The organism is Mycobacterium sp. 141, assembly GCF_000382405.1.
Taxonomy (GTDB): Bacteria; Actinomycetota; Actinomycetes; order Mycobacteriales; family Mycobacteriaceae; genus Mycobacterium.
In genome coordinates this window covers 56,629-114,299 of the sequence record NZ_KB908260.1, presented here as the reverse complement: position 1 = coordinate 114,299, position 57,671 = coordinate 56,629, and the positions used below count along the sequence as shown (strand labels likewise).

Here is a 57,671-nt window from a genome sequence, read left to right as displayed (position 1 = left end):
CCGATCAGATCAACGCTGGCTGCTACGTGTTCAAGCGTGAAGTGATCGACCAGATCCCGAAGGGCCGAGCACTGTCGGTGGAACGTGAGGTGTTCCCCGGCCTGCTCGCCGACGGGCGCCGGGTGTGCGGATACGTCGATACGTCGTACTGGCGAGACATGGGCACCCCGGAGGATTTCGTCCGTGGTTCGGCCGATCTGGTCCGGGGCATCGCGCCGTCACCGGCATTGCACGGTCAGCGTGGTGAGTCGCTTGTGCACGATGGTGCCGGTGTTGCACCGGGTGCGCTGCTGATCGGCGGCACCGTGGTGGGCCGTGGCGCGGAGATCGGTGCAGGCGCCCGCCTGGACGGCGCGGTGATCTTCGACGGCGTGCGGGTAGAGGCCGGTGCGGTGATCGAACGCTCGATCATCGGCTTCGGCGCCCGCATCGGCCCGCGCGCGTTGATCCGTGACGGCGTGATCGGTGACGGCGCCGACATCGGTGCCCGTTGCGAACTGCTGCGCGGGGCCAGGGTGTGGCCGGGTGTGTCGATTCCCGATGGTGGACTGCGTTTTTCGACCGACGTGTAGCGCACTCGGGCCGCGCCGAGATTACGGTTTGTGGCGCGAATCGGCTGAAACTGCTGCAGAAGCCGTAGTTTCGGCGAGTTGAAGCAAGCCGAAGTCGGTGTCGGGGGGCAACCTGTCCAGCGGCCACCACTGCAGATCCAGAGATTCATCGCTACAGACGATCGCGGCGTCGGCCGGGGCCCGCACCACGAATTGCAGGTCCAGGTGGCGGGTCGGTACCCCCAGCGAGCAGGTCACCGGATGTACATGCAGCGCAGCAAGTTCCGGGTCGATGGTGAGCTCGGCGATGCCCGACTCCTCGGTGGCCTCGCGCAGCGCCGCCGCGCGGATGTCGAGATCGGTGTCCTCACAATGCCCGCCGAGCTGCAGCCATCTGCCGAAGCGCGGATGTAGGGTGAGCAGGGTTTGGGTGCCGGTGTGGTCGAGCACCAGTGCCGAAGCCGTGATATGGCCTGGGACGCAGGCGCGTTCGCAGGCGTCGGATCGGGCGGCCAAAAAGGCCAGCACCGCGTGGCGCATCGAGTCCTGCGCGGGATCGGTTGTCTGCCATTCGGTGAGAATCTCCACGGCAGAGGCGTGCAGGCTCATCGCGTTATGAAGAGGTCGTCGGTCGGCACCGGATCACGCGGGCCCTGAGGTTCCTCTGGGTAGCCGATCGCGATGGCGCCCAACGGCTCCCAGTCGCCCGGCAGATCCAGCTCGGCTCGCACCAGATCCGCGGCGAAGATCGTGGAGCCGATCCAGCAGCTGCCCACGTCACGAACGGCCAACCCCACGAGCAGCGCTTGCACGGCGGCGCCGACCGCCACGGTGAACATGGTGTGCTCCGCCCCTGTGCGGGCCGCGTCCGGATAGCTGTGCGCGCCGTCGGGAACCATGAAGGGAATCATCAGTTCTGGCGCATCGTAGAGGATGTTGCCGCGGGCCACACGGCGTTCGACGGAATCGGCTGACCTGCCATCGCGGGTCAGATCGGCGCGCCACTGGGCTTTCATCCGATCGAGCAGGCGCACGCGGGTGGCCGGATCGCGAACCCAGACGAACCGGACCGGCCGGGTGTGATGCGGGGCCGGTGCGGTCAGCGCCTCTGCGACGGCGGCTTCGATGAGTTCGGCAGGAACGGGTTCGGCCGAGAATCGGCGCACCGATCGGCGGAGCAGTTGAGCCTGCTTGCGTCCCAAGTCGATTGCTTCGGCGGTGCCGAGCCAGAAGAGATCGTCCTCGCCGGAGCGCAGCAGTGTGCGCGCGGTGGACCCGTCGTCGGGCAGGCTCAGCCCACGGACCACCGCTACCGGGATCGCGGTCAGCTTGCCCTTCACCAGATCGGCGGCGGCCGCGATCTCGTCGGCCACCGCGACCTCGGTGACGACCAGTTCGTTGCCGTGCCGGTCCATTGTCCCGGCGTAGCCGTGCAGCACGGTCAATCCGGCCGCACCGATGGCGAAATCAGTCTGGCCGGAGCGCCAAGCCCGGCCCATGGTGTCGGTGATCACCACGGCAACGGTGACGCCGAGTCGTTCACGTAGGCCCTCGCGCAGCGCTGCGGCACTGCCGTCGGGATCGCTGGGGAGCAGGGCCAGTTCGGTGGATCCGACATTGGAGCCGTCCACCCCGGCCGCGGCCTGAACCAGTCCGATGGCGTTCTCGGTGATCAATGTCCGGCCCTTGCGGGCCAGTACTCGAACTGCCTCGCTGTCGATCAATTTGCGCCGCAGCGTATCCCGTTCATCGGGATTTGACGGGGCGTCGACGATGCGGCCCTCGCACTTGGAAACCACCTTGCTGGTGACCACCAGTACGTCGCCGTCGAGCAGCCACGGTGCCGCGGTGGCGACGGCGCCGACCAGATCGTCGCCGGGCCGGAACTCGGGCAGACCCGCCACGGGCAGGATCTCCACCCGGTCAGCGGAGCCGTGTTCGGCGCGCACCCCGGTGGTCACAGCGGAACCCCGGCCAAGTCCAGGCCGGCACGCACCATCTCGGCGGTGGCCGAGGGATCGGTCATCAACAGTGGCACCGAACGCACCGCGACGCCGTCGATGTCGGCGTGATCACCGGAGTCCACCAGCCAGCCGTCCAGGAGCCCCGTCGCCGACCGTGCCCCGAAATGCCGCCCGACGGCTTCTGAGGTGGACTCCACCCCGATGATCGACAGGCACTCATCGGCCATGCCACGCAACGGTTTTCCCGCCACGATGGGCGAGTAGCCGATGACCGGTGCCGGGGTGGACCGAAGAGCGCCGCGGATGCCGCCGATCTGCAGGATCGACCCGATGCTCACGACGGGATTCGACGGAGCCAGCAACACCACGTCGGCCTCGGCGATCGCCTCGGTGACACCCGGTGCGGCAGTAGCCTGTTCGGCGCCGACGAACGCGAAGCTGTGCGAGGGCACCTGGGCCCGGTAGCGCACCCACCACTCCTGGAAATGGATCGCGCGCCGCTGGCCCTCGTGTTCGCCGGGGCCGGGATCGGTGATCACCACGTGCGTCTCACAACGGTCGTCGCTGGCAGGCAGCAGTTGCACGCCCGGCGCCCAGCGTTGGCACAATGCCTCGGTGACCTGCGATAACGGGTAGCCGGCCCGCAGCATCTGGCTGCGTACCAAGTGGGTGGCAAGATCGCGGTCGCCCAGGCCGAACCAGTCCGGCTGCACACCGTATGCGGCGAGTTCCTCCTTGGCGTGCCAAGTTTCGTTACGATGCCCCCAGCCGCGCTCGGGGTCGATGCCGCCGCCGAGCGTGTACATACACGTGTCGAGGTCGGGACAGATCCGTACGCCGTACATCCAGGCATCGTCACCCACATTGACGATCGCCGTGACCTCGTGCTCGGCGTTCTCGTTGCCAGGGCTCTGCGCGAAGGCGCCGAGCCGCAACAGGTTTTGCACACCCAGCAAAAATCGAGCGCCGCCGACGCCGCCGACCAAAACGGTGATCTTCACAACGGTCGACATTAGGCGGAAAGGGGGCGCGCATGGAAACGACGTAGTCACGACCAGGACACGCCGACGTTGCGACGCGCCGAATTGATATCACGAGATGGTATGAATTCCCGCCGATCCGCTTGACCCTGGCAGCTAACGCGTGTCTAATCACAGCAGTGTCATTTCCCGGTTAGCGACTGATTCCGGTGTCGCAAACGGAGATTCGATCGAATGTTCGAATGAAATGGCCTATATCACCATAGTGGGGCTCCACTGAGGATCTATGAGACCGAGTGAGGAGGCGGGGGATATGTCTTATGAGAGCGGCGATTTCGATCGTGTTGTCCGGTTTGACAACCGGTTACTCGGCTCGGTAGACAACGCACCGCACATCAACGCCGGGCCGACACCGATGGGGGCAACCGGACGTCCTCAACTGAGTTTGGTTCCCGATCAAATTGATGTTGCTCCGGCAACCGAAGATGACCAATGGCAGGAGCGTGCATTGTGCGCGCAGACCGACCCTGAGGCTTTCTTCCCGGAAAAGGGCGGGTCTACCCGTGAGGCCAAGCGCATTTGCCAGGGTTGTGAAGTCAAGGATGCGTGCCTCGATTACGCACTGGCACACGACGAACGCTTCGGGATTTGGGGCGGGCTGTCCGAACGCGAGCGCCGTCGGCTCAAGCGCGGCGTCATCTAAAGCTCTTTGCGAAGCGCTTCAGATCGCAATCTGAGCCGCTTCGCGAAGCGCTCACGGTGACCTGAAGCGCTTCGCGTGAGTGCTCAGTCGTCGTCGATCATCGGGTCGATGACCGACGGTTCCACCCCCAGGTAGGTGGCCACCTGAGCCACCAGGATTTCATGCAACAGCTCCGCGAGATCGTCGGGACTCTTGGCCCGGCGCTCGATCGGTTTGCGAAACAACACAATTCGGGCCCGCGTGGTGTTTCCTCGAACATCCACCCCCGCCGGTATCAACCGGGCCAACGCGATCGGACCATCCGCCACGACTTCCGGTGGCCACTGCACCGTCTCAGGATCGCGCGGTGACATCCGCGGAATTTCGTCGACAGCGACATCGAGGACACTGACCCGCGACGCCCACCGACGCTCGATCGGTTCGTAAGCCTCCAGCACCGCCATGTCGAACCGTTCGGCCCGGCTGCGCCAGCCCGGAACAGATCTGGGAAGCAGCGGCCCACGAATATCGCGACCGCGGCGCGATCGCCAAAGGTTCCGCTGGGCCACGCAAGAGATCGTAACGGTTCGGGATCGGGAGCCCGGCGACTGCGCGTGTCCGAACGCGTCCAGCGATCGTCCAAGATAATCTCTGGTGCGTGAATGTTCCCCGTCGCTGCTGCCGGCCCGGGTGCCCGCATTACGCCGTGGCGACGCTGACCTTCGTCTACTCCGACTCGACCGCTGTCGTCGGACCGCTCGCCACCGTCTCCGAACCGCACTCATGGGATCTGTGCGTCGGGCATGCGAGCCGAATCACCGCACCACGTGGCTGGGAGCTGGTGCGCCACGCCGGCCCGCTACCGAACCATCCCGATGAAGACGATCTGGTGGCGCTGGCCGACGCGGTGCGCGAGGCACACGACGGCGCGGTGGTGCGAGGCGGAGTCGCGGCAGGGTTCTCCGACCCCACCACTGGGGTCACCGGCGGTGCCGTGATGGCACCGGCAGCGCACCGGCCCGAACCAAACGGTCGGCGTCGCGGCCACCTCCGCGTGTTGCCCGATCTCAGCGATTAAGACCGTTAAGCAGCGCGGTCGACTGAGGCTAGTGTCCTTGTGGGCGTCTTGCGGCGGCTAGGCTTAGCCAACGATCCCGGTCACAAGGAGTTCCCATGCCTCGCCCAGCTGCGGTTGTTCAGCGTGTCATCAAGGCGTATGACGTGCGTGGTCTGGTGGGTGCGGAGCTCGACGAACAGTTCGTCTTCGACGTGGGCGGGGCATTTGCCAGGCTGGTCCGGGGCGAGGGTGCGGCGCAGGTCGTCATCGGGTGCGACATGCGGGAAAGCTCTCCGCCGCTAGCCTCGGCGTTTGCCGAAGGGGTCCGGGCGCAGGGGCTCGACGTCGTGCGGATCGGACTGGCCTCCACCGATCAGCTCTACTTCGCGTCCGGCCTACTGGACTGCCCCGGCGCGATGTTCACCGCCAGCCACAATCCGGCTGCCTACAATGGCATCAAGCTGTGCCGGGCCGGAGCCAAGCCGGTCGGTCGAGACACCGGGCTGACGACCATCTCCGACGAGATGATCGCCGGAGTGCCGGCCTTCGACGGCGCGTCCGGCGCCGTCACCGACCGCGACGTGCTCGCCGAGTACGGCGAGTTCCTGCGTTCACTGGTGGATCTGAGTGCGCTGCGGCCCCTGCGCATCGCCGTCGACGCGGGCAACGGCATGGCCGGGCACACCACGCCTGCGGTGCTCGGGCCGATCGCCGGCGCCACTGTCCTGCCGCTGTTCTTCGAGCTGGACGGCACCTTCCCGAACCACGAGGCCAACCCGTTGGAGCCGGCGAACCTGGTCGACCTGCAGAACCATGTATTGGCAACAGGTGCCGACATCGGCTTGGCCTTCGACGGTGATGCCGACCGGTGTTTCGTCATCGACGAACTCGGCAGGCCGGTCTCCCCGTCGGCCGTGACCGCACTGGTGGCGGGGCGTGAGCTCGGCCGCGAAATCGGCGCGATCGTCATCCACAACCTCATCACCTCGCGGGCGGTGCCGGAGCTGGTCATCGAACGCGGCGGCACACCGGTGCGCTCACGCGTCGGGCATTCCTTCATCAAGGCTCTGATGGCCGACACCGGCGCGATCTTCGGCGGCGAGCATTCGGCGCACTACTACTTCCGTGACTTCTGGGGTGCCGATTCCGGCATGCTGGCGGCCCTGCATGTGCTTGCCGCGCTCGGTGAGCAAGACCGCCCGCTCTCGGAACTGATGGCCGATTACCACCGCTACGAATCCTCCGGCGAGATCAACTTCACCGTCGCCGACGCCGCTGCATGCGTCGACGCGGTACTGGAGACCTTCGGCTCCGGTATCCAGGCCGTCGACCATCTCGACGGGGTCACCGTGGATCTGGGTGAGGGCAGCTGGTTCAACCTGCGCACGTCCAACACCGAGCCGCTGCTGCGGCTCAACGTCGAGGCCCGCACCACCGAGGATGTCGATGCGATCGTGAAGACGGTGGCTGACCAGATCAGCACGGTGAGCGGGGCAGCGACGTGAATGCCGTCGACGCGACGGTAGACCTCGACGACGGCGAGGGTCTGCTCGCGGCCGACCACAACGGTCTGCTGCGGGCAGCGGCGATGGCAGGTGCTCAGGTGCGGGCCACCGCCGCAGCGCTCGCCGAGGGTGCGCTCGAGCCTCTGCGGTCGGATTTTCCGCCGCGCACGGTGATCTGGGTGGCCGGTCGTGGAGTGGCGCACAGCGCGGGCACCCTGCTGGCCGCCGCACTCGGCGGATCGGTGGCCGCGCCGATCGTCGTCGTCGCCGAGACCCCGTCGTGGATCGGCGCCCTGGACGTGGTGATCGTGGCCGGCGACGATCCGGCCGACCCGGCTCTGGTGAATGCCGCAGCCACCGCCGTGCACCGGGGTGCGCGGGTGTTGGTGGTGGCACCACAGGAGGGCCCGCTGCGCGACGTGACGGCGGGACGCGCGGTGGCATTGCCACCGCGGCTGTGGGTGCCCGACGATTTCGGGCTCACCCGCTATCTGGCCGCGGGCCTGGCGGCGCTGCACGTGGTGGATCCCGGGACTCGGGTGGATCTTCCGGAATTGGCCGACGAACTGGATGCCGAGGCGCTGCGCAACAGCACTGCGCGCGAGTTGTTCACCAACCCGGCCAAGACGCTGGCCGACCGGATGTCCGGCGCTGACGTCGTACTGGCCGGAGACACGGCGGCGACGCTGGCGCTGGCCCAGCACGGCGCGACGGTGATGCTGCGGTTGGCCGGTCAGGTGACCGCTGCCGCGGGCCTGATCGACGTGTTGGCCGCCACGGGGAACCGCGCTGCTGACCGGTCCGGCTCCGAGCGGTCGCTGTTCCACGACGAGCAGATCGACGGGCCGTTGCCGCGGCGGCTGCGGACATTTGTTTTGACCACTGATACCGAACGGCCCACCGTGGCCGTGCGTATCGCAGGGTTCGCCGACATCTCGGCGATCGGCGCCGAGGATGTGCCCGACGCGGGCCGTCAAGGCGATGAGCCGAGCGGCTCGACCATCCCGGCCAGGCGGGTGGAACAACAATTGGCGATTTTGGCCGTGCGGTTGGAGATGACCGCCGTCTACCTGAAACTGGTTCGAGGTTAAGCGAGTGTATTTGCTACGGGGAGCGGTGCGGACCTATGCGTGGGGTTCGCGCACCGCGATCGCCGATTTCACTGGAAGACCCAGTCCCACAACTCATCCCGAGGCTGAACTGTGGTTCGGTGCGCATCCCGGTGATCCTGCGTGGGCGCTGACCGACCATGGGGAGAAGTCGCTGCTTGAGGTCGTCGCCGACGATCCCGAGGGACAACTCGGCGCCGCAACCATCGGACGCTTCGGCGATACTCTGCCGTTCCTGGTCAAGGTGCTGGCCGCCGGCGAACCGCTGTCCCTGCAAGCGCATCCGAGCGCGCAGCAGGCGCGCGAGGGCTACGACCGCGAGGACCGCCTTGAGATACCCGTCTCGGCGCCGATCCGCAACTACCGCGACCGCAGCCACAAACCCGAATTGCTCGTGGCGCTCGGACCGTTCGACGCGCTGGCCGGCTTCCGCCCGGTGGCACAGACGGTCGAACTGATGCGAGCACTGGCCGTCTCGGATCTCGATCCGTACATCCATTTGCTGTCCGACCAGTCCGATGCCGACGGCCTGCGGGCGTTGTTCACCACGTGGATCACCGCCCCGCAGCCCGACCTCGACGTACTGGTGCCCGCGGTTTTGGACGGTGCGATCAATTACATCCGTTCGGGGCAAACGACTTTCGCCACCGAGGCCAAGACGGTGCTGGAGCTCGGCGAGCGCTACCCGGGCGATGCGGGCGTGTTGGCGGTGTTGCTGCTCAACCGGATCAGTTTGCAGGCGGGTGACGGCATGTTTATTGCTGCCGGCAGTCTGCACGCCTATCTGAACGGTATCGGGGTCGAGGTAATGGCCAACTCCGACAATGTGCTGCGGGGCGGCCTGACGCCCAAGCACGTCGATGTTCCCGAACTGCTGCGGGTGTTGAATTTCACGCCGACCCCGCAGGACAAGTTGCGCCCCACAATCGTCAGGGACGGACGCGAGCGGACCTACAAGACGCCGGCATCGGAGTTCTGCTTGTCAGTCCTGGAAATCGACGGCGATCAGCTCGGCCACCAGATCGACGCGCCGTGCCGTCACGACGGCCCGCAGGTGCTGCTGTGCACCGAGGGCGCCGCAACGGTGCACGCCAAGAGCGGCACACTGGCGCTGGAACGCGGGTCGGCGGCCTGGATGGCCGCCGACGATGGGCCGATCCGGCTGACTGCTCAGCGGCCATCCCAGCTGTTCCGAGTCACAGTCGGGACCTGAGCCCGGCCGTCACTCGGCCTGTGCGCGCAACCGTGGTTCGGTGTGTCCGGCCGCCGGTCCTTGAAAGCTGTCGCCATCGGCAGCTTTGGCATCCGCTTGTCGGCGTTCGGCCCGCAACAGTCGCAGGTTGTTGCGGATGGCGCGCCCGATGAGCCGCGGCGTCGGAACCAGCCATAGGCTGTCGAGCAGGCTGGTGCGCCGCAGGAACCATTCGGCAAGCACCGGATCGGTCTCGGCGGCGCCGACGAACTGTTTGAACAACCCGAATACCGGGCTGTACCACCACGGCCTCGACCCCTGGGCCCCGTGCTCCTCGATGTCGGCGACGGCGTTCATCAGCCAAACCGGCAGGGTGGTTTTCGCGGTCGCCCGGGCCAATCGGCCTTCCAAATCCTGCATTCCGCCGTCGAGCACGGTACGCAGGTTGTTGGCCTGCAGCGCCGACATCGTCACGCCCTGCCCGAAGGTGGGGTTGAGGCTGGCGACGGCGTCGCCGAACGGGATGATCCCGACCGGCAGGTCGGTCATCCTGTCGTAGCGACGCCACTTGCTGGTGGGGTAGCGATGGAAGTTCATCTTGCCCACCGGCTCGCCTTCTCGCAGGGCGGCGCTGATGTGCGGCGGCAGCAGAGTATCGGCCAGCGTGCAGATCCCCGCGAAGTCCCGCGGCGGCTCGGTCTTGGCGACCCCGAACGCAGTGACGATCCAGACGCCATCCTCGTGGAACAGCATGCCTATGCCTCGCGGTTGGTCGAGCGCGGCACCGCACACCACCATCTTCTCCGTGATCAGGCCCTCGGGGATACGTACCCGCTGTGAGGCATAGGTGACGCCGACCTGGATCTGATCTTCCCTGGGCCGGCCGAAACCCCACTCGTCCAGCCAGACCGGCAGGCGGCTGCCACGGCCGGAGGCATCGACCACCAGATCGGCCGACACGATCTCGCCGTCGTCGAGCACCACGCCCGTCACGCTCCGGGTCACGGGGTCGAACCGGGGCTGGGAGACCACCTGCCGCACCACGCTGACGTTCGGGATGCTCAGCGCACGGTTGCGGATCTGCCATTCCAGGTGTCCGCGGCTGGGTACATATGCGGTGAAGTCGCCGAGCATCTGTTGGCCGGTGCCCAATACATGGCCCGCCGCGGAGAAGTGAATCGACTCGGGCCGGTTCTCGATCACCGGAACGCCTGCGGCGACCATATCTTTGAGCAGTCCGGGGAACACCGATTCGAGCTCCTGCGCCCCGCGCGCCATCAGAAGATGGACGTGCAGACCCTGCGGAATCGCGCTGCGGTTGACGGGCGTCTCGGGCAGTTCGTCACGTTCGTAAACCGTGACGCGATCAAAGTGATCGGATAGCACGCGGGCCGCGCACAGGCCTGCAATGCTGCCTCCGATGACAACGGCATGGTGGGAGCGGAGATGAAGATTCTGATACATCGGGGAAAACAGTAATGGATTCAATCCCCGCACATGCTCAAGCGTGAGAGGCGGCGTCGATATGACCTCACGGTGGCGTACCAAATCCGTCGAGCAGTCCATTGCTGACACCGACGAGCCGTCGACCCGATTACGCAAAGACCTGACCTGGTGGGATCTCACCGTATTCGGTGTGTCGGTGGTGATCGGTGCCGGCATCTTCACCATCACGGCATCGACGGCGGGCGACCTCACCGGGCCGGCGATTTCGATCTCATTCGTCATCGCCGCAATCTCCTGTGGCTTGGCTGCGTTGTGCTATGCCGAGTTCGCCTCGACTCTCCCCGTCGCCGGCAGCGCATACACGTTTTCCTATGCCACCTTCGGTGAGTTCATCGCCTGGGTAATCGGCTGGGACCTCATCCTGGAGTTCGCGGTCGCCGCGGCAGTGGTTGCCAAAGGTTGGTCGAGCTACCTCGGAACGGTATTCGGCTTCGGTGGAGGCACACTGACTGTCGGTGGGTTCGAAGTGGACTGGGGGGCGCTGCTGATCGTCGCGGTGGTGACGCTGCTGCTCGCGCGAGGCACCAAACTGTCGGCCACAGTGAGCCTGGTGATCACCGTCATCAAGGTGTCGGTGGTGTTGCTGGTGGTCATTGTCGGCGCGTTTTACATCAAGCCGCAGAACTACTCGCCGTTCATTCCGCCTGGCGAGGCAGGTACGGGCGGCAGCGGTGCCGACCAGTCGCTGTTCTCGTTGATCAGCGGCGCCACGGGCAGTCACTACGGCTGGTACGGCGTGCTGGCCGGCGCGTCCATCGTGTTCTTCGCCTTCATCGGGTTCGACATCGTCGCCACCACCGCGGAAGAGACCAAAAACCCGCAACGCGACGTGCCGCGCGGCATCCTCGGCTCGCTGGCCATCGTCACGGTGCTCTACGTCGCGGTGACGGTAGTGCTCTCCGGGATGGTGTCCTACCGCGAGCTGCGGAGCTCCGACGGTCATTCGGCGAACCTCGCGACGGCATTCGCGCAGAACGGCGTGCACTGGGCGGCCAAGGTCATCTCCGTCGGCGCGCTCGCGGGTCTGACCACTGTGGTGATCGTGCTGATGCTCGGGCAGACGCGGGTCCTGTTCGCGATGTCCCGTGACGGTCTGATGCCGCGCCGGCTCGCCAGAACCAGTAGCCAGGGCACTCCGGTGCGCATCACGGTGATCGTCGGTGTGCTGGTCGCCATCGCCGCGTCGGTGTTCCCGATGGGCAAGCTGGAGGAGATGGTGAACATCGGCACACTGTTCGCCTTCATCCTGGTCTCGGCCGGGGTGATCATGTTGCGGCGAACCCGCCCGGACCTGCCGCGAGGATTCCGTACGCCCTTGGTCCCAGTGCTGCCCATCGCCGCGATCGCGGCGTGCGGATGGCTGATGCTCAACCTGACCGGACTGACCTGGATCCGGTTCTTGATCTGGATGGCGATCGGCCTCGTGGTGTACACGATCTACGGCCGCAAACATTCGGTTCTGGGCCAACGGGAAGCCGCCGGCAAGCAATAACCGCGGCGGGGCGCGACGACGTCCCCGATGACTGGAGCTGCCCGGGCCAGCACGCCGGGAACTGCAGGAAGGCCGATTGCGGCGACGAGAGGGATTAGAGTCGCGCGTGTGAGTCGGCCCCGGGACAAGCAGCGCATCCCCTATGCGGAGGCGTCGCGGGTACTGCTGCGTGATTCGATCCTCGACGGCATGCGCGGCCTGCTGCTGACCCGTGACTGGTCGGCCATCACGCTGTCGCATGTGGCGCAGGCCGCGGGGATCAGCCGGCAGACCATCTACAACGAGTTCGGATCGCGGCAGGGCCTGGCCGAGGGGTATGCGATGCGGCTCGCCGACCGCCTGGTCGACGCGGTGGACCAAGCGATCAACCACAACGTCGGCCAGGTATACGAGGCATTCCTGGAAGGCTTCCGGACATTCTTCGCCGACTCGTCCGCGGACCCGCTCGTGATCTCGTTGCTCACCGGGGCGTCCAAACCCGACCTGCTGCAGATCATCACCACCGGCAGCGGACCCATCATCAGCCGGTGCTCGGACCGGCTGACCGGGATCTTCCAGAACAGCTGGATGAAGGCGAGTGATGAGGACGCCGGGGTGCTTGCGCGCGCGATCGTGCGATTGGCGATGAGTTATGTCTCCATGCCACCGGAGGCTGATCACGATGTAGCCGGTGACCTGGCCCGACTCATGACGCCGTTCGCCGAGCGCTACGGTGTGATAGATACTGTCTAGCTGTCAGTGCGCCGCCGCTGTCGAACACGTGAGCGCCTGTCCCGCGAGCCCGCAGGCTAGAGGTATCTGCATGTGGCGTCGCCGTCGGGCACACCCGTGCGCTGGCAAGCAATCACGACTGAAAGAGGGCTCTACATGACTGAGTTGAAGGCTGATAGCCGGGGCGGGATCGATTTCAAGGTCGCCGACCTGTCGTTGGCCGAGTTCGGCCGCAAGGAGATTCGCCTGGCCGAACACGAAATGCCCGGCCTGATGGCGCTGCGCCGCGAGTACGCCGACGTGGCGCCGCTCAAGGGTGCGCGTATCTCCGGCTCGCTGCACATGACCGTGCAGACCGCTGTGCTGATCGAGACCTTGGTTGCCCTCGGTGCTGAAGTTCGATGGGCGTCGTGCAACATCTTCTCGACCCAGGACCACGCGGCCGCAGCCGTGGTCATCGGCCCGCACGGCACCGAGGACGCGCCCAAGGGTGTGCCGGTGTTCGCCTGGAAGGGCGAGACGCTCGAGGAGTACTGGTGGGCCGCTGAGCAGATGCTCACCTGGCCGACCGCCGGGAGCGCAGCGAGCGGGGTCAATGTGGATGGCGAACCCGCAAATATGATCCTCGATGACGGTGGTGACGCCACCATGATGGTGCTGCGCGGTGCGCAGTACGAGAAGGCCGGCGTGGTCCCGCCCGCCGAGGATGACGACCCTGCGGAGTGGAAGATCTTCCTGTCGGTCCTGCGCAAGACCTTCGAGACCGACCCGACCAAGTGGAGCAAGATCGCCGACTCGGTCAAGGGTGTCACCGAAGAGACCACGACGGGTGTGCTGCGGCTGTACCAGTTCGAGGCCGCCGGTGAGCTGCCGTTCCCGGCGATCAACGTCAACGACTCGGTCACCAAGAGCAAGTTCGACAACAAGTACGGCACCCGGCACTCGCTGATCGACGGCATCAACCGCGGCACCGATGTGCTGATCGGCGGCAAGAAGGTGCTGATCTGCGGCTACGGCGACGTGGGCAAGGGCTGTGCCGAGTCGCTCGCGGGCCAGGGTGCCCGTGTTTCGGTCACCGAGATCGACCCGATCAACGCACTGCAGGCGCTCATGGACGGCTTCGACGTCGTCACGGTCGAGCAGGGCATCTCCCAAGCCGACATCGTCGTCACCGCGACCGGCAACAAGGACATCATCACTCTCGACCACATGAAGTCGATGAAGGATCAGGCCATCCTCGGCAACATCGGCCACTTCGACAACGAGATCGACATGGCCGCCTTGGAAAAGTCCGGCGCTCGTCGTTTGAACATCAAACCGCAGGTCGACCAGTGGACCTTCGATGACGGCAAGTCGATCATCGTGCTTTCGGAAGGTCGCCTGCTGAACCTGGGCAACGCGACCGGCCACCCGTCGTTCGTGATGAGCAACAGCTTCTCCAACCAGGTGATCGCCCAGATCGAGCTGTGGACCAAGAACGACGAGTACGACAACGCCGTGTACCGGCTGGCCAAGCATCTCGACGAGAAGGTGGCCCGCATCCACGTGGACGCTTTGGGCGGCACTCTCACTCGCCTCACCAAGGAGCAGGCCGAGTACATCAACGTCGACGTCGAAGGCCCCTACAAGCCGGAGCACTACCGCTACTGAGTCACTGACGTAGCGCGAGCAGACGTGAAAGTCCCCGAAACCTCGGTGTTTCGGGGACTTTCACGTCTGCTCGCCAAGCCTGGCGGCGATACGCTCGCTTGGTGTCCCACGCGATCCGCGCCGTCATCGTCGTCCTGGTCTGCACCGCCCTGGTCCTGACCGGCTGCACGAGCGGGCCGGATGCGGATGCGCAGCGTCCGTTCCCCGCGGCAACCGGCCGGGGACCGTGCCAGGTGACGACCCAGCACGACGTTCCGGCCACCATGCGCGACGGCACCGTGTTGCGCGCCGACGTCTACCGTCCGCGGACCTCCGATGCGGTACCGGTGATCCTGATGCGCACCCAGTACGGCAAGTCCGCGGCGCAGACGGACGTGGACCGCTTCCAGCCGCCCGACTGGTTCGCATCGCATTGCTATTTGGTTGTGGTGCAGGATATTCGGGGGCAGGGCAACTCGGGTGGCGTGTTCAGTGAGTTCACCCACGACATGGACGATGGTTACGACTCGGTGGAGTGGGCGGCTGGGCTGCCGGGTTCGAACGGCAAGGTCGGTATGTACGGGTCGTCCTACGTCGGCGCCACCCAATGGCTGGCGGCGGTGACCACACCTCCACACCTGGCGACCATCGTGCCCGTGAACACCGCCTCGGACTACTACGACGGATGGAACTACGAGGGTGGGGAGTTCCGACTGGGTTTCGTGCTGCCGTGGGCGATCCAGGACATCGCGACCACCGCCGCGATCAACCGCGATGACCGGCAGGCCGTGGCCGAACTGAACGCTGCCAGTGCCGATCCGACCCGATGGCTGAATTTCCGTCCGTTCAAAGACCTTCCGCCGATGCAGCCCGACAACCCCGTGGTCGCGCCCTGGTATTTCGATTGGATCCGGCACAGCGCCCGCGACGACTTCTGGCGCCGCTTCAGCATCAGGGACCGTTACCCGGCGGTGAAAGTCCCCGTGCTGAATGTCGAGGGCTGGTACGACGCCTTCCTGGCCGGTGGGATCGAGAATTTCACCGGGATGACGACCCATGGCGGCAGCGATCTGGCCCGCACCAACCAGCGGCTGGTCATCGGACCGTGGGATCACGTCGGCTGGGGCAGACCCGACTCGGTGGCCGCACCGATGCTCAAGGACATCGGGTCGGTGGGGAACAGCCCCATCAACGAACTCCAGCTGGCCTGGTTCGACCATTTTCTGAAGGGTCAGAACAACGACGTGGCCGGTTCACCGCGCGTCGACTACTTCCTGATGGGCGCCAACGTCTGGAAGACCGCACCGAATTGGCCTCTGCCACAGACACACTGGATGAATTGGTATTTGTCAGGATCAGGGGGGCTCGCCGAGCGCGAGGGTCAACTCACCGTCCGGCCGCCGGCAGCGCAGCCGCCCGACACCTATCTCTACGATCCGGCGTTCCCGGCGCCCAGCCTCGGCGGGCACTCCTGCTGCGGCGCGCTGAACGGCCCGCAAGGGCCCTATGATCAGATCCCGGTCGAGCAGCGCTCCGACGTGTTGGTGTACAGCTCGGCGCCGCTGACCAAGGACACCGAGGTCACCGGTCCGGTGACGGTCACACTGTGGGCCCAGTCCAGCGCCGTCGACACCGACTTCACCGCCAAGCTCATCGTCGTCAAACCTGACGGGCAGGCGGTCAACCTCAACAACGGCATCCTGCGGACATCGTTCCGGGACTCGCTGTCGAACCCCACGCCGACCACACCGGGCCGGCCGTACCAGTACCGAATCCAGGTCTGGCCCACCAGCTATCTGTTCCGGGCCGGCGACCGGATCCGGTTGGAGATCTCCAGCAGCGATTACCCGCAGTTCGCACCCAACCCCAACACCGGGGCGCCGTTCGGGCAGGACGCCAGGACCCAGCAGGCCACCCAGACCATCCTGCACGACCCGGCCCACCCCTCCTCGGTCACGCTGCCGGTCATCGGCTGAGACCCGGGCGGCCACCCGCGGGGAACGATCGGCGGCTTCTGCGCGACTATAAGGGGGTGAACTGCGAGGTGGCGCGCGAGGCGCTGTCGGCCCGGCTCGACGGTGAGCGCGAGCCCGTGCCGTCGGCCCGCGTCGACGAGCACCTGCGTGAGTGCGCCGAGTGCCGCGCCTGGCGCGACGCCGTCACCGAGCAGGCGCTCGATCTACGCCGACTGGCCGAACGCCGGCCCACGCTCACCGCGCTCGACCACTCCGTCGAGGAGACTCGGCGGCCGTGGCTGGGCTGGCGGCGCGCGGCCTTGCTCGGTGTCGGCGTGGTGCAGATCGCGCTCGCGGCCGTGCAGGGCCTCGGTCTGAGCGTCGGGCTGGCCCACGGCCACGGCATGGGTGGCGGGCACCTGCTCAACGAGTCGACGGCGTGGTCGGCCGCACTCGGCGCGGTGATGATCGGTGCGGCGCTGCGGCCGGTCGCTGCCGCGGGCCTGGCCGGGGTGCTGGGTGTGTTCGCCGCGGTCCTGACGGTGTATGTCGCGGTCGACGCGACGATGGGCGCGGTCACGCCGGTGCGGATGCTCACCCACCTACCGGTACTGCTCGGTGCGATTCTCGCGGTCCTGGTGTGGCGCGATGCGTCCACGTCGGGGCCCGAACCCGGCCAACACGCGGCCGAAACAGATATAACCTTGCCGCACAACGCATCCCGCGGTCGTCGGCGCGGGCATCTATGGCCGACTGACGGCTCGGCCGCCTAGAGCATCACCCCGAACATCACCGCCATCCCCGCGGCCATCATGGCCTGGCACACGATACCGATATGGCGGCGAGCCGGATCAGCCTGCCGCTCAGCGAAATAGCGGTACAACCACCACGCTGCGGCGATGGCGAACACCACCGTGCACAGCCAGTTCAGGGCATCGATCCAGCCGGGATAGCCCGGTCCTGACGACGCCCCCGCGCCGGCGGGCATGTCCATGCCGGGCATGTCCATCGCCATCGTCGAGGCCTGCGTGTCGTGCTGCCCCGAAGTCGTCTGCCCGGGCAGCAGGCCGCCGTTCATCACGGCGTACATCCACGTCATCGCCAGCATCATGAACGCGTGGTACCCGGCGACCGCGCGGCTTCGAGTCGTCGTGAACGCGACGGCCAGGAACCACACCGTGGCCAACCCGAAGAACACCATCGGGCCCGTGGTGGGTAGCGCCGCACCGCGCGGCCATGCCATCACCGCCATGGCCACTGCCATGACAAGGTGCAGCAGATGCCCCACCACATGCGTCCAGGCCCGGTGACCGATCACGATGGCGTATCCGCATTCCAGCGCGCTCAAGACAAAAAGCGCGGTGACGATCCAGCGCAGGAAGAGATCGCCGATCACTGCGGCACCGTCCGGGTCTGCCACCAGCTCAGCGCGGCGTCGAGTGCGATGAACGCCACCAGTGAGACCCCGAACAGCGGGGCGAAGTAACCGAATCCAGCCAGCGCGAGGGTGACCAACACGGCCTCATAAGGTCGTAGCCCGGCCAATACACCACGCCGAGGGCCGGTGGGCAGGGGTGAACCTGTTGTCCGCGTGGGCCTTCGGCGCCACCACATGCGATAGCCGAGCAGGATGACGACAATCAGCGCGACGGCCACCCCGGCGAGCAGGAGTTGGTTGACGACGCCGAACAAGATCCCCATGTGGGCCCCGACGATCCAGTCGGTCAGCTTCGCCATGAACGGCCAGTCGGCGAAATCGACGCGGGCGGTCACCGCTCCCGTATCCGGGTCGACGGCGATGGCGTCGTAGCGCGTCGGCCAGTCCCGCTTGTTCTCGGCGACCTGCCAGCCCTGGGTCGGTGCGGCCGGCGGATACATCCAGATCGGATTGCTCAGCGCGGCATCGTGCGCGGCGCGCAGCGCCGTGTCGGCGCCGCGCAACGCCTGTGATTCGTCGAATCCGGCTGCGGTCGTTGGATTTCCGTGGTGTGCGACGACCGCGGCCGGTTCGCCGCCGGGCAGCATGGTGTCCACCGATGGCGTCGACCAGGTCAGGTGGGAGCGGATCTCGCTCACGTTCGCGCCGGCGAAACGCGACCACGTCATACCCGACACCGACAGCAGCGCCAGCGCCGCGATGATCCAGACGCCCAGCGCCCCATGCCAAGACAGCAGTCTGCGGCGGCCGGTCACGCCGGTGTCGGGGGAGGCGATCCGCCGGAGTTTCCCGGTGCTGATTCGATGCCCGATCCACAGCAGCAGACCGGCGCCGGCGATCACCCACAGCCAGCTGGCCGCCAGCTCACTGTAGTTGCGCCCGACCGCCCCGAGATGAAGGTTGCGGTGCAGCTCGTCGAACCAGGCACGCAGCGGCAGCCACTGCCCATAGGTTGTCAACGCGCCGCGGACGTCGCCGGTGTAGGGATCGACGAACACCGTGCGGGCATAGTCGGGTGGCACGTCGGCGACGTTGAGGGTGACCCAGGTGGTCTCGTCGGGCGCAGCAGGCGGCCGGATGCTGGCAACGGTGCCTTCGGGATGTGCCCGACGCACTGCGGCGATCTGGTCCGACAACGGGATCCGGTGATCGCCGACGTGCTCGACGGTGAGTTCGTGACGGTTCACGAATGTGTCGAGCTGCGGGATCAGCGCGTACAGCAGCCCGGTGAATGCCGCGATCAGGATGAACGGGGCGACGAAAACTCCGGCGTAGAAATGCAGGCGCATCAGGAGCGGGCGGAATCTGACCCATGCCGAGGCGGGCAACGGCCTGGGCCTGGCGTTCGGGACAACGGGTATACCGTCGCGGTCGACGGGATCTTCCAGCGGGGTGTGGCTCACGTTGGTCGCGACTTTCCTAGGTGTAGCGGGCACGGGTGATCGACGGTGGTTCGTGTGCATTGGTCGGTCGGGGCGGGCGAATAGTTCCCACGGCCGGCAATATCTACGACAGACGGTCGTAGACTGGTTGATGAATACTTGTCTCCGACGGAGGGCGTCACCCCGGTGCAGTCAAGCCAGAAGGGCCCGCGGGCGAAGAGTGCCGCGGCGTTGGCGATCGCGGCCGCGCTGGCCGGCCTGGTCGTCTACGGCCTGACCGGCCGTGCCGGTGTCTATGCGGCCACCGGTGATTCCTATCCGGGTGCGCTGACCGCTGCGGCGCTACCGATCGGACAGTTCATCGCCACGCTGTGTAGCGCTGCGTGCTTCGGTGGCCTGCTCTACGTCGTCACCACCGCCCGGCCCGACCTCGCCGGGGTGATCGACGAGCAGGCGTTCCGCGTGCACCTGCTGATCGAGCGGGCCGCCGCGGCCTGGGCGGTGACGGCGCTGATCATGGTCGCGGTGTCCGCAGCGAGCGCCGCGGGCGTCGACGTCACGCAGCTTGTGCTGCGCGGCAGCCTGCTCCCCGCGATCGTGGCGTCGGAGACATCACGAGCGTGGATCGTGGTTGCCGCTGCGGCATTCCTCGTGGCAGTCACGGTGCGATTCTCGGTCAAGTGGATCACCCACGTGGTGCTGCTGGTGCCTGCCGTCGTCGCCGTGGTGGCGGTGACGGTCAGTGGCAACGCGGGCCAAGGGCCCGACCATGACTATGCGACGAGCACAGCGATCGTCTTCGCCGTCGCATTGGCTGCGCTGGCCGGTTTCAAGGTGGCGGCCGTTACCGGCCCGCCCGCTCCCGAGCTGGCGCGCCGCGTGTCGCTCCTCGAAACCCTCAGCGGTGCCATCGCGCTCGGTTACGGCGCGATCCTGCTGGCCTTGCTCGCCGGATCCGGCCTGCTGCACACCGGCTACGGTCGGGTCGGACTCGTCGCCGGTACCCTTCTGCTCGCCGTGTGGCTGGGCGACGTCGGCACCGTGTGGCGTCGCGACAAATCTCCCTACCGCGGCAAGGCCGGGATCGACGTGGTGGCCCTGATCGCCGTGCTTGCCCTGCTCGCCGTGATGGCCACCCAACCCGCGCCGCGCCTGCTGGCGCATCGCTTCACCGCCTGGGACGTCTTCCTGGGGTACCAGCTACCCGATCCGCCGAGCGTGCTGACGCTGCTGACCGTGTGGCGGTTCGACACCTTCATCGGCGCCGGCGCCGTCGTCCTGGCCGGGTTGTACCTCGCCGGATACCTGCGGCTGCGCCGGCGCGGTGACAGTTGGGCGGCTGGACGGCTCGTGGCGTGGTTGGCCGGGTGTGCCCTGCTGGTCTTCACCACCAGCTCCGGGGTGCGAGCGTACGGATCGGCGATGTTCAGCGTGCACATGGCCGAACACATGATCCTGAACATGTTCATCCCCGTGCTCCTCGTCCTGGGCGGCCCGGTGACCCTGGCGCTGCGTGCGTTGCCCGCCGCCGGTGACAGTCGGCCGCCGGGACCCCGGGAATGGCTGCTGTGGCTGGTGCACTCGAAAGTCACGGCGTCCCTATCGAACCCGGTGAGCGCGTTCATCCTGTTCGTCGCGTCGCTGTACATCGTGTACTTCACGCCGATCTTCAACACCCTGGCGCGGTATCACTGGGGCCACGAGTTGATGAGCCTGCACTTCCTACTCGTCGGGTATCTCTTCTACTGGGGCATCATCGGTATCGACCCGGGGCCGCGGAGGCTGCCGTTCCTGGGTCGCCTCGGACTGCTGTTCGCGGTGATGCCGTTCCACGCCTTCTTCGGCATCGCGACCATGACGATGACCTCGGTGATGGGCGGACCGTTCTACCGCAGCGTGGCGTTGCCGTGGCTGGCCAGCCTCGAGGACGACCAGCACCTCGGAGGCGCAATCGCCTGGGGCTCAAGCGAACTGCCGGTTATCATGGTCGTCATCGCGCTGGTGGCCCAGTGGGCGCGTCAAGATCGCCGCGCCGCGTCGCGATCCGACCGCCACGCCGACTCCTCCTATGCCGACGACGAACTCGACGCCTACAACGCGATGCTCAGGGAACTGTCCCGCGACCGGCGCTGAACGCGGGTGATGCGCGCGCTTCACGGTGCCGGCGCCCGCGCGGGAGTCGGGCAATCCGCGCGCTCGGAGTCTCGTGATGTCCCTCCTCGAACGGCCATGGGCAGTCCAACGGATGGCGGTGCCTGACAGGCAATGAGTCGTCGTGACTCGGCCGCGAGTTCATCGGCGGACTCCGTGACAAAGGTCGCGGGAACTCGACCCGCCTCCGCGACGACCAATCGTCATGGCCTTCGGGTTGTGGTGGCGCGTTGCGCTCACCGTGGTGTTCGCGGCGGCCGCGCTGCTCTATGCGGTTGCGGTGCGTGCTGCTGCTGGTCGGGACCGAAGGAGTGTCTGGGTCGTGCACGGGGTGGGTGCCGCATTGATGATCGGGATGGTGTGGCCGATCGGTATGGCCGTTCCCGATCTGGCTTATCTGCTCCTGTTCACTGCCGGTGCGCTGTACGTCGTATTCATGGGGCTGTTCCGGTCTGCGGTCGCGCACTGGCCGCATCACGCCCTGATGATGGCTGCGATGGCGGCGATGTTGATCACCATGGCACCGGCCGGGACCGCCGTCGTCGGCACCACAATGCCCGCGCACGGACACGCGATGGTCATGGCAGCGGCACCGTCTGCGCCGGCGGTGACACCGCTGTGGCTGCAGGTGTCGACCGCGACGCTGGCCGGATTGTTGTTTCTCAGCTCCGCGTATTGGCTCTATGAGCTCATCCGCGGGCCTCAGCGCCCGTATCCCGACGTCCTGATGGCCGCGGGCATGGCAACGTATTTCGCCCTCTGTATCTGATCTCCACCCGTACAACGAAAGGACAGTTGATGAAAAATTTTCTTCGAGTTGCTTTTTCCGCTGCCGCGGTAGCCGTGGCAGCGGTCGGATTCGCGGCGCCGGCGCTGGCACATGTCAAGGTGTCGGGCACCGACGCCGACCAGGGCGGCTACGGTGTGCTGACATTTCGCGTACCCACCGAGTCCGATACCGCCGCAACCACAGACCTAGTGGTGACGTTTCCCGACGATCAGCCCGTCCTGTCGGTGTCGACCCAGCCGAAGCCCGGTTGGACTGCTCACGTGGTGAAGAAGAAGCTGGCCACACCGCAGAAGGATGACGACGGCAACGACATCACCGACTATGTGTCGACGGTGGAATGGAAGGCGGACACCCCGCAGGCGGCGATCCCGCCCAACGAGTTCGACATGTTCAGCGTCTCCGCGGGGCCGCTACCCAAGGCGGAGACGTTGTCGCTGCCGGCCGTGCAGACCTACAGCGACGGCAAGGTCGTGAGCTGGAACGAGAAGGCGGCACCGGGCCAACCCGAACCTGAGCATCCGGCGCCGGTTCTGAAGCTGGCATCCGGTGATAGCGAAGGGGCACAGACACAGGCACCCGCACCGCAGGTGGCGGAATCGGCGGCCGCCGGCGCTCCGGCGTGGCAGGGGGTGACGGCGCTGGTGTTGGCGATCATTGCGGTGCTGTTCGGCGTCGTCAACCTGGCGTTGCTACGCCGCAGGAGCTGATGCGCAGCGCGTCGTCGGCCGGCGCTGTGCTGGGGATGCTGGTGGTGGCCCTGCTGACACTGGCTCCGGTGGCACACGCCCACGCCGTGCTGGTGGCCAGCGACCCGGTCGACGGGGCGAGGCTGTCGTCGGCCCCAGCAGCCGTGGAATTGACCTTCGACGAACCGGTCAGGCTGATCCCCGGTGCGGTGCAGGTGATCTCGGCTTCCGGAGCGCGAGTCAGCGTCGCTGCGTTGCTCCACCGCGGTGGGACTGTGGTCGAGTTGCCGTTGAATCCCGGCTTGCCCCAGGGCAGCTACACCGCGATGTGGCGGGTGATATCAGCGGACACACATGAGGTGTCGGGCTCGGTCAGCTTCGGTGTCGGTCAGGATCCGTTGGCGGCCGAACCGTCGGTGATCAGAGATCCGCTGGCACGCGCCGCGGCAGCTGCCCGTGGTGTCGTCTATGTCGGCTTGGTCCTGGGCATCGGTGTGACGGCGGTGTGCTGGTTGTTCTGGGGGTGGGCATGGTCGCGCAGTCCGACCCGGATTCTGGTACGCGCCGGCTGGGCGCTCATAGTGGCGGGGACGGCAGCTCAGTTCGTGTTCGCCGGGGCGCAGTCACAGGGTCTGGGGTGGTCGGGCGTCGCCGACGCCGCGGGTGCCTCCCAGGTTGTGCTGAGCCCCATAGGGGTGGTGCTGGGTCTCCGTCTTGTGCTCGCCCTGGTGCTCGCCGCAACGACGTGGCGATCGGGGGCGAATCACCGGCGTGCGATATCAGTGGTCGCTGCGGTATTCGCGGTCGGCCTCGTGGCAACCGTTGCAGTAGATGGACACGCGGGTGTAGGCGCAGACGCGGGCCTTGCCACGGCGGTGACCACTGTGCATCTGGTCGCGATGTCGGTGTGGCTCGGCGGGTTGCTGGTGCTGGTGTTGGTCGTGCTGCCGGCGGGCCGCACCGATCGTCTCGGCGCCTGGTCGCAGACAGCCTTCGGGTGTGTGGCGGTCCTGGTGCTCACCGGCGAATACCAGGCGTGGCGACAGATACTTCCGATCGAGTCGTTGTGGTCGACAGGGTATGGGATCACGTTGTTGGCCAAGCTTGCCGCGGTTTCGGTCATGCTGGGATTCGCTTATCTGGGCAGGCGCCGACTCACCGCGGCGCGGCTGCGGCGCACGGTTCCGATCGAGGCCGCCGTCGGCGGCATCGTGATCATCATCACTACCGTGCTTGTTGCGCAGCCACCCGCCAGAACGGTCTATGGTCCGCCTATCACCTTGAGCGCACCGCTCGACAACGGTCGCAGCGTGGCCATCCGCCTGTCGACGACGCGCCGCGGTCCGCTCGTCATCGATCTGACCGTGAACCAGCCACCGGGCTCTGCGCCGCCGGCCCAGACCGTCTCGGCGTCGTTGTCATCGGTCGACGCGGGTATTGCGTCACTGCCAGTCCGGTGGGAATCACCGTCCGCGGATCGCTGGCACAGCACGTTCGCCACGGCCCCGAGGCCGGGTATGTGGACCCTGTACCTCACGGTCGGATTCAACGCGACCGATGCGGTGGCCACCACGGCCCGGTTCCGAGTGTGGTGAGCTCGTGGTCCGAGATCGGCATGTCCGGCGGAACCAGGGCAGTCGTCGAAGCGACAAGTTACGTGGGCGCTGCCGGAGCGTCCGGTGAAGGAGAATCAGGTGGTTGGCCGAAACGGCACCCTCATGAACACCTTGCGGGAGATCGAAAGCAGTGTCCTGGAACGGGTTTGGCTCGGATCGAGGCGACTGGTCGTAGGCGCCGCACTGGCCGCCACGCTGGCCGGAGCGTCGCTGATGTGGTGGTGCGGCAGACCGGTGCCCGGGTCAAGCGGCGTGCCTGCGGTGAGTGCCGCGATGTTCGTGGTGGCCTCGGCGACGTCGGCGATCTTGCTTGTCCGCCGTCGCTACCGGTGGTGCTGTGCGGCGCTGTACTGCAGCGGCCTGGCTACGGTCATCGGCATCGGTGCGTTCTGGTGGCTGCGCACGGGGCGTCACAGTGCCGGTCTGGGCTGGTTGGTGCTGGCCGATGTGGTCGCGATGGCGCTGGCATTGTGCTGGGCGACGGTTGTCGTCACACCGATCGAACAATCGCAGCCCGATATGAGGAGGAGACCCTCCTCATATCGGTGACTGAGTCCGGTGCGGTTTTGGTGGATCGGAACCCGGATCACTGCCGCGGCGCGTGCCGAAGTTGCGCAGCCGCAAGCTGTTCGACACGACGAAGAACGACGAGAACGCCATCGCCGCACCCGCGATCAGCGGGTTGAGCAGGCCGGCCGCGGCGATCGGGATGGCGGCCACGTTGTAACCGAACGCCCACACCATGTTGACCCTGATCGTGCGCATGGTGGCGGCGGCCAGATCCAGCGCGAGCGGGACGACGTCGAGATTGTCGCGGACCAGGATGATGTCGGCAGCTCCGATCGCGACGTCGGTACCGCGGCCGATCGCCATGCCGAGATCGGCGCAGGCCAGGGCCGGCCCGTCGTTGATGCCGTCGCCGACCATGGCGACGACGCGACCCCGGTCACGCAATTGCTCGATGACATCGACCTTGCCCTCGGGCAGCACGTCGGCGATCACCTCGTCTATGCCCACCCGCGCGGCGACCGCTGCGGCCGAGGCCGCGTTGTCCCCGGTCAGCAGGACCGTGCGCAGTCCTCGCTGGTGCAGTGCGGCGACGGCGTCTGCGGCCGAGTCCTTGACGGCGTCGGACACCGCGATGACCCCACACGGATCGCCGTCGACCTCAACGAAAACAACAGTGTCACCGCGGGATTCACCGTTGCGACGCCCCGCGGTCAGGGTCGGTGAATCGCACTGCGGGGCGATCCACGACGGTTTGCCCACCCGCACGGCCCGGCCGGCCACGCTGCCGCTGACACCGCGGCCGGCAACCGCGCGGAAATCCTCCACGGGCTCACCGCGGCCACCGGCGGTGGCGATGGCCAGCCCCACGGCGTGTTCGGATGCCGATTCCACGGTCGCGGCCAGGGCCAGCACATCCTCCGGACTCCACCCCGGCACCGCGGCCACCGTGTTGACGCTCAACCGGCCTGTCGTCAGGGTGCCCGTCTTGTCGAAGACCACGGTGTCCACGGCGCGGGTGGCCTCCAGCGACTGGTGGCCCTTGAGGAAGATGCCGAGCTGGGCGCCGCGGCCGGACGCGACCATCATGGCCGTCGGCGTGGCCAGGCCGAGCGCACACGGGCATGCGATGACCAGCACCGCGAGCGCCGCCGAGAAGGCACGGTCTCCGCCACTGCCGGCGAGCAGCCACGCAGTGGCCGTCAGCGCAGACAATACGAACACTGTGGGCACGAACACCGACGCGACACGATCGGCGAGGCGTTGCGCGTTGGCCTTCTGCGTCTGGGCCTCCTCGACGAGGCGAACCATGCCGGCGAACCTGGTATCGGCCCCGACCGCCGCGGCCTCGACGATCAGTCGGCCGTCGAGCACCACGGTGCCGCCGATGACGTTGGAACCCGGATCGGCCCACACCGGTTTGGCCTCGCCGGTCATGGCACTCATGTCGACGGCCGCGGAACCCTCGATCACCAGACCGTCGGCGGCGATGGTCTGCCCCGGGCGCACCACGAAGCGCTGCTGCTCTTTGAGTTCGTCGGCCGGGATGAGCATCTCCGAGCCGTCGGTGTGCAGCACCGTGACGTCTCTGGCGGACAGCGCCGCGAGCGCCCGCAGCGCCCCGCCCGCCTTCGACTTGGCGCGGGCCTCGAAGTACCGGCCGGCCAGTACGAACACGGTGACCCCGGCGGCCACCTCGAAGTAGATGGCATCGCTGCCCAGCAGCGCCTGCCAGATGCCGCGCCGGTCGGTGCTGTGGTGGGTGCTGAACAGCGTGTAGAGCGACCAGATGGTGGCCGCGGTGATGCCGACCGAGATGAGCGTTTCCATCGAGGCGCTGCGGTGGCGGGCATTGCGCAGTGCCACGCGGTGGAACGGCCACGCCGCCCAGGTCACTACCGGCAGTGCCAGCGCGGTGAGCACCCAGGCCCAGCCGGTGAAGCGCGTGCTCGGTACGACGGCGAACATCACCGACAGGTCGGCCAGCGGCACGAACAGTACCGCCGCGACGGCCAACCGGATAAGCAGATGACGCGCGTGATCGGCGTCGGGATCGGCGTCGTCGGCGGCGCCGGCCTGCCGGGGTGCGGCCTCATACCCGGTCCGCTGCACGACTGCGCAGAGTTCCTGCGCGCCGGTCTGCTCATCGGTGTCGATGGTCGCGACTCGGGTGGCGAAGTTGACCGAGGCCCGCACCCCGGGGACCTTGTTCAGCGCCTTTTCCACCCGGTTGGCGCACGCAGCGCAGGACATGCCGGTGACGTCCAGTTGGACGCGCTGGGCGCTCACCGTATCGTCGCGCACCGGCGTCGAACTCGACATCGTGTTGCTTCCTCCTTGCCCAAGGCCTATGCGCCTAATGGTCGGTGTAACGCGCCGGAAAGTTCCCGGGCGCGATGACCTAGGCTGACTAGCCGTGGCGACAGGTGACGACGACCAAATTACCCACCTCGCCAAATCCGCGGGCCGGGGCGACCAGGCCGCACTGTCGCAGTTCATTGAGGCCACCCAACGCGACGTCTGGCGCACGGTGGCCTACCTCGCCGACCCGGGCAGTGCCGACGACCTGACCCAGGAGACATTCCTGCGGGCGATCCGCTCGCTGCCGCGGTTCACCGGCCGGTCCAGTGCTCGCACCTGGCTGCTGTCGATCGCCCGGCGGGTGGTGGTGGACCAGATCCGCTACAACACCAGCCGGCCGCGCACCGTGCATGTGGTTGATCTCGACGATGTCACGGGGGCGGCTGGGCGCGGTACCCAGATCGAGAACATGGTCGAGATTCGGATGCTGCTGGCCGGCCTGGATGCCGACCGGCGCGAAGCGTTGCTCCTGACCCAGGTGATCGGCATGTCCTACACCGAAGCCGCCGAGGTGTGCGGGTGTCCGGTCGGCACCATCCGGTCCCGGGTGGCGCGCGCCCGCGACGATCTGATGCGCGCCGCGAACGCCGACGACCGCGCCGGCTAGTTAGGCTCGCGGCGTGCTGATCGCGATCGAGGGCGTCGACGGTGCCGGCAAACGCACACTGACCAACGGGCTACGGGCGGCGTTCGAATCCGCGCACAAGTCCGTTGGCAGCCTGGCGTTTCCGCGTTACCACCATTCCGTGCCCGCGGACCTGGCTGCCGAAGCGCTGCACGGCGCGCACGGTGATCTCGCCGGGTCGGTGCACGCGATGGCGGTGCTGTTCGCCTTGGACCGGGCCGGTGCGCGTGAGGAGATCGAGCATCTGCGCGCTGCCTACGATGTCGTCATCCTCGACCGTTACGTCGCCTCCAATGCCGCCTACAGTGCGGCCCGGCTACACCAGGGCGCCGACGGCGCAGCAGTGTCCTGGGTGCGTGAGCTCGAATACGAGCGGTTGAAGCTGCCCCTTCCGGACTGGCAGGTGCTACTGAACGTGCCGACCGAACTCGCCGCACAGCGCGCCGAGCGCCGGGCCAACACCGAGGCCGACCGGGCCAAGGACGCCTACGAGCGCGACGGCGGGCTGCAACGACGCACCGGTGAGGTGTACGCGGCGCTGGCCGCGGCCGACTGGTGCGGACGGTGGTTGGTTGCCGGCCCCGACGTTGCTCCCGCGGCATTGGCTCTGCAGTTGAATTGACGCGCGGCGTCGGAGTTGAATTGACGCGCGGCGTCGGAGTTGAATTGACGCGGCCCGTCAGGGCGCCGCGGGATCCTTTCCGCGCTGCTCGACCACCCACACCGCGATCTGGGTGCGGGAGATGAAGCCGAGCTTGCCGAGAATGTGCTCGATGTGTGCCTCCACGGTGCGGCGCGCAATCACGAGCTTTGCGGCGATTTCCTTGTTGGTCATGCCCTCGGCGATCAGCGCGGCGACCTCGCGTTCCCGTCGGGTCAACGCATCGTTCGGCCGCGGTGACGCTGCGGTCGCCGGCGACGGCGTGCGTTCGGAGAGTGCGTAACCGATTGCAGCGTCGGTGCGCATCTGGTGGCCGCTCTCGAACTCGGCGTCGTATGCCTTGCGCCCCAGCGCCTGCTGGACGCGCTCCTGCTGCTGGTTGTGCACCGACACGAGGTGGCGCATGCCGTATAGCGGTGCGCCGATCCGCCGCCACAGCCGGTCGGCCGCGCCCAGCAGCCGGGCCGCGCGCCGGGGCTCCGGCTCGCCGCCGGCCGCCCACGCCAGGGTCTCCAAGCAGAAGGCGATCACCCACTGCTCGCTGAACTCGCGGGCCAGCCGCAGGCTCTCCAGCGCCGAGTCGGCAGCGCGCTCGCCATCGCCTTGCAGCCACGCGACGAGTGCGCGGTCCCACAGCATGTACGACTTCATCCAGCGCTCGCCGAGCGCGTCGCACAGTGCGATGGCGTCCGTGCAGACCTGCATGGCGGACTTCATGTCGCCGAGCAACGTGGTTACACCCACGAGATAGAAGCTGGCGTCGAGAGTGCCAAGCCTGCTGCCTGTGGCGCGATGCAGGTCCAGCGCTTCTGCGAGCAGGTGCCGCGCCGCAGGCAGGTCTCCCTCGGACATCTTCGTCATGCCGTTCAGCTGCACCGCCCATGCAGCCGCATCGGTGTCGCCCAGCTGCTCGGCGAGCGGCGTGCACGCCTCGAGCATCGCCCTGGCCGCACCGATGTTCTCTTCGAGCGTGGACAGATATCCGGTCACCCACAACGCACGTGCCCGAATGTCGCTGGGCTGCGTGTCCAGCGCCAGCCCGCGCTCCAGCCAGCGGCGCCCTTCGCTGGTCAGCCCAGATGCGATCCAGAAGAACCACAACGCGCTGGCCATCCGCAAGCCAGTGGCGGCCTCGTCCGGCTCCGTGAAGCAGAATTCGAATGCGGTACGCAAGTTGCTGTGTTCGTGGTGCAGCGTATTGAGCCACCTGCCCTGTTCGGGGCCCAGCCAGTCCGCCCGGACCCGTTCGACGAGGTCGGCGAAGTAGTCTCGGTGGCGTCTGCGCTGCACATGTTCGTCACCGTCGGCGCGCAGCCGCTCCAGCCCGTACTGGCGGATGGTCTCCAGCAATCGGTACCGCTGATGGCCGTCCAGCTGTTCGGAGATCACGATCGACTTGTCCACCAGCGTCGCCAGCACACCTAGTACGTCGAGTTCATCGAGCTCGTCGCTCGAGCAGGTCGCTTCCGCTGCGGACAGACTGAATCCGCCGGAGAACACCGACAGTCGCACCCACAACAGCTTCTCCTGCTCCGAGCACAGCTCGTGGCTCCATTCGATCGACGCCCGCAGGGTCTGATGCCGTGGCAGCACACCGGGGCTGCCGGCCGTGAGCAGCCTGAAGCGGTCCTCGAGTCGGTCCAGGATCTCGTTCGGCGAGAGGGCGCGAAGCCGCACCGCAGTCAGCTCTATTGCCAGTGGGATCCCGTCCAACCGCTGGCAGATGCGCGAGATCGTCTCGGCATTCTCCTCGGTCAATGCGAATTCCGGCTGCACCGCGGTCGCGCGGTCGACGAACAGCGTCACTGCCTCGTACTGGCCGAGCTCCTCCGGCGGCAGTCGCACCTCGTCGGGCATGGACATCGTCGGAATCTGGAAGATGTACTCCCCGGTCAGCCCGAGGGCCTGCCTGCTGGTGGCGAGGATGCGTACACCAGCCGCGCCGTGCAGTATCGCCTCGGCGACCATGGCGCACCCGTCGCGCAGATGCTCGCAGTTGTCCAGCACCAGTAGCAGGTTTTTGTCCGACAGGTATTCCACCAGGGCAGGCGTGGGCAATCGCCCGCTGCGGTTGTGCAGCCCGAGGGTGCTCGCGATGGTCTGGGCGAGCAGCGCCTCGTCCTTCAGCTCCGCCAATTCCACCAACCACACGCCGTCGGGGAAAGCGCGTTGCAGATCCGCGGCAACACGCAGAGACAGCCGAGTCTTGCCCGCGCCGCCGACACCGGTGAGAGTGACCAGCCGCGACGCCGAGAGCAGCCGCTTGATCTTGGCGATCTCCTGGCGACGTCCGATGAAATTGGTCAGTTCCGCCGGAAGATTGCCCTTGGGGCGCACACTCGAGGGTGATTCGGCTTTCCAGGTCGTGTCCGGTTGAGTCGTGTCGCCCAGTTCGGCATGCGCCGCCATATCGTCGACGGCGAAGCCGTGGAGGCGTTGGGACTCACGCAGCAGGCGGCCCAGCTCCGCAGCGGACGGTCGGCACTCCGGGTCGTCGGACATCGTTTGCTCGATGATCACGCTGACGTCCTCTGGGACGCCGTGCTCGCGTGGATTCGGAATGGGCTCGGTGGTGATCCTCAGGAACTGGGCCACCATCTGCTCACCGCTGCGCCGTTCGAACGCGGCGTGACCGGTGAGCGCGGCGAACAGGGTCGCGCCGAGCCCGTAGACGTCCGCGGCCGGACTTGGAGGCCGTCCCACGATGACCTCCGGCGCGGAGAAGGCCGGTGAACCTGTCACGAGACCGGTGGCGGTCTCGAAGCCTCCTGCGACGTGGGCGATGCCGAAGTCCGTCAGTGCCGGCTCACCGTAATCGGTGAGCAGGATGTTTCCCGGTTTGACATCGCGATGCACGATGCCCAGGCGGTGCGCGGCATCCAGGGCGCCGGCCAGCTTCACCCCGAGCCGCAGCACGTCTTTCAGCGGAAGCGGACCATGATCACGAATCCGCGTGTGCAGAGAGTCCTGGGGATGGTAGGGCATGACGAGGAAAGGATGGCCGCTGTCGGTGGTGCCCACCTCGAGGACGTACACGATGTTGGGGTGCCCGGTCAGCCGGCCCACCGCACGCTGTTCGCGATAGAACCGCGCACAGTTCTCCTCGTCGAGGTCCGCCGTGAGGACCTTGACCGCCACTGTGCGGTCGAGCGAGGGTTGGGTGCAGCGGTAGACGACGCCGAAACCGCCGCGGCCGATCTCTTCAGCGTCCTCGAATCCGGCAGCTGCCAATTCCGCCGGGATGGAGCCCGCAACGGCGTATTGGGTCATGAACGGATCGACATCGGCCATCGAAACCTCGATTCATCCGAGACGCCGGCCCAGTTGCTACATCAGCCATATCGCGATGATCTACGCCTAAGCATATCCCCGGTTGCGCGGGCGATTAGCGTGTCTTAACCACCTAATGCACTGGATCGAGCCGGTGCGCCGCCAAGATCACCGCGTGTGGTACCCGAGTTTTATCGCATTCTGGTGACACCATGGACACCATGAGGCAAAGGATCCTTGTCGTCGACGACGACCCATCGCTGGCCGAGATGCTCACCATCGTGTTGCGTGGCGAGGGTTTCGACACCGCGGTCATCGGCGACGGCAGCCAAGCGCTCACCGCCGTCCGCGAGCTGCGACCGGATCTGGTGCTGCTGGACCTGATGCTGCCCGGCATGAACGGCATCGACGTGTGCCGGGTGCTGCGGGCCGATTCCGGTGTGCCCATCGTGATGCTGACCGCCAAGACAGACACCGTCGACGTGGTCCTCGGGCTGGAGTCCGGCGCCGACGACTACGTGATGAAGCCGTTCAAACCGAAGGAATTGGTCGCACGGGTGCGGGCGCGGTTGCGCCGCAACGAAGATGAGCCAGCCGAGCTGCTGTCGATCAGCGACGTGGAGATCGACGTTCCGGCCCACAAGGTGACCCGGCAGGGTGAGCAGATTTCGTTGACACCGTTGGAATTCGACCTGCTGGTGGCGTTGGCACGCAAACCGCGACAGGTGTTTACTCGTGATGTGCTGCTCGAACAGGTGTGGGGATATCGACACCCCGCTGACACCCGTTTGGTGAACGTGCATGTCCAGCGGTTGCGGGCCAAGGTCGAGAAAGATCCGGAGAACCCGCAGGTGGTGCTGACCGTTCGAGGAGTGGGATACAAGGCCGGACCGCCATGATCCCACCGCCCGCGGTGGCCGGGATATTCACTGCGCGGCGGTGGCCGTGATATTTGGCTCCAGACGGCGCATCCGTGGGCGCTGGGGAGGTTCCGGCCCACTGTTGCGCGGGTTGGGGACGCTGGGCAGGGCTGTCGGTCTGGTTTGGCGGCGCTCGCTGCAATTACGCGTGGTGACCTTGACGCTCGGGCTTTCGCTTGCCGTCATCCTCGTACTCGGGTTCGTGTTGACCAGTCAGATCACCGACCGGATCCTGGAAGTCAAGGTCAAGGCCGCCACCGAAGAGGTCGAGCGGGCCCGAAACACCGTGAGCGGCATCGTCGGCGGGGAAGAATCGCGGTCGCTCGACAGCAGCCTGCAACTGGCACGCAACACCCTCGTCGACCGCAAGGCCGACGTCCGCGGTGATCTCGCCGGTGCGTTCGACGCTGCCCTGGTGGTCCCGGGCGACGGGCCACGAGCGGCCACCGCCGCGGGTCCGGTCGCCCAGGTGCCCAACGCATTACGCGATTTCGTCAAGGCCGGGCAGGTCAGCTATCAGTACGCCACGGTGCACACCGAAGGGTTTTCCGGGCCCGCGCTCGTCGTCGGCACCCCGGTCTCGTCGTCGGTGCCCAATCTTGAGCTCTACCTGATCTTTCCGCTGAACAACGAAGAAAGCACCATCTCGTTGGTGCGCGGCACCATGGCCACCGGTGGTGTCGTGCTGCTCGGTCTACTGGCCGCCATCGCGTTGGTGGTGGCGCGCCAGATCGTGCAGCCCGTGCGTTCGGCGTCACGCATCGCCGAGCGGTTCGCCGAGGGGCATCTCACCGAGCGGATGCCGGTGCGCGGCGAGGACGACATGGCGCGGCTGGCGGAGTCGTTCAACGACATGGCCGAGAGCCTGTCCCGGCAGATCCAACAGCTCGAGGAGTTCGGTAACCTGCAGCGCCGCTTCACCTCCGACGTCAGCCATGAGCTGCGCACCCCGCTGACCACCGTGCGGATGGCGGCCGATCTGATCTACGACCACAGTGACGACCTCGACCCGGCGCTGCGCCGCTCGACCGAACTGATGGTCAACGAGCTCGACCGCTTCGAGACACTACTGGCCGACCTGCTGGAGATCTCACGGCACGACGCGGGTGTGGCCGAACTGTCGGTCGAGTCGGTGGATCTGCGCGGCACCGTGCGCAGCGCGCTGGACAACGTCGGACACCTGGCGGCCGACGCCGACATCGAACTGGACGTCGACATGCCGCGCGAGGAGGTGATCGCCGAGGTGGATCCCCGTCGGGTGGAGCGGATTCTGCGCAATCTCATCGCCAACGCGATCGACCACGCCGAACACAAGCCGGTGCGGATCCGGATGGCCGCCGACGAGGACACCGTCGCGGTCACCGTCCGCGACTTCGGCGTCGGGCTGCGCCCCGGCGAGGAGAAGCTGGTGTTCAGCAGATTCTGGCGGTCCGACCCGTCGCGCGTCCGGCGCTCCGGCGGCACCGGCCTCGGCCTGGCGATCAGCATCGAGGATGCCCGGCTACATCAGGGCAGGCTGGAAGCCTGGGGTGAGCCGGGCAAGGGCGCCTGTTTTCGGCTGACCCTGCCGCTGGTCCGCGGCCACAAGGTGACCGCAAGCCCCCTTCCCCTCAAACCGATTGAGCCGCAACATAACCCACACCGACCGGTCCGGGAAGAGGAGAACGTGTGAAGCGCCTGCTGGCCGCGCCGATCGTCGGCCTGGTGGTGCTCACGTCCGGCTGTGCGGGAATACCGAGCACGTCCTCACCCCAGGCGATCGGCACCGTCGAGCGCCCGGCGCCGCAGAATCTGCCCAAGCCGTCTCCGGAGATGGACCCCGATGTGTTGCTGCGGGAATTCCTCAAGGCCACAGCCGATCCTGCGAATCGCCATCTGGCGGCCCGGCAGTTTCTCACCGAATCTGCGTCGAGTTCCTGGGATGACGCCGGCAGCGCCCTGTTGGTCGACCGGGTCGTGTTCGGCGAAACCCGTAGCTCAGACCGGGTTTCGGTGACCATGCACGCCGACATTCTCGGATCGTTCTCGGATCTCGGCGTGTTCGAGACAGGGGAGGGCGCGCTGCCCGACCCGGGCCCGATCGAGCTGGTCAAGACCAGCGGCGGGTGGCGCATCGACAAGCTGCCCAACGGGGTTTTCCTTGACTGGCAACAGTTTCAGTCCACCTACAAGCGCAACAACCTGTATTTCGTCGACCCGACCGGCAACACCGTCGTGCCCGACCCGCGCTATGTCGCGGTGTCCGACCCCGACCAGCTGGCCACCGAGCTGATCTCCAAGCTGATCGTCGGTCCGCGGCCCGAGATGGCCAAGTCGGTGGACAACCTGCTGGGCGCCCCGCTGAAACTGCGCGGCCCGGTCACGCGCGCGGACGGCGGCAAGACCGGCGTGGGTCGCGGCTACGGCGGCGCCCGTGTCGATCTGGAGAATCTGCCGGCCGGAGATCCGCACAGCAGACAACTGCTGGCCGCCCAGATCATCTGGACGCTGGCGCGGGCGGGCATCAGTGGGCCGTACGTGATCAACGCCGACGGTGCGCCGCTCGACGACCGGTTCGCCGACGGCTGGGAAACCTCCGACGTCGCGGCCACCGACCCCGGTGCAGCCCCCGGCGCCGCGGCGGGGTTGCACGCCCTGGTAGGCGGATCGCTCGTGTCGCTGGAGGGGCAGGCGGCGCCACGGGTCTCGGGTTCTTTCGGGCTTGCGCCCAACCAGGTCTCGGCGTCGGTGTCACGCAACGGGCAGGACGCTGCGTCGGTGGTGGTGTCACCGCCTGGCGCACCCAATGCCGGCGCCACCCTGTGGATCGGCCCGCTGGGCGGCGGTGCAGCGCAGGCCATGGAGGGCCACACGCTGTCACGGCCGAGCTGGGCGTTGGACCAGGCGGTCTGGGTGGTGGTCGACGGCATCAACGTTGTCCGCGCCATTCAGGACGCCTCCGGTGCCCCGGCCCGGATCCCGGTCGACACCACGGCGGTTGCCACGCGATATCCCGGGCCGATCACCGACCTACAGTTGTCCCGTGACGGCACCCGGGCGGCGATGGTCATCAACGGGCAGGTGATCCTGGCCAGTGTCGAGCAGAACCAGGACGGACAGTTCCAGCTGACCTATCCGCGCCGGCTCGGCTTCGGGCTCGGCAACACCGTGGTGTCGTTGGCCTGGCGGACCGGCGATGACATCGTGGTCTCGCGCACCGATCCGCAGCACCCGGTGTCCTACGTCAACATCGACGGGGTCAACTCCGACGGGCCGAGCCGCAATTTGGTGATGCCGGTGACCACCGTGGCCGCCAACCCGTCGACGGTGTACGTGGCCGATCAGCGTGGCGTACTGCAGCTTTCGGCGTCGGCCAGCAGCGACGACCCCGGCTGGTCGGAGGTACACCCGTTGATGGTGGCCGGCGCGATACCCGTGTTACCGGGCTGAGCCGTTCCCATCGCCGGCCCGGCGTCTGTCGGTCCCTGCGCGCACACTGCCAGCATGCTCGACCTGATCCTGCCGCTGGAATGCGGCGGTTGCGGCGCGCCGGCCACGCCGTGGTGCCCGGCGTGTGCGTCGATGCTCACGGTGCGTTCCGACGAACCGCACCTGATCACCCCGCGCACGGATCCTGGCGTGCCGGTGTTCGCGCTGGGGCGTTACGCGGGCGCCAGGCGCGCCGCCATCGTGGCCGCCAAAGAGCGGGGACGCACGGACCTCGTGGCACCGCTGGCGGCCGCGCTGCGGGTCGGGCTGGACCGGTTACTGACCTGGGGTGTCGTCGGCGCGCCGCTGGACGTGGTGCCTGCACCCACCCGTAGGCTCGCCGCCCGCCGCCGCGGTGGCGACCCCGTCACGGCGATGGCCATCGCGGCATGCGCGGGCCGCCCCGGGGTGCGAACCGTGCCGGCGCTGCGGCTGCGGCCTTGGGTTCGTGATTCCGTCGGGCTTTCCGGCGCCGCTCGGCAGCGCAACATCGCCGGACGGGTCCGGTTGGTGGCCGGTGTGACCGGCGAGGTCCTGCTCGTCGACGACATCGTGACAACCGGTGCCACCGCGGCCGAGTCGGTGCGCGTACTGCGCGGCGCGGGGGTCTGTGTGGCGGGTGTGTTGGTGCTCGCACATGCCTGACACGGGCGGCAACTGCCGCGCAATCAAACAGAAATGAAGAACTGGAAACATGTCGTCGAAATTGGTGGCACGAACCGGTGAACACGGACTACCGTCGGCAGCAACGATCCGTGAACACCTCACGGCGGCGCTCCGTCACCGCGCCACTTCACCGCACATAACCATTGCAAGGTAGGAGGTGAATTACTCGACACTTGCGCCGATGGGCGGAGCGACAGAACTCTGATCCATCGCCGCGATTCGTTAGAGCCCGGCACGCAAACCGCGTGCAACGAGTGAGAGAAACGAGTTGCCAAGTATGTCAACCAATTCCATGGATTCAGGCCGCACCGTGGTGGTCGAGGACCATGACACCGACGCCAACGCGGAACCCGACGCCGAAGTTGTGGTCAAGGGGCGCAACGTGGAGGTTCCCGATCATTTCCGTGTCTATGTAGCGGAGAAGCTGTCGCGCCTGGAGCGATTCGACCGGACCATCTACCTCTTCGACGTCGAACTTGACCACGAACGCAACCGACGACAACGCAAGAACTGTCAACATGTGGAAATCACCGCTCGCGGTCGGGGCCCAGTGGTCCGAGGCGAGGCCTGCGCGGACAGTTTCTACGCAGCCCTCGAATCAGCGGCAGACAAGCTCGAGGCCCGACTGCGCCGCAGCAAGGACCGCCGCAAGATCCACTACGGCGACAAGACGCCGGTATCGCTGCACCAAGCGACCGCCCAGGATCCCGTCCTGGGAGAGCCGGGTGCGACATCGGTGGTCGACACCGGCGACCCCACATACCTCGACGATCACGAACCCGGCCGGGTGGTACGCATCAAGGAGCATCCTGCCCGGCCCATGACCGTGGACGACGCCCTCTATGAGATGGAACTGGTCGGTCACGATTTCTTCCTGTTCCACGACAAGGAGTGCGACAAACCGACGGTGGTGTACCGGCGGCACGCCTACGACTACGGCTTGATCCGCCTCGCCTGATCGACCAGGCCGGCCGCAAACGCACCCCGGAGCGATCCGGGGTGCGTTTTCGTCTCCGCCGGTGAGTGCAAACAGGGATTTCGACCGGTCACCTACGATGGACCACGATCAACACTCGAAGATCCATCGATACCCACAGGGGATATAGCGTGCTGTCGAAGTTGCTCCGTTTCGGTGAAGGCCGCATGGTCAAGCGCCTCAAGAAGGTGGCTGAGTATGTCAACACCCAGGCCTCCGACGTCGAGAAGCTCTCTGACGCCGAGCTGCGAGCCAAGACCGACGAGTTCAAGAAGCGGATCGCCGACGGCGAGCAGCTCGATGACCTGCTGCCCGAGGCGTTCGCGGTCGCGCGCGAGGCCGCGTGGCGGGTGCTGAGCCAGCGCCACTTCGACGTGCAGATCATGGGCGGCGCGGCGCTGCACTTCGGCAACGTCGCCGAGATGAAGACCGGTGAGGGCAAGACGCTCACCGCGGTGCTGCCGGCCTACCTCAATGCCTTGAGCGGTGACGGCGTGCACGTCGTCACCGTCAACGACTACCTCGCCAAGCGTGACAGTGAGTGGATGGGCCGAGTGCACCGCTTCCTCGGCCTCGATGTCGGCGTGATCCTGTCGGGGCTCACGCCGGAGGAACGTCGGGTCGCCTATGCCGCCGATATCACCTACGGCACCAACAACGAGTTCGGCTTCGACTACCTGCGCGACAACATGGCGCATTCGACCGAGGACATGGTCCAGCGCGGCCACAACTTCGCCATCGTCGACGAGGTCGACTCGATCCTCATCGACGAGGCCCGTACCCCGCTGATCATCTCCGGCCCGGCCGACGGTGCGTCGAACTGGTACACCGAATTCGCCCGGCTGGCCCCGTTGATGAAGAAGGACGTCCACTACGAGGTGGACATCAAGAAGCGCACCATCGGCGTGCACGAGCTGGGCGTGGAGTTCGTCGAGGACCAGCTCGGTATCGAGAACCTCTACGAGGCGGCCAACTCGCCGCTGGTCAGCTACCTCAACAACGCGCTGAAGGCCAAGGAGCTCTTCGAGCGCGACAAGGAATACATCGTCCGCGACGGCGACGTGCTCATCGTCGACGAGTTCACCGGCCGCGTGCTGCTGGGCCGGCGCTACAACGAGGGCATGCACCAGGCCATCGAGGCCAAGGAGCACGTCGAGATCAAGGCCGAGAACCAGACGCTGGCCACCATCACGCTGCAGAACTACTTCCGGCTCTACGACAAGTTGTCCGGCATGACCGGTACGGCCGAGACCGAAGCCGCCGAGCTGCATGAGATCTACAAGCTGGGTGTGGTGCCGATCCCGACCAACAAGCCGATGGTCCGCGCCGATCAGTCCGACCTCATCTACAAGACCGAGGAAGCCAAGTACATCGCCGTCGTCGACGATGTCGCGGAGCGCTACGAGAAGGGCCAGCCTGTCCTCATCGGCACCACCAGTGTCGAGCGCTCGGAGTACCTCTCGCGGCAGTTCACCAAGCGCAAGATCCCGCACAATGTGCTCAACGCGAAGTACCACGAGCAGGAAGCCGGCATCATCGCCGAGGCCGGCCGACTCGGCGCCATCACGGTGGCCACCAACATGGCCGGTCGCGGTACCGACATCGTTTTGGGCGGCAACGTCGACTTCCTGGCCGATCAGCGGCTGCGTGGGCAGGGCCTCGACCCGGTCGAGACACCCGATGACTACGAGGCTGCGTGGGACGACACGCTCAAGAAGATCAAAGCCGAGGTCGACGAGGAGGCCGAGAAGGTCGTCGACGCGGGTGGCCTGTACGTACTGGGTACCGAGCGTCACGAGTCGCGCCGTATCGACAACCAGCTGCGCGGCCGCTCGGGCCGCCAGGGCGACCCGGGCGAGTCGCGGTTCTACCTGTCGCTGGGTGACGAGCTCATGCGGCGCTTCAACGGCGCGACGCTGGAATCGCTGCTGACCCGGCTGAACCTGCCTGACGACGTGCCGATCGAAGCCAACATGGTCACCCGCGCCATCAAGAGCGCGCAGACCCAGGTGGAGCAGCAGAACTTCGAGGTCCGCAAGAACGTCCTCAAGTACGACGAGGTGATGAACCAGCAGCGCATGGTCATCTACAAGGAACGCCGCAAGATCCTCGAGGGCGAGAACCTGCAGGAGCAGGCCCACGACATGCTGGTCGATGTCGTCACCGCCTACGTCGACGGCGCCACCGCCGAGGGCTATGCCGAGGACTGGGATCTCGAAACCCTGTGGACGGCGCTCAAGACCCTGTACCCGGTCGGCATCGATCACCACGATTTGGTGGATTCCAACGCCGTCGGGGAAGCCGGTGAGCTCACTCGCGAGGAGCTGCGCGACACTCTGGTCAAGGATGCCGAGCGGGCCTACGCCGAACGCGAGCAGCAGCTGGAGGCGATCGCCGGTGACGGCGCCATGCGTCAGCTGGAACGCAACGTGCTGCTCAACGTGATCGACCGCAAGTGGCGCGAGCACCTCTACGAGATGGACTACCTCAAAGAGGGCATCGGCCTGCGCGCGATGGCGCAGCGCGACCCGTTGGTGGAGTACCAGCGCGAGGGCTACGACATGTTCGTCGGCATGCTCGACGCGCTCAAGGAGGAGTCGGTCGGGTTCCTGTTCAACGTGCAGGTCGAAGCCGCCCCCGCCCCGGCGGTGGCCCCGGTGGCCGCCCCGCAGGGCCTTGCCGAGTTCGCCGCAGCGGCCGCGGAGAGGGCCTCGGCATCATCGGATTCCGCCGGCCAACCTGAGCCTGCCGCCGTGGCCACCAAGGAACGTCCGGCTGCATTGCGGGCCAAGGGCATCGACGACGGGCGTGCCGACGACGGCGCACCTGCGCTGACCTACAGCGGGCCTTCCGAGGACGGTTCCGTGGAGGTGCAGCGCTCGGGCTCCGGCGGGGGTCGGCACGCGGCGCCGTCCGGTGGTAGCCGTCGGGAGCGCCGGGAAGCGGCGCGCCGGCAGTCCAAGACCGGTAAGCCCAGCTCGCACCGCAAGGGCTAGCCGACCTGCAGGGCGGTCAATTGCCAACGGCCGCTGTGCAATTCGATCCTTGCGGCGATGGCGTGCAGCCGTGGTCCGCGGCTGAAGGTGGCGAACACCTCCGCGCCGCCGGGCCCGGGTGCAGTGCGTAACCGCACCCGGCGCAGGGTTGCGGCTGCCGCTTGCCGAGCCGGCGGGTGGGCCAGCACTGCGTCGAGCACCTGAGGGCTCATCAACGGTCGCAGCTGTGCAGGCGGCCGGCGCCGGTCGACGACCTCCAGCACTCGCCGCAGCGCGAGCTCGGCGAACTGTGCCGCCCCGGTCTGCGGTGGCAGGTCCGCCGGCGGCTCGACCAACCGCAACCGGCGCGGGCCCTGCCGGTGCAGCGTGGTGGGTGCTGGGCATGGCGTCAGAGTCACCGGGCCGAGTGGGTGCGGGGGCGGCTCACAGTCGACCACCGGCGAGGTCAACGACGATGTGGGGGTGGTTTCCGGGATGGGCACGGCGATCTCCAGCGATGGTCAGAAACAGGACGCATCTGCTGGAGAGGTGCAGACCCGTCCATCATCGCACGCTCGAACTGGTGCCGTGCGCGCCCAGTTTCGCCGAATACCGTGGCAGGCCTGCAGCACCCGTGATGCGCGCTTCCAGAACGGCCGGTTACCGTGACGGGGTTCCTGGCGACTGAAGGGGGGGTTGGCGCCGCATGGTGAGCAGGCTGTCGGCGTCCGACGCGACGTTCTACCACCTGGAGAACTCTTCGACTCCAATGTATGTGGGGTCGCTGGCGATCCTGCGCAAACCTCGGGCCGGGCTGAGCTACGAGACGCTGTTGGCGACCGTCGAACGGCGGCTGCCGCAGATTCCGCGGTACCGCCAGAAGGTGCGCGAGGTGACGCTGGGGCTGGCCCGACCGGTCTGGGTCGACGACCGTGACTTCGATATCACCTATCACATCCGTCGCTCGGCGCTGCCGTCTCCGGGTAGCGATGCGCAGCTGCACGATCTGGTCGCGCGGCTGGGCTCCCGGCCGCTCGACAGGACGCGTCCGCTGTGGGAAATGTATCTCGTCGAGGGCCTCACGAAGAACCGCATCGCCATCTACACCAGGTCCCATCAGGCGTTGGTGAACGGGATGACGGCCCTGGAGATCGGCCATGTGATCGCCGACCGTAGTCAGAAGCCGCCGGAGTTCGGCGAGGACATCTGGATACCGGCCCGTGAACCCAGCGACAGGAAGCTCGTGCTCGGCGCCATCGGCGAGTGGATCGCCCGGCCGACCAGCCAGCTGGCGGCTGTGCGGGACGCGGTCGTCGACGTGGCCACCAACAGCGGTGAGTTGGCCGCCGTCGGGCGCCGGGTGGCCGATGTGGTCCGCACCGTGGCCCGCGGCACCGCGCCCAGCAGCCCGTTGAACACCACGGTGTCGCGCAATCGCCGGTTCACGGTGGCCGAGCACCGGCTGGAGGATTACCGGACGGTGCGAGCCCGCTACGACTGCGACATCAACGACGTGGTGCTCGCGGTGGTGGCCGGGGCGCTGCGCAACTGGTTGCTCTCCCGGGGCGAGCCGGTGACGCCCACCACCACGGTGCGGGCGATGGCGCCGATGTCGGTGTATCCCGACGCCGAACTGGATTCGACGGCACCCGGCCAGGCGATCAGCGAGGTGTCGCCGTTCCTGGTCGACCTGCCGGTGGGTGAGGGTAACCCGGTCGTGCGGCTCTCCCAGATCGCCCACGCCACCGAATCGCACTCCACCGCAGCCAGTCTGGTCGATGCGCGCACCATCGTCACACTGTCGGGGTTCGCTCCGCCGACGTTGCATGCCATGGGGATTCGGGTGGCCACCGACTTCTCGGCACGGCAGTTCAATCTGCTGATCACCAATGTGCCTGGGGCGCAGAAGCAGATGTACGTGGCGGGGACCAAGCTGCTGGAGACCTATGCGGTACCGCCGCTGTTGCAGAACCAGGTGTTGGCGATCGGTGTGACTTCCTACAACGGCATGCTGTATTTCGGGATCAACGCGGACCGCGACGCCATGAGCGATGTCGACGTGGTGCCGAGCCTGCTGCGCGAATCGTTGGAGGAGTTGCTCGACGCGGCCAGGTGAGGCCGCCGACATCCCGCACCGCGGAGCGATTGTGTACTCCTAGAATTCATGAATGGATGCAGCATCGAACGGCGGGTCGGCCGGCGGCCGGAAGCGCGACGGCAAGACGAAGCTCTCGAACAAGGTGTATGAGGCCGAGTTGTTCCGGCTGCAAACAGAGTTCGTGAGGATGCAGGAGTGGGTCCGGCATACCGGCGCCCGCATCGTGGTGGTGTTCGAGGGCCGCGACGCCGCGGGCAAAGGTGGCACCATCAAACGGATCACCGAGTATCTCAGCCCGCGGATCGCGCGCGTGGCGGCGCTGCCCGCGCCCACAGAACGCGAACGCGGCCAATGGTATTACCAACGCTACGTCGCGCACCTGCCCGCCAAGGGCGAGATCGTGCTGTTCGACCGGTCCTGGTACAACCGGGCCGGTGTCGAGCAGGTCATGGGTTTTTGCACGCCGCAAGAACATCACTTGTTCCTGCGCCAGACACCGATCTTCGAGCAGATGCTGCTCGAAGACGGGATCCTGTTGCGCAAGTACTGGTTCTCGGTGTCCGACGACGAGCAGTTGCGTCGGTTTCGGTCGCGGAAAGACGATCCGATGCGGCAGTGGAAACTCTCGCCGATGGATCTGGAATCGGTGTACCGCTGGGAGGATTACTCGCGGGCCAAGGACCAGATGATGGTTCACACCGACACGCCGCAAAGTCCTTGGTATGTCGTCGAATCCGAAGTCAAGAAGCATGCCCGGCTCAATATGATGGCGCATCTGCTGTCCACCATCGATTACCACGACGTGGAGCGGCCGCAGGTGACACTGCCCGATCGGCCCGTGCTGACCGGCGGCTACCGGCGCCCGTCGCGGGATCTGGCCCGCTACGTCGGTGATCATGTCGCGACGTTGATCGGGGACTGCGAGTAGCTCGGGGCCGGGACGGGCTAATCTCGCGGAGTGCGCGTCTATATCCCGGCGACCCTGGCCGGCCTGCAACAGCTCGTCGCCGACCGGTCCTTGCGTGTCATGAACGGGACCGCGTTCGCGGTCACCCCGACCCTGCGGGAGGCCTACGCCGCGGGTGACGACGACGAACTGGCCGAAGTTGCGCTGCGAGAGGCCGCGTTGGCCTCGCTGCGCCTGCTGGCCGGCGGGGGTGATACCGATCTGCCGCCCCGGCGCGCGGTGGTGGTCGCCGACGTGGCGACGGCCAGTCCGCGGCCCGATCTCGACGACGCGGTCGTGCGACTGGCGGGGCCGGCGGCCATCGAGGATGTCATCGCTGTCTACGTGGACAACGCCGCTGCCGAATCTGCCGTGCTGGCGGCGGTGGAGGTGGTCGATGATGCGGATCTCGGTGACGAGGACGCCGAGCTCACCGTCGGGGATGCCCAGGATTATGACCTGGCCTGGTATGCGCCGCAGGAACTGCCGTTTCTGCTCGAACTGCTCTGAATAAACCCCTGTTTTCGCCGCGCCGACGCGGCGGATCTGGTGGAGAATCAGGAGCATGATTTGTGCCGCTCACCGGATGCCAGGACTGGCTACTACACCGTAAGTTACGGTACCGTAGGTTGTCATGGCCAAGAACTCAATAAAAGTCTCGGCCAATGTGGCCGACACTGTTCGCCCCACTGTCGCGGGTGCCAAAGAGCGTCCCGGCTGGCATGCATTGCGCACCATCGCGGGCCGGATCACCACGCCGCTGCTGCCCGATGACTACCTGAAACTCGCCAACCCGCTGTGGTCGGCCCGCGAGCTGCGCGGACGGGTCGTCGAGGTGCGGCAGGAGACGGCCGACTCCGCGACGCTGGTGGTCAAGCCGGGCTGGGGATTCTCGTTCGACTACGAGCCCGGGCAGTACATCGGCATCGGCGTCCTGATGGACGGCCGCTGGCGCTGGCGCTCCTACTCGCTGACCTCGGTGCCGGACAAGCATCCGATCGCCGATCAGCGCACCATCGCCATCACCGTCAAGGCGATGCCCGAGGGCTTCTTGTCCAGCCACCTCGTCAACGGCCTGGCGCCAGGCACCGTGGTGCGGCTGGCCGCGCCGCAGGGCAACTTCGTCCTGCCCGATCCGGCGCCGGCGTCGGTACTGTTCTTGACGGCCGGTTCCGGTATCACCCCGGTCATGTCGATGCTGCGCACGCTGGTGCGTCGGGATCAGATCACCGACATCATCCATGTGCATTCGGCGCCGACCGAATCCGACGTGATGTTCGCTGCCGAGCTGGCCGAGCTGCACGAGGCTCATCCGGGCTACCGATTACAGCTGCGCACCACCCGCACCGAGGGGCGCCTGGACCTGTCCCGGCTGGCCGAGGTGGTGCCGGACTGGCAGGACCGCCAGGCATGGGCGTGTGGACCGGAGGGCATGCTCAACGACGCCGAGAAGGTGTGGGCGGCGGCGGATATCCCCGAGCATCTGCACTTGGAACGGTTCGCGGTGTCGCGGGCCGCGGTGCACGGGGTCGGTGGCACCGTGACGTTCGAGCGCAGTGGCAAGACCGTCGAAGCCGACGGTGCGACGCCGCTGATGGACGCGGGTGAACAGGTCGGTATCCAGATGCCCTTCGGGTGTCGGATGGGTATCTGCCAGTCCTGCGTCGTGGGTCTGGTCGGTGGACACGTTCGCGACCTGCGTACGGGTGTCGAATATGAGCCTGGGAACCGGATTCAGACCTGCGTTTCGGCGGCTTCCGGCGATTGTGTACTCGACGTTTAAACTTTACTGACTGGTAACCTACGCTATCGTAGGTTACGCTAGCGTAGGTACATAGAGAGGAGGCTGACGATGGCTATCACAGACGTTCCCGCGTACGCGCATCTCACCGAGGCCGATATCGAGAACCTGGGCATCGAGCTCGATGCGATCCGTCAGGACATCGAAGACTCCCGCGGGGAGCGCGACGCGCGCTATATCCGCCGCACCATCGCTGCTCAGCGCGCCCTCGAGGTGGCGGGCCGGCTGATGCTGGCGGCCAGCACGCGACGCTCGGCCTGGTGGGCGGGTACGGCGACCCTGGGCGTGGCCAAGATCATCGAGAACATGGAGATCGGCCACAACGTCATGCACGGCCAGTGGGACTGGATGAACGATCCCGAAATTCACTCCTCGACGTGGGAGTGGGACATGAGCGGGGCGTCCAAGCACTGGCGGTTCACCCACAACTTCATGCACCACAAGTACACCAACATCCTCGGCATGGACGACGATATCGGCTACGGCCTGATCCGGGTCACCCGCGATCAGCGGTGGAAGCCGTTCAACCTGCTCAACCTGTTCTACAACACCATGCTGTGCGTGTTGTTCGAATGGGGTGTGGGGTTGCAGCACCTGGAGCTCGGCAAGATCTTCAAGGGTCGCGACGACCGCAACGCCACATTGGTCAGAGTCAAGGAATTCGGTATCAAGGCCAGCCATCAGTTGGCCAAGGACTACGTCGTCTGGCCGGCGCTGACGTCACTGTCACCCGGTGCGACGTTCAAGTCCACCCTGAAAGCCAACGCGGTGGCCAATGTCATCCGCAACGTGTGGGCCAACGCCGTGATCTTCTGCGGTCATTTCCCCGATGGCGCAGAGAAGTTCACCAAGACCGACATGGTCGGGGAGAGCCGCGGCCACTGGTACCTGCGGCAGATGCTGGGCAGCGCCAACTTCGAAAACGGCCCGGCGCTGCGGTTCATGAGCGGCAATCTGTGCCACCAGATCGAGCACCACCTGTATCCCGATCTGCCGAGCAACCGGCTCTACGAGATCTCGATTCGGGTGCAGGCGCTGTGCGACAAGTACGACCTGCCCTACACCACAGGGTCGTTCCTGGTGCAGTACGGCAAGTCGTGGCGCACGATCGCCAAGCTGTCTTTGCCGAACAAGTTCCTGCGGGACACCGCCGACGACGCTCCGGAGACGCACAGCGAGCGGATGTTCGCCGAGTTGGATGCCGTGGAAGGTGGATTCATCGGCACCGATCCCGTCACCGGGCGCCGGCGCGGCCTCAAGACCGCGTTCGAGACGGTGCGCGAGTGGCGCCGTGAGCGCCGGGCGACCAAGCAGGCCGTCGGGCACGCCTCGTAGCTGACGCGTCGACACTGCGGTGAGATCGCGGTCCATCCGGACTGCTGATCTCACCGCAGTTGTTCGTTTCGGGGTGTTCGGTACGGAAGGTGAAGACTGAGCTCAGGTTTCCTTCAGCACGGCCAACAGGCGCCGCGCCGCGGCGACACGATCCGCTGCCGGACCCGACAGTTGATCGAGCGCGCACTCCGGGTCCGCGGGCGGACCCATGTGCCCGCAACCCCGTGGGCAGTCGGCGATGGCCTCGGCCAGATCGGAGAACGCCAACAGTACGTCGTCGGGCTCGATGTGGGCCAACCCGAACGAGCGGATCCCCGGAGTGTCGATCACCCAGCCCACGCCGTCGAGCGGCAGCGCAACGGACTGAGTTGACGTGTGCTTGCCCTTGCCGACGCCCGACACCTCGCCGGTCGCGCGATCGGCTTCGGGCACAAGGCGATTGACGAGCGTGGACTTGCCCACGCCGGAATGGCCCAGGAAGACCGTCACCTCACCGCCCAACAGTGGCGCAACCGCGTCGAGCGGATCATCGCGCCCGGCGTTGACGATCGTCAGATCCAGACCAGCGAATTGGGCGGCGAACTGTTCCGGTGGCGCCAGGTCCGACTTCGTCAGGCACAGAATCGGTTTGAGCCCGCCGGCATAGGCGGCGATCAGCGCCCGCTCGACGAATCCAGTGCGCGGCGGCGGGTCGGCCAGTGCCACCACGATGAGCAGCTGGTCGGCGTTGGCGACCACCACCCGCTCGGTGGGATCCGTGTCATCGGCGGTGCGGCGCAACACCGTTCGTCGCTCACCGCGCCGCACGATGCGGGCCAGGGTGTCGGGGCGGCCGGACAAATCGCCGACGACATCCACGTCGTCGCCGACCACGATCGGGGTGCGGCCAAGTTCGCGTGCCCGCATGGCGGTGACCACGTGATCGGGATCCCGGTTCAGCGCGCAGCCCCACCGGCCGCGGTCCACCGTGACGACCATTGCGGAGCGAGCGTCGGCGTGTTCGGGCCTGGTCTTGGTGCGCGGACGCGTGCCCCGACCCGGCCTGATCCGAACGTCGGATTCGTCGTAGTCCCGAAAATTGCCGCCCCGCGGGCTCAAATCGCCTATTCCCCCCGTGCGCCCGCCAGCATGGCGGCCCACATCCCTGGAAAGTCCGGCAGGGTCTTGGCCGTCGTCTCGATGTTCTCCACCTCGACGCCGGGCACCGTCAATCCGATGATCGCGCCGGCGGTGGCCATCCGGTGATCGGCGTAGGACCGCCACACCCCGCCGTGCAGCGGTCGGGCCGTGATGAGCAGGCCGTCCTCGGTCTCGGCGCAGTCACCGCCCAGGCCGTTGATCTCGGTACTCAGCGCCGCGAGCCGGTCGGTCTCATGCCCCCGCAGGTGGGCGATGCCGCCCAGCCTGGAAACCGATCCGGGCGTGGCCAAGGCGGCGAGCGCCGCCACCGTGGGCGCCAGTTCCCCGACATCGTGCAGATCGGCTTCGAAACCCGCGTAACCCGCCGAGCCGGTGACTTCCAAGCCTGAATCGGCTTGGCGCACAGTCGCATCGACCTTCGCCAACAGTGCCAGGATGGTGTCGGCGGGTTGGATGCTTGCTTGCGGCCAGCCGGCGATCCGCACCGTTCCGCCCGTCACCAGCGCGGCTGCCAGGAACGGTGTGGCGTTGGACAGATCGGGCTCGATGTTCCAGGCGTGCGGCGCCACCGGGCCGGGCTCGACGCGCCACTGGTTGGCCACGCTGTCGTCAACCCTGACGCCGGCTTCGCGCAGCATCGTCACCGTCATGGCCACGTGTGGGGCCGACGGCACCGAGGTGCCCGTGTGCACGATGGTGACGCCGTCGGTGAACGCCGCAGCCGACAGCAGCAGCCCGGAGACGAACTGCGAGGACCCGGAGGCATCGATACGGACCGTGCCCCCGGCCACCGCGCCGCGACCGCGGACCGCGAACGGCAGACCGTCGCCGTCGATGTCCACACCGAGCGCACGCATCCCGTCCAGCAGCGGGGCGATCGGCCGGGCGCGGGCCTGTTCGTCGCCGTCGAAGGTCACGGTCGCCGTGCTCAGCGCGGCCACCGGCGGGACGAACCGCAGCACCGTGCCCGCGAGCCCGCAGTCAACGCGGGCGTCGTCCGCCGGGCAGATACGTCCGCTGATGCTCAGCTCGGTGCCGTCACCCGCGCTGTCGTCTACGGTGACGCCGAGCGAGCGGACCGCGTCGATCATCAGATCGGTGTCGCGGCTGCGCAACGCGCCTCTGACGGTCGACGGCCCCTGCGCGGTGGCCAGGGCGGCCAGCACCAGGGCCCGGTTGGTCAGCGACTTCGAGCCGGGAACCGTCACCGTGGCGTCGACCGGGCTCGTCGCCGAGGGAGCAGGCCAGTGCATCTTCTGCTCGTCGCGCCGTTGCGCCTTTTGCTCCTCGCGTCCGCGTGTTCGCACAGCTACATCCTGCCTTGTCCGCAGGTTCTGCAACCATGGGCTCCATGTGTGGACGTTTCACGGTGACCATCGATCCGGCACTGCTGGCCCAGAAAATCGATGCCCTCGATGAAACCACGGTGAGCACGGCGAGCGCGACGGCCTCCGCGGAGAGGGACCTGCCCGGCGCCAACTACAACGTGGCGCCGACGACGATCATCAGCAGCGTGGTCAAGCGGCACACCGAATCTGACGACGAGTCGACCCGGCGGGTGCGCTCGATGCGTTGGGGGCTGATCCCGCCGTGGGTGAAGACAGCCGAGGACGGTGGCCCGGACAACAAGGGGCCGCTGCTGATCAACGCTCGCGCCGACAAGGTGACCAGCTCACCGGCCTTCCGCAACTCGGCCAAGAACAAGCGCTGCCTCATCCCGATGGACGGCTGGTACGAGTGGCGACCCAATCCCGTTGCCGACGGAAAGAAGGCGAGCAAGACCCCGTTCTACATGTACGGGGCCGACGGGGAATTGCTGTTCATGGCCGGGCTGTGGTCGACGTGGCGCCCCCACGGTGCACCGAAGGATGCGCCCCCGCTGCTGAGCTGCACCATCATCACCACCGACGCCGCCGGGCCGCTGGCGCAGATCCACGACCGCATGCCGCTGACCATCAGCAAACCCGATTGGGACCACTGGTTGGATCCGGATGCGCCGATCGACGAGGGGCTGTTACGGGGCCACGGCGACCTGGACCGTATCGCCATCCGTGAGGTCTCCCGGCTGGTCAACAGTGTGCGTAACAACGGCCCGGAGCTGATTGAACCGGCCAAGCCCGAAGCGCAAGAGCCGGGGCTGTTTTGACCGGGGCGATCGATCCCGGCGTGGTCGACGCGATCGGTGCCGACCTGAAGGCCGCCGGCTACACAGTCGACGGGGTGGCCGAACTACTGGGTGAGCAGGCCGACGCGGCCCTGAGCCGCGGCGTGTGGTGGCCGGCGCTGCGGGCAACCCACGCGGCACCCGCCGACCGGCAACGACTGGCCGTGCTGGTGCGGTTGTTCCTCCTCGGCTCCGACGAACCGCGCGAGCAGGTGCAGGCGGCGCTGCCATCGACACCGTTGGCTGTGCTGGCCGCCAACGGTGTGGTGCAGGTGTCGAATGCGACGGCCCGCGCCGCGCTCGACATCCGCCCACACAGTGACGGAATGCGCGAGTTCTATGTCGTCTCCGACCAGGATGCCGCGTTGCGCAGCGGACCGGTGCGTCACGACCACGTCCTCGGTATCGGCGGAGCGTCGATATCACTGGCCCGCAACGTCATTCGTACGCCGGTGGGCCGGGCACTGGATCTCGGCACCGGTTGCGGGATCCAGTCCTTGCACCTCGACGCGCACTGCGCCGAGATCGTGGCGACCGACACCAACGACCGGGCGCTGCAGCTTGCGGCGGTGACCGCGCGGCTCAACGGCATGTCGTGGGATCTGCGCAGCGGCAGCCTTTTCGAGCCGGTCGCGGGGGAGCGGTTTGACCTGATCGTCTCCAATCCGCCCTTCGTGGTGGGATCCGGCGCCCAGGACTATATCTACCGCGACTCAGGGGTGGCGGGAGATGCGCTGTGCCAGAGCATCATCGAGCAGGTTCCCGATTACCTGGCGCCGGGCGGAACTGCGCACATCATGGCCAACTGGATTGTTCGGGACGACGATTGGCGGGAACGGGTACGCGGCTGGCTGGCCGGGACCGGGCTGCACGCCTGGGTGGTGCAGCGTGAGCTGGCCGACCCGGTGAGCTATGTGTCGCTGTGGCTGGCCGATGCCGGGGAGACCCCGGAGCAGACGGCGCGACAGGGCGCTCAATGGCTGGATTGGTTTGCCGCACAGGGAATCACAGGAATCGGGATGGGTGTGATCTCGCTGCGGGTGCCCCGCGACGGCGAGCTTGCGGAGCACACTCTGGAGGAGATCACCGGCGCCGACGAGGTGGTGACGGGTTCCGAGGTGGAGGCGTTCTTCGCCCGCCGGGCCTATCTGCGCGACACCAGCGATGGCGAACTGCTCGCCGCCAGGCTCTCGACGGCGCCGGTCTTTCTGGAGGAGCAGTCCCTACCCGGTCCCGACGGCTGGCAATTGGTCGGGGCCGCAGTGCGCCGTCCGGGTGGTCCCGGCGCGGTCATCGGTGTTGACCAGGTGTTGCGGGCGCTGCTCGCCGGCTGCCGTGGTGAGGTGCCGCTCGGCGCCCTCATCGAACTGCTCGCGGCGCATCACGGTGTCGACGCGCATGCACTGGCCGAAGCCGCATTGCCGGAGGTGCGTGCCGCGATCGGGCGCGGGATTCTCTACCAGGCCGACTGAGGCCGATCGGTCCGACGCTCGACGCGGGGCATCGAGACGCGGCATGCCTACGGCTGCACGTATCCGGGCGGGTTGGGCGTGTCGACCCACAGGTCGACGCCGAGATCCGAGCCCGGCACACAGTCGTAGACCGAGAGGTCCGTCACGCCGCTGTCGAGTAGCACGTCCTCACACAGCAGGCTTTGACCGGTGTATTCGCGAGCGTCCCTGGCGAATACGGCGTAGGCCGCATCGGCGTAGACGGAGGGTTTGCGGGCCCGGGCCATCGCCTCGGCACCGCCGAGCAGGTTCCGTACCGCGGCGGTGGCCACCAGGGTGCGCGGCCACAGTGTGTTCGAGGCGATGCCGGCTTCGCGCATTTCTTCGGCGATACCCAACGCGCACAACGTCATCCCGAACTTCGCCATCATGTAGGCGGTGGGCTTGAGCCATTTCGGTTCCAGCCGGATGGGTGGCGACAGGGTCAGGATGTGCGGGTTCTCCCGGCCTTTCATGTGTGGGATGCAGGCCTGCGAGACCGCGTAGGTGCCGCGGATCTGGATGCCGTTCATCAGGTCGAAACGCTTGAGCGGCACCTCCTCGATGGACCCGAGGTTGATGGCGGACGCGTTGTTGACGCACAGGTCGATACCGCCGAACTGTTCGACGGCGGCAGCGACCGCGGCGGTTACCGAGTCGCCGTCACGCACGTCGCCCACGATGGGCAAGGCCTGCCCGCCGGCTTCCTCGATCTCTTTGGCGGCGGTGTAGATGGTGCCTTCGAGCTTGGGGTGGGGTTCGGCGGTCTTGGCGACCAGCGCGATATTGGCGCCGTCGGCCGCGGCGCGCTTGGCGATTGCCAGGCCGATGCCGCGGCTGGCGCCGGAGATGAACATGGTTTTTCCGGACAACGATGTGGGTGCCATGGGGCCACGATATTCCGCGGGCAGCGGCGGGCGGTCCGGAGTCGCACCGCCGCGATGGTGGCCAACTCGGCCGATTTCATCGATCAGGGTTGCAGCAGAACCTTGATGGCGCGGCGTTCGTCCATGGCGCGGTAGGCCTCGGCGACGTCATCGAGCGGCATCACGGTGTCGAACACCCGGCCTGGGTCGATGGTCCCGTTGAACACCAGGTCGATCAGATTGGGCAGAAACCGGCGTACCGGCGCGAGGCCTCCGTTCACGCCCACCTGGGTGCGGAACAGCTTGTTGCCGTCGATGTTGACCCCGTGCGGCACCCCGACGAACCCGACGAAGGCGCCCGGGCGGGCCGACGCGATCGCCTGGTCCATTGCATCGGCCGTCCCGACGCATTCCAGCACGGCATCGGCGCCGATGCCCTCGGTCATGTCCTTGATCTTGGCCACCCCCTCGTCGCCGCGCTCCTCGACGATGTCCGTGGCGCCGAACTCGCGAGCCAGCTGCTGGCGCGGTGCGTGCCGGCTCATGGCGATCACCCGTTCCGCACCCAGTTGCCGGGCCGCGATGACCCCGCACAACCCGACCGCACCGTCACCGACGACCGCAACGGTCATCCCGGGCGCGACCTGCGCGGCATCGGCGGCGAACCAGCCGGTGCCCATCACATCGGAGCACGCCAGCAGGCTGGGAATCAGGTCGGCCGACGGCTGTTCGGGGGTGGCGACCAGGCTGCCGTCGGCCCACGGCACCCGCACCGCCTCGGCCTGACAGCCGATCATCGGCTTGGCGTTCAAGCAGTAGGTTTGAAAACCGTTGCGACAGTTGGGACAAGTGCCGTCGGAGGAGAAGAACGAGCCGATCACGAAGTCGCCCGGTTTGACGGTGGTGACAGCGTCGCCGACCGCCTCGACGACCCCGCAGTACTCGTGGCCGAACGGCCTGGGCTTCGGGGTCTCGTTGATGCCGCGATAGTTCCACAGGTCTGACCCGCACACGCAGGAGGCGGCGTTGCGCACGATCGCGTCCGTGGGTTCGACGATGGTCGGCTCCGGCAGTTGCTCCAGACGTACGTCGCCCTGGCCGTACATGACCGCTCCGCGCATGTCGTTGTCTCCCTTACTTTGTCGGTGTCGATTACTTACCGTCGATATAACGCCATGCGCCGCTGTGGTCCCGGTCGAACCGGCTGCGCTCGTGCATGATGTGCCGTGTGCCGCTGCGCTCGTACTGGGCGCGGAATTCCACCACGCCGGTCTCGTCGTTAGTGCCGCCCGCGTCGGTGTCGACGATCTGCAACCGGCGCCACCTGATGCCGTCATCGAGGTCCAGTCGTTTCGGCCGGGTGTCGGGATGCCAGGTGGCGATCAGATAGTCGACATGCCCGAGCGTGAATGCGCTGAACCGGGATCGCATCAGGGCCAGCGCCGTGGCGGCGAATCGCTCATGACGGTGCAGCGGACCGCAACAGTGCTCGTACTCCTCACCGGATCCACACGGGCATGCCTGCTGCATCGGCCGATTATCCCAACCCGCGGTGCACTGGTGCCAGCATTGCGGCGGTCGATACGGAAAGTCAAGCGGGAACCGCAATCTCGGCGGTCACCGCATTCGTGGCGCGGATCAGGTCGGCCGGCGCCAGGGCCACATCCCAGCCGCGCTTGCCCGCACTGCACAGCACCCGGTCGAAACTCAACGCCGAAGCGTCCACGACGGTGGGCAGTGGTTTGCGCTGGCCAAGTGGTGAGATTCCGCCGAGCACGTAACCCGTCGAGCGCTGCGCGGCGGCCGGATCAGCCATCTCGGCTTTCGCCACCCTCAACGCGGCGGCCGCAGCCTTCAGGGAAAGCTTGGCCGGCACGGGGACCACCGCCACCGCCAGACCCTTCGGCAGGGCTATGACGAGGGTCTTGAACACCTGCTCGGCGACGATGCCGGAGGCGGCAAGCTCGGCGACCGCTTCCGTGCCGAACGATTCATTGCGCGGATCGTGGCGGTACTGCACCACCTCGTGATCGATGCCTGCTGCAACGAGCGCCGCTATGGCCGGGGTCCCTGCGCGTGCCACCGGGCCAGGTTAGCCCGAAAACAGCCGGCGAGCGTTCGGGGAACACAGCGGGTGCCGCCTGCTGTTGTTGCATGCAGCTTCGGTGGCCAGAGTGCCGGTTGAAGCTACCTGTCGGTAGCACGCTCTAGGATCGGAAGGGGAGTTTGGTGCCAACCGTGTGCCTTGAACGCCCTGTACACATCGGGGAGTTCGGCGGCGCCGCGACAGAAGGGACGGTGTTCTACACCATGACTGACGTCGACGAGCGGGCTTTGTCCGAGCCGCAGGAGACCGACGCCGAGCTGACCGCGCGGTTCGAGCGTGATGCCATCCCGCTGCTGGACCAGCTTTACGGCGGCGCGTTGCGAATGACGCGTAACCCCGCCGACGCCGAGGACCTGCTCCAGGAGACCATGGTCAAGGCCTATGCCGGCTTCCGGTCGTTCCGCGAGGGCACCAACCTCAAGGCCTGGCTGTACCGCATCCTGACCAACACCTACATCAACAGCTACCGCAAGAAGCAGCGGCAACCGGCGGAGTACCCGACCGACGAGATCACCGATTGGCAGCTGGCGTCGAACGCCGAGCATTCCTCGACCGGCCTGCGCTCGGCCGAGGTCGAAGCACTCGAGGCGCTGCCCGACACCGAGATCAAGGCTGCGTTGCAGGCATTGCCGGAGGAGTTCAGGATGGCGGTGTACTACGCCGACGTCGAGGGATTCCCGTACAAGGAGATCGCCGAGATTATGGATACGCCGATCGGGACTGTGATGTCGCGGCTGCACCGTGGCCGCAAGCAGCTGCGGGATCTGCTGGCCGATGTTGCCCGCGATCGTGGCTTCATCCGAGGTCAGCAGATCAGCGCGGCGGAGGGAGTGTCGTCATGAGCGACTTCGACGGGGATGAGCGCTGGACGCCCCCAATCGGGCCCATCGACCCGGAACACCCCGAATGTGCGGCGGTGATCGCCGAGGTATGGACGCTGCTGGACGGTGAATGCACGCCCGAAAGCCGTGACAAGCTCAAGCATCACCTCGAAGAATGCCCTGCCTGCCTGCGCCACTACGGCGTCGAGGAGCGCGTGAAGCGGCTGATCGCCAACAAGTGCAGTGGTGAAAGGGCCCCCGACGGCTTGCGTGAGCGGCTGCGTATCGAGATCAGCCGCACCACGATCATCCAGGGCTGAGCACGAAGGCCGGGCATGTAAGCCCGGCCTTCGGATGGCGTTGGCGCAGTTAGCGCACTGACTTCGAACCGGCGTTGGGACGCCTGCCGTGGTTCGCCTTCGAGTGCTTACGGTCGCGCTTCTTGCGGCCACGCTTGGCCATGATGTTCCTCCAGATGTTCGAGAGCTTGCTCCCCAGTGTCTCACGGCCCGGCTACAGCACTGTCCACCCGGTCTTGTGGTTCGATATAGCCCGGTAGGCAGACAGCAGCCGGAGTGAGTGGGGTGAAGTATGGCCGAGGACGTTCGCGCTGAGATCGTGGCCAGTGTGCTCGAGGTCGTGGTCCACGAGGGCGATCAGATCGGCGAGGGCGACACTCTCGTGCTGCTCGAGTCGATGAAGATGGAGATCCCCGTCCTCGCCGAGGTCGCGGGCACCGTCACGAAGGTCAATGTGGTCGAGGGCGACGTGATCCAGGCCGGTGACCTCATCGCGGTGATCGACTGAACGCTGAGCATTTTGATGCTCCTCACGTGCGCGGTGACTTTTGATGCTCCTCACGTGCGCGGTGGCTTTTGATGCTCCTCACGTGCGCGGTGGCTTTTGATGCTCCTCACGTGCGCGGAAATAGCTGATGTCCACCCTCGGTGATCTACTCGCCCAGCACACTGTTCTACCCGGAAGCGCGGTGGATCACCTGCATGCGGTGGTGGGTGAGTGGCAACTTTTGGCTGACCTGTCGTTCGCCGACTACCTGATGTGGGTGCGCCGCGACGACGGCATGCTGGTGTGCGTCGCGCAGGTGCGGCCGAATACCGCCCCGACGGGTCTGCTCGCCGACTCCGTCGGCACGCTCGCCGGTCCGGTTGATCTCCCGGTGGTCACCACTGCCTTCGAATCCGGTGCAATCGCAGCCGAAGGCGATGACGCACAACAGCACGCGCAGGACGTACCCGGGCTGAACGTCGAGGCGGTTCCGGTGCGCCACCGCGACCGGGTGGTCGCCGTGCTGACCCACCAGACCGCGTTGGCCGCCCGACGACTCGCCAGCCCCCTGGAGGGTGCGTATCTGGACTGTGCGGGCAATCTGTTGCACATGCTGGCCGAGGGCACCTTCCCCAACGTGGGCGATCTGGCCATGTCGCGATCCAGCCCACGGGTCGGGGATGGATTCATCCGGCTCAACGAGGTCGGTGACGTGATTTTCGCCAGTCCCAACGCCATCTCGGCCTATCACCGAATGGGGCTGACCTCCGAGCTGGACGGGCACAACCTCGTCGCGATCACCCGGCCCGTGATCTCCGATCCGTTCGAGGCCCAGGAACTGGCCAACCATGTTCGTGACTCGCTGGTAGGTGGTTCCAGCATGCGCATGGAGGTCGACGCGGGCGGTGCGACCGTGCTACTGCGCACCCTGCCGCTGGTGGTGCACGGTGCTGCGGTCGGTGCCGCTGTGCTGATCCGCGATGTCACCGAGGTGAAACGCCGGGACCGCGCGCTGCTGAGCAAGGACGCCACGATACGAGAGATCCACCACCGGGTGAAGAACAACCTGCAGACCGTCGCGGCGCTGCTGCGACTGCAGGCGCGACGCACCAACAACGTCGAGGCCCGCGAGGCACTGATCGAATCGGTGCGCCGGGTGTTATCGATCGCGCTCGTGCACGACGCGCTGTCGATGTCGGTCGACGAGGAGGTCAACCTCGACGAGGTGGTGGACCGGATCCTGCCGATCATGAACGACGTCGCATCCGTCGACACTCCGATCCGGATCAACC

The 57,671-nt window shown here is 66.8% G+C and carries 52 protein-coding genes (2 of these 52 only partly in view); 35 read left to right on the top strand and 17 right to left on the bottom strand.

Annotation, left to right across the window (positions count from 1 at the left end; all coding sequences use genetic code 11):
* Window positions 1-572, top strand: partial view of a sugar phosphate nucleotidyltransferase gene (locus H276_RS0111015; RefSeq protein WP_019971364.1) — the 3' portion only. It extends 508 nt beyond the left edge of the window; the window shows 572 of its 1,080 coding nt (coding positions 509-1,080); the start codon falls outside the window, past its left edge; the stop codon is at window positions 570-572.
* Between the two features lie 21 nt (window positions 573-593).
* On the opposite strand, the gene H276_RS0111010 is transcribed toward H276_RS0111015, so the two are convergent.
* Genes H276_RS0111010 through cofD form a run of 3 tightly spaced genes read right to left on the bottom strand, consistent with a single transcriptional unit; the run spans window position 594 to window position 3,516 of the window.
* A complete protein-coding gene (locus tag H276_RS0111010; protein ID WP_019971363.1) occupies window positions 594-1,160 on the bottom strand; it encodes an NUDIX hydrolase in 567 nt (188 codons plus the stop codon).
* Window positions 1,157-2,500, bottom strand: a complete 1,344-nt coding sequence (locus H276_RS0111005; protein WP_036460932.1) for a coenzyme F420-0:L-glutamate ligase — start codon at window positions 2,498-2,500, stop codon at window positions 1,157-1,159. The genes H276_RS0111010 and H276_RS0111005 overlap by 4 nt, the downstream gene beginning before the upstream one ends.
* Before the next feature lie 8 nt (window positions 2,501-2,508).
* Window positions 2,509-3,516: a 2-phospho-L-lactate transferase gene (cofD, locus tag H276_RS0111000; protein WP_026356845.1), complete on the bottom strand. Its 1,008-nt coding sequence runs from the start codon at window positions 3,514-3,516 to the stop codon at window positions 2,509-2,511.
* Window positions 3,517-3,808: 292 nt separating this feature from the next.
* Here cofD and H276_RS0110995 point away from each other — a divergent pair, with 292 nt between their 5' ends.
* Window positions 3,809-4,198 carry a WhiB family transcriptional regulator gene (locus H276_RS0110995; protein ID WP_019971360.1) on the top strand — a complete coding sequence of 130 codons (390 nt, stop codon included), beginning with the start codon at window positions 3,809-3,811 and terminating at the stop codon, window positions 4,196-4,198.
* Window positions 4,199-4,281: 83 nt separating this feature from the next.
* Here the strand turns inward: H276_RS0110995 and H276_RS0110990 are convergent, their stop codons facing one another.
* The gene (locus tag H276_RS0110990) at window positions 4,282-4,704 is read right to left on the bottom strand and encodes a metallopeptidase family protein (RefSeq protein ID WP_026256326.1); all 423 of its coding nucleotides are present in this window, start codon (window positions 4,702-4,704) and stop codon (window positions 4,282-4,284) included.
* A gap of 131 nt (window positions 4,705-4,835) precedes the next feature.
* Here H276_RS0110990 and H276_RS0110985 point away from each other — a divergent pair, with 131 nt between their 5' ends.
* The 4 genes from H276_RS0110985 (at window position 4,836) to manA (ending at window position 9,061) form a co-directional block, all read left to right on the top strand.
* A complete protein-coding gene (locus H276_RS0110985; RefSeq protein WP_036460911.1) occupies window positions 4,836-5,255 on the top strand; it encodes a DUF3499 domain-containing protein in 420 nt (139 codons plus the stop codon).
* 95 nt (window positions 5,256-5,350) lie between these two features.
* The gene (locus H276_RS0110980; protein ID WP_019971358.1) at window positions 5,351-6,739 is read left to right on the top strand and encodes a phosphomannomutase/phosphoglucomutase; all 1,389 of its coding nucleotides are present in this window, start codon (window positions 5,351-5,353) and stop codon (window positions 6,737-6,739) included.
* Entirely contained in the window at window positions 6,736-7,830 is a 1,095-nt protein-coding gene (locus tag H276_RS0110975; RefSeq protein ID WP_019971357.1) for a hypothetical protein, read from the top strand. The genes H276_RS0110980 and H276_RS0110975 overlap by 4 nt, the downstream gene beginning before the upstream one ends.
* A gap of 4 nt (window positions 7,831-7,834) precedes the next feature.
* Complete coding sequence (gene manA, locus H276_RS0110970) at window positions 7,835-9,061, top strand: mannose-6-phosphate isomerase, class I (RefSeq protein WP_026356844.1); 1,227 nt, start codon at window positions 7,835-7,837, stop codon at window positions 9,059-9,061.
* Window positions 9,062-9,070: 9 nt separating this feature from the next.
* Here the strand turns inward: manA and H276_RS0110965 are convergent, their stop codons facing one another.
* Window positions 9,071-10,504: an NAD(P)/FAD-dependent oxidoreductase gene (locus H276_RS0110965; RefSeq protein WP_019971355.1), complete on the bottom strand. Its 1,434-nt coding sequence runs from the start codon at window positions 10,502-10,504 to the stop codon at window positions 9,071-9,073.
* 61 nt (window positions 10,505-10,565) lie between these two features.
* Between H276_RS0110965 and H276_RS0110960 the strand changes: the two genes are divergently transcribed.
* From H276_RS0110960 to H276_RS0110940, 5 genes are all read left to right on the top strand, one after another.
* The gene (locus H276_RS0110960) at window positions 10,566-12,038 is read left to right on the top strand and encodes an amino acid permease (protein WP_019971354.1); all 1,473 of its coding nucleotides are present in this window, start codon (window positions 10,566-10,568) and stop codon (window positions 12,036-12,038) included.
* Between the two features lie 189 nt (window positions 12,039-12,227).
* A complete protein-coding gene (locus H276_RS0110955) occupies window positions 12,228-12,770 on the top strand; it encodes a TetR family transcriptional regulator (protein WP_369758468.1) in 543 nt (180 codons plus the stop codon).
* 135 nt (window positions 12,771-12,905) lie between these two features.
* A complete protein-coding gene (gene ahcY / locus H276_RS0110950) occupies window positions 12,906-14,399 on the top strand; it encodes an adenosylhomocysteinase (RefSeq protein WP_019971352.1) in 1,494 nt (497 codons plus the stop codon).
* 98 nt (window positions 14,400-14,497) lie between these two features.
* Window positions 14,498-16,354, top strand: a complete 1,857-nt coding sequence (locus H276_RS0110945; protein ID WP_051111417.1) for a CocE/NonD family hydrolase — start codon at window positions 14,498-14,500, stop codon at window positions 16,352-16,354.
* A gap of 56 nt (window positions 16,355-16,410) precedes the next feature.
* Window positions 16,411-17,106 carry a zf-HC2 domain-containing protein gene (locus H276_RS0110940; protein ID WP_019971350.1) on the top strand — a complete coding sequence of 232 codons (696 nt, stop codon included), beginning with the start codon at window positions 16,411-16,413 and terminating at the stop codon, window positions 17,104-17,106.
* Here H276_RS0110940 and H276_RS0110935 read toward each other — a convergent pair.
* Together H276_RS0110935 and H276_RS0110930 are read right to left on the bottom strand one after the other, a co-directional pair.
* The gene (locus H276_RS0110935) at window positions 17,103-17,729 is read right to left on the bottom strand and encodes a DUF5134 domain-containing protein (protein WP_026356842.1); all 627 of its coding nucleotides are present in this window, start codon (window positions 17,727-17,729) and stop codon (window positions 17,103-17,105) included. The genes H276_RS0110940 and H276_RS0110935 overlap by 4 nt on opposite strands.
* Window positions 17,726-19,207 (bottom strand): PepSY domain-containing protein, encoded by a 1,482-nt coding sequence (locus H276_RS0110930; protein WP_026356841.1) that lies wholly within the window; start codon window positions 19,205-19,207, stop codon window positions 17,726-17,728. The genes H276_RS0110935 and H276_RS0110930 overlap by 4 nt, the downstream gene beginning before the upstream one ends.
* Window positions 19,208-19,339: 132 nt before the next feature.
* Here H276_RS0110930 and H276_RS0110925 point away from each other — a divergent pair, with 132 nt between their 5' ends.
* The 5 genes from H276_RS0110925 (at window position 19,340) to H276_RS0110905 (ending at window position 24,945) form a co-directional block, all read left to right on the top strand.
* The gene (locus H276_RS0110925) at window positions 19,340-21,286 is read left to right on the top strand and encodes a cytochrome c oxidase assembly protein (protein ID WP_019971347.1); all 1,947 of its coding nucleotides are present in this window, start codon (window positions 19,340-19,342) and stop codon (window positions 21,284-21,286) included.
* Between the two features lie 223 nt (window positions 21,287-21,509).
* Entirely contained in the window at window positions 21,510-22,073 is a 564-nt protein-coding gene (locus H276_RS0110920; RefSeq protein WP_019971346.1) for a DUF5134 domain-containing protein, read from the top strand.
* A gap of 29 nt (window positions 22,074-22,102) precedes the next feature.
* Complete coding sequence (locus H276_RS0110915; RefSeq protein ID WP_026356840.1) at window positions 22,103-22,801, top strand: YcnI family protein; 699 nt, start codon at window positions 22,103-22,105, stop codon at window positions 22,799-22,801.
* Window positions 22,801-24,375 (top strand): copper resistance CopC/CopD family protein, encoded by a 1,575-nt coding sequence (locus H276_RS0110910; protein ID WP_019971344.1) that lies wholly within the window; start codon window positions 22,801-22,803, stop codon window positions 24,373-24,375. The genes H276_RS0110915 and H276_RS0110910 overlap by 1 nt, the downstream gene beginning before the upstream one ends.
* A gap of 99 nt (window positions 24,376-24,474) precedes the next feature.
* Window positions 24,475-24,945, top strand: a complete 471-nt coding sequence (locus H276_RS0110905) for a hypothetical protein (RefSeq protein ID WP_155943045.1) — start codon at window positions 24,475-24,477, stop codon at window positions 24,943-24,945.
* Here H276_RS0110905 and H276_RS22850 read toward each other — a convergent pair.
* Window positions 24,934-27,225, bottom strand: a complete 2,292-nt coding sequence (locus tag H276_RS22850) for a cation-translocating P-type ATPase (protein ID WP_051111416.1) — start codon at window positions 27,223-27,225, stop codon at window positions 24,934-24,936. The two genes, H276_RS0110905 and H276_RS22850, sit on opposite strands and share 12 nt — an antisense overlap.
* Window positions 27,226-27,319: 94 nt before the next feature.
* Between H276_RS22850 and sigC the strand changes: the two genes are divergently transcribed.
* Window positions 27,320-27,871, top strand: coding sequence for an RNA polymerase sigma factor SigC (sigC, locus tag H276_RS0110895; RefSeq protein WP_019971341.1), 552 nt, complete (start codon window positions 27,320-27,322; stop codon window positions 27,869-27,871).
* A gap of 13 nt (window positions 27,872-27,884) precedes the next feature.
* On the top strand, window positions 27,885-28,511 hold the full coding sequence (locus H276_RS0110890; protein ID WP_019971340.1) for a dTMP kinase: 627 nt from the start codon (window positions 27,885-27,887) through the stop codon (window positions 28,509-28,511).
* A gap of 57 nt (window positions 28,512-28,568) precedes the next feature.
* Here H276_RS0110890 and H276_RS0110885 read toward each other — a convergent pair whose 3' ends face one another.
* Window positions 28,569-31,841, bottom strand: coding sequence for a protein kinase domain-containing protein (locus H276_RS0110885; protein WP_019971339.1), 3,273 nt, complete (start codon window positions 31,839-31,841; stop codon window positions 28,569-28,571).
* Window positions 31,842-32,032: 191 nt separating this feature from the next.
* Between H276_RS0110885 and mtrA the strand changes: the two genes are divergently transcribed.
* From mtrA to secA, 6 genes are all read left to right on the top strand, one after another.
* The gene (gene mtrA, locus H276_RS0110880) at window positions 32,033-32,719 is read left to right on the top strand and encodes a two-component system response regulator MtrA (RefSeq protein ID WP_018601429.1); all 687 of its coding nucleotides are present in this window, start codon (window positions 32,033-32,035) and stop codon (window positions 32,717-32,719) included.
* A gap of 46 nt (window positions 32,720-32,765) precedes the next feature.
* Window positions 32,766-34,412 carry an MtrAB system histidine kinase MtrB gene (gene mtrB / locus H276_RS0110875; protein ID WP_026356837.1) on the top strand — a complete coding sequence of 549 codons (1,647 nt, stop codon included), beginning with the start codon at window positions 32,766-32,768 and terminating at the stop codon, window positions 34,410-34,412.
* On the top strand, window positions 34,409-36,169 hold the full coding sequence (gene lpqB / locus H276_RS0110870) for an MtrAB system accessory lipoprotein LpqB (RefSeq protein WP_019971337.1): 1,761 nt from the start codon (window positions 34,409-34,411) through the stop codon (window positions 36,167-36,169). The genes mtrB and lpqB overlap by 4 nt, the downstream gene beginning before the upstream one ends.
* Window positions 36,170-36,223: 54 nt before the next feature.
* Window positions 36,224-36,853 carry a ComF family protein gene (locus tag H276_RS0110865; protein ID WP_019971336.1) on the top strand — a complete coding sequence of 210 codons (630 nt, stop codon included), beginning with the start codon at window positions 36,224-36,226 and terminating at the stop codon, window positions 36,851-36,853.
* A 298-nt stretch (window positions 36,854-37,151) separates the two neighbouring features.
* Window positions 37,152-37,832 (top strand): ribosome hibernation-promoting factor, HPF/YfiA family, encoded by a 681-nt coding sequence (gene hpf, locus H276_RS0110860; protein ID WP_026356836.1) that lies wholly within the window; start codon window positions 37,152-37,154, stop codon window positions 37,830-37,832.
* Between the two features lie 149 nt (window positions 37,833-37,981).
* The gene (gene secA / locus H276_RS0110855) at window positions 37,982-40,846 is read left to right on the top strand and encodes a preprotein translocase subunit SecA (RefSeq protein WP_019971334.1); all 2,865 of its coding nucleotides are present in this window, start codon (window positions 37,982-37,984) and stop codon (window positions 40,844-40,846) included.
* On the opposite strand, the gene H276_RS0110850 is transcribed toward secA, so the two are convergent.
* The gene (locus H276_RS0110850) at window positions 40,843-41,328 is read right to left on the bottom strand and encodes an Rv3235 family protein (RefSeq protein ID WP_019971333.1); all 486 of its coding nucleotides are present in this window, start codon (window positions 41,326-41,328) and stop codon (window positions 40,843-40,845) included. The genes secA and H276_RS0110850 overlap by 4 nt on opposite strands.
* 203 nt (window positions 41,329-41,531) lie before the next feature.
* On the opposite strand from H276_RS0110850, the gene H276_RS0110845 reads away from it, so the two are divergent.
* The 5 genes from H276_RS0110845 (at window position 41,532) to H276_RS0110825 (ending at window position 47,005) form a co-directional block, all read left to right on the top strand.
* Window positions 41,532-42,941: a wax ester/triacylglycerol synthase family O-acyltransferase gene (locus H276_RS0110845; RefSeq protein WP_019971332.1), complete on the top strand. Its 1,410-nt coding sequence runs from the start codon at window positions 41,532-41,534 to the stop codon at window positions 42,939-42,941.
* A gap of 52 nt (window positions 42,942-42,993) precedes the next feature.
* On the top strand, window positions 42,994-43,851 hold the full coding sequence (gene ppk2 / locus H276_RS0110840) for a polyphosphate kinase 2 (protein ID WP_019971331.1): 858 nt from the start codon (window positions 42,994-42,996) through the stop codon (window positions 43,849-43,851).
* A 30-nt stretch (window positions 43,852-43,881) separates the two neighbouring features.
* A complete protein-coding gene (locus H276_RS0110835; protein WP_019971330.1) occupies window positions 43,882-44,379 on the top strand; it encodes a DUF6912 family protein in 498 nt (165 codons plus the stop codon).
* A 124-nt stretch (window positions 44,380-44,503) separates the two neighbouring features.
* Entirely contained in the window at window positions 44,504-45,652 is a 1,149-nt protein-coding gene (locus H276_RS0110830) for a ferredoxin reductase (protein ID WP_019971329.1), read from the top strand.
* Between the two features lie 69 nt (window positions 45,653-45,721).
* Complete coding sequence (locus H276_RS0110825; protein WP_019971328.1) at window positions 45,722-47,005, top strand: fatty acid desaturase; 1,284 nt, start codon at window positions 45,722-45,724, stop codon at window positions 47,003-47,005.
* Between the two features lie 102 nt (window positions 47,006-47,107).
* Here H276_RS0110825 and rsgA read toward each other — a convergent pair whose 3' ends face one another.
* A complete protein-coding gene (gene rsgA / locus H276_RS0110820) occupies window positions 47,108-48,103 on the bottom strand; it encodes a ribosome small subunit-dependent GTPase A (protein WP_026356835.1) in 996 nt (331 codons plus the stop codon).
* A 5-nt stretch (window positions 48,104-48,108) separates the two neighbouring features.
* Window positions 48,109-49,398, bottom strand: a complete 1,290-nt coding sequence (gene aroA / locus H276_RS0110815) for a 3-phosphoshikimate 1-carboxyvinyltransferase (protein WP_019971326.1) — start codon at window positions 49,396-49,398, stop codon at window positions 48,109-48,111.
* A 98-nt stretch (window positions 49,399-49,496) separates the two neighbouring features.
* Here aroA and H276_RS0110810 point away from each other — a divergent pair, with 98 nt between their 5' ends.
* Complete coding sequence (locus H276_RS0110810) at window positions 49,497-50,291, top strand: SOS response-associated peptidase (RefSeq protein WP_196807888.1); 795 nt, start codon at window positions 49,497-49,499, stop codon at window positions 50,289-50,291.
* The gene (locus H276_RS0110805) at window positions 50,288-51,781 is read left to right on the top strand and encodes a class I SAM-dependent methyltransferase (RefSeq protein WP_019971324.1); all 1,494 of its coding nucleotides are present in this window, start codon (window positions 50,288-50,290) and stop codon (window positions 51,779-51,781) included. Before H276_RS0110810 ends, H276_RS0110805 begins: the two co-directional genes overlap by 4 nt.
* 47 nt (window positions 51,782-51,828) lie before the next feature.
* Here the strand turns inward: H276_RS0110805 and H276_RS0110800 are convergent, their stop codons facing one another.
* From H276_RS0110800 to ybaK, 4 genes are all read right to left on the bottom strand, one after another.
* The gene (locus H276_RS0110800) at window positions 51,829-52,686 is read right to left on the bottom strand and encodes an NAD(P)-dependent oxidoreductase (RefSeq protein ID WP_026356834.1); all 858 of its coding nucleotides are present in this window, start codon (window positions 52,684-52,686) and stop codon (window positions 51,829-51,831) included.
* An 83-nt stretch (window positions 52,687-52,769) separates the two neighbouring features.
* The gene (locus tag H276_RS0110795; protein ID WP_019971322.1) at window positions 52,770-53,786 is read right to left on the bottom strand and encodes a zinc-dependent alcohol dehydrogenase family protein; all 1,017 of its coding nucleotides are present in this window, start codon (window positions 53,784-53,786) and stop codon (window positions 52,770-52,772) included.
* A 31-nt stretch (window positions 53,787-53,817) separates the two neighbouring features.
* Entirely contained in the window at window positions 53,818-54,195 is a 378-nt protein-coding gene (locus tag H276_RS0110790) for a YchJ family protein (RefSeq protein ID WP_019971321.1), read from the bottom strand.
* A gap of 61 nt (window positions 54,196-54,256) precedes the next feature.
* Entirely contained in the window at window positions 54,257-54,748 is a 492-nt protein-coding gene (ybaK, locus tag H276_RS0110785) for a Cys-tRNA(Pro) deacylase (RefSeq protein ID WP_026356833.1), read from the bottom strand.
* A gap of 227 nt (window positions 54,749-54,975) precedes the next feature.
* Between ybaK and H276_RS0110780 the strand changes: the two genes are divergently transcribed.
* Entirely contained in the window at window positions 54,976-55,614 is a 639-nt protein-coding gene (locus H276_RS0110780; protein ID WP_026356832.1) for a sigma-70 family RNA polymerase sigma factor, read from the top strand.
* Window positions 55,611-55,913 carry a mycothiol system anti-sigma-R factor gene (gene rsrA, locus H276_RS0110775; RefSeq protein ID WP_019971318.1) on the top strand — a complete coding sequence of 101 codons (303 nt, stop codon included), beginning with the start codon at window positions 55,611-55,613 and terminating at the stop codon, window positions 55,911-55,913. Before H276_RS0110780 ends, rsrA begins: the two co-directional genes overlap by 4 nt.
* Window positions 55,914-55,962: 49 nt before the next feature.
* Here the strand turns inward: rsrA and H276_RS25660 are convergent, their stop codons facing one another.
* Window positions 55,963-56,055: a 50S ribosomal protein bL37 gene (locus H276_RS25660; protein WP_155943044.1), complete on the bottom strand. Its 93-nt coding sequence runs from the start codon at window positions 56,053-56,055 to the stop codon at window positions 55,963-55,965.
* Between the two features lie 129 nt (window positions 56,056-56,184).
* Here H276_RS25660 and H276_RS0110765 point away from each other — a divergent pair, with 129 nt between their 5' ends.
* Together H276_RS0110765 and H276_RS0110760 are read left to right on the top strand one after the other, a co-directional pair.
* Window positions 56,185-56,400, top strand: coding sequence for a biotin/lipoyl-binding carrier protein (locus H276_RS0110765; RefSeq protein WP_019971316.1), 216 nt, complete (start codon window positions 56,185-56,187; stop codon window positions 56,398-56,400).
* Between the two features lie 127 nt (window positions 56,401-56,527).
* Window positions 56,528-57,671 carry the 5' portion of a sensor histidine kinase gene (locus tag H276_RS0110760; protein WP_019971315.1) on the top strand. Its footprint extends 356 nt past the window's final position, so only the first 1,144 of its 1,500 coding nucleotides appear in the window; it begins with the start codon at window positions 56,528-56,530; its stop codon lies off the right edge, out of view.

Coding starts and splice junctions, on each gene's coding strand:
- ahcY (WP_019971352.1), top strand. CDS start 12,906: ATGACTGAGTTGAAGGCTGATAGCCGGGGCGGGATCGATTTCAAGGTC.
- H276_RS0110910 (WP_019971344.1), top strand. CDS start 22,801: ATGCGCAGCGCGTCGTCGGCCGGCGCTGTGCTGGGGATGCTGGTGGTG.
- H276_RS0110965 (WP_019971355.1), bottom strand. CDS start 10,504: ATGTATCAGAATCTTCATCTCCGCTCCCACCATGCCGTTGTCATCGGA.
- rsrA (WP_019971318.1), top strand. CDS start 55,611: ATGAGCGACTTCGACGGGGATGAGCGCTGGACGCCCCCAATCGGGCCC.
- ppk2 (WP_019971331.1), top strand. CDS start 42,994: ATGGATGCAGCATCGAACGGCGGGTCGGCCGGCGGCCGGAAGCGCGAC.
- H276_RS0110865 (WP_019971336.1), top strand. CDS start 36,224: ATGCTCGACCTGATCCTGCCGCTGGAATGCGGCGGTTGCGGCGCGCCG.
- H276_RS0110825 (WP_019971328.1), top strand. CDS start 45,722: ATGGCTATCACAGACGTTCCCGCGTACGCGCATCTCACCGAGGCCGAT.
- H276_RS0110980 (WP_019971358.1), top strand. CDS start 5,351: ATGCCTCGCCCAGCTGCGGTTGTTCAGCGTGTCATCAAGGCGTATGAC.
- hpf (WP_026356836.1), top strand. CDS start 37,152: ATGTCAACCAATTCCATGGATTCAGGCCGCACCGTGGTGGTCGAGGAC.
- mtrA (WP_018601429.1), top strand. CDS start 32,033: ATGGACACCATGAGGCAAAGGATCCTTGTCGTCGACGACGACCCATCG.
- H276_RS0110845 (WP_019971332.1), top strand. CDS start 41,532: ATGGTGAGCAGGCTGTCGGCGTCCGACGCGACGTTCTACCACCTGGAG.
- H276_RS0110790 (WP_019971321.1), bottom strand. CDS start 54,195: ATGCAGCAGGCATGCCCGTGTGGATCCGGTGAGGAGTACGAGCACTGT.
- H276_RS0110885 (WP_019971339.1), bottom strand. CDS start 31,841: ATGGCCGATGTCGATCCGTTCATGACCCAATACGCCGTTGCGGGCTCC.
- H276_RS0110960 (WP_019971354.1), top strand. CDS start 10,566: ATGACCTCACGGTGGCGTACCAAATCCGTCGAGCAGTCCATTGCTGAC.
- H276_RS0110915 (WP_026356840.1), top strand. CDS start 22,103: ATGAAAAATTTTCTTCGAGTTGCTTTTTCCGCTGCCGCGGTAGCCGTG.
- H276_RS0110800 (WP_026356834.1), bottom strand. CDS start 52,686: ATGGCACCCACATCGTTGTCCGGAAAAACCATGTTCATCTCCGGCGCC.
- H276_RS0111010 (WP_019971363.1), bottom strand. CDS start 1,160: ATGAGCCTGCACGCCTCTGCCGTGGAGATTCTCACCGAATGGCAGACA.
- H276_RS0110920 (WP_019971346.1), top strand. CDS start 21,510: ATGGCCTTCGGGTTGTGGTGGCGCGTTGCGCTCACCGTGGTGTTCGCG.
- H276_RS0110830 (WP_019971329.1), top strand. CDS start 44,504: ATGGCCAAGAACTCAATAAAAGTCTCGGCCAATGTGGCCGACACTGTT.
- H276_RS0110780 (WP_026356832.1), top strand. CDS start 54,976: ATGACTGACGTCGACGAGCGGGCTTTGTCCGAGCCGCAGGAGACCGAC.
- H276_RS0110955 (WP_369758468.1), top strand. CDS start 12,228: ATGCGCGGCCTGCTGCTGACCCGTGACTGGTCGGCCATCACGCTGTCG.
- H276_RS25660 (WP_155943044.1), bottom strand. CDS start 56,055: ATGGCCAAGCGTGGCCGCAAGAAGCGCGACCGTAAGCACTCGAAGGCG.
- H276_RS22850 (WP_051111416.1), bottom strand. CDS start 27,225: ATGTCGAGTTCGACGCCGGTGCGCGACGATACGGTGAGCGCCCAGCGC.
- H276_RS0110765 (WP_019971316.1), top strand. CDS start 56,185: ATGGCCGAGGACGTTCGCGCTGAGATCGTGGCCAGTGTGCTCGAGGTC.
- H276_RS0110810 (WP_196807888.1), top strand. CDS start 49,497: ATGTGTGGACGTTTCACGGTGACCATCGATCCGGCACTGCTGGCCCAG.
- aroA (WP_019971326.1), bottom strand. CDS start 49,398: ATGCACTGGCCTGCTCCCTCGGCGACGAGCCCGGTCGACGCCACGGTG.
- H276_RS0110795 (WP_019971322.1), bottom strand. CDS start 53,786: ATGCGCGGAGCGGTCATGTACGGCCAGGGCGACGTACGTCTGGAGCAA.
- H276_RS0110995 (WP_019971360.1), top strand. CDS start 3,809: ATGTCTTATGAGAGCGGCGATTTCGATCGTGTTGTCCGGTTTGACAAC.